At 38.9% G+C, this 57,671-nt stretch carries 52 protein-coding genes and 1 pseudogene (2 of these 53 running past the window's edge); 31 read left to right on the top strand and 22 right to left on the bottom strand.

Translation table 11 applies throughout. The features are described 5' to 3' along the window. The 5 genes from ACFG4S_RS34570 to ACFG4S_RS34550 all read right to left on the bottom strand — a co-directional run. A protein-coding gene (locus tag ACFG4S_RS34570) for a hypothetical protein (protein ID WP_392536209.1) crosses the window boundary here: on the bottom strand, positions 1-439 show its 5' portion. The gene continues 101 nt to the left of window position 1, outside the view; only the first 439 of its 540 coding nucleotides appear in the window; it begins with the start codon at positions 437-439; its stop codon lies off the left edge, out of view. Further along, on the bottom strand, positions 436-999 hold the full coding sequence (locus ACFG4S_RS34565; protein ID WP_190591997.1) for a GNAT family N-acetyltransferase: 564 nt from the start codon (positions 997-999) through the stop codon (positions 436-438). The genes ACFG4S_RS34570 and ACFG4S_RS34565 overlap by 4 nt, the downstream gene beginning before the upstream one ends. 54 nt (positions 1,000-1,053) lie before the next feature. Next, on the bottom strand, positions 1,054-1,545 hold the full coding sequence (locus tag ACFG4S_RS34560; protein WP_392536208.1) for a hypothetical protein: 492 nt from the start codon (positions 1,543-1,545) through the stop codon (positions 1,054-1,056). 251 nt (positions 1,546-1,796) lie between these two features. After that, positions 1,797-2,267, bottom strand: a complete 471-nt coding sequence (locus ACFG4S_RS34555; protein WP_392536207.1) for a hypothetical protein — start codon at positions 2,265-2,267, stop codon at positions 1,797-1,799. Between the two features lie 244 nt (positions 2,268-2,511). Next, positions 2,512-3,594 (bottom strand): tyrosine-type recombinase/integrase, encoded by a 1,083-nt coding sequence (locus ACFG4S_RS34550; RefSeq protein ID WP_392536206.1) that lies wholly within the window; start codon positions 3,592-3,594, stop codon positions 2,512-2,514. Between the two features lie 279 nt (positions 3,595-3,873). Here ACFG4S_RS34550 and ACFG4S_RS34545 point away from each other — a divergent pair, with 279 nt between their 5' ends. Together ACFG4S_RS34545 and ACFG4S_RS34540 are read left to right on the top strand one after the other, a co-directional pair. Further along, entirely contained in the window at positions 3,874-4,368 is a 495-nt protein-coding gene (locus ACFG4S_RS34545) for a hypothetical protein (protein ID WP_392536282.1), read from the top strand. Positions 4,369-4,605: 237 nt separating this feature from the next. Next, the gene (locus ACFG4S_RS34540) at positions 4,606-9,231 is read left to right on the top strand and encodes an NACHT domain-containing protein (RefSeq protein ID WP_392536205.1); all 4,626 of its coding nucleotides are present in this window, start codon (positions 4,606-4,608) and stop codon (positions 9,229-9,231) included. A 434-nt stretch (positions 9,232-9,665) separates the two neighbouring features. Here the strand turns inward: ACFG4S_RS34540 and ACFG4S_RS34535 are convergent, their stop codons facing one another. From ACFG4S_RS34535 to ACFG4S_RS34520, 4 genes are all read right to left on the bottom strand, one after another. Beyond that, positions 9,666-11,120: an SAVED domain-containing protein gene (locus ACFG4S_RS34535; protein ID WP_392536204.1), complete on the bottom strand. Its 1,455-nt coding sequence runs from the start codon at positions 11,118-11,120 to the stop codon at positions 9,666-9,668. After that, positions 11,117-11,611 carry a hypothetical protein gene (locus ACFG4S_RS34530; protein WP_190876663.1) on the bottom strand — a complete coding sequence of 165 codons (495 nt, stop codon included), beginning with the start codon at positions 11,609-11,611 and terminating at the stop codon, positions 11,117-11,119. The genes ACFG4S_RS34535 and ACFG4S_RS34530 overlap by 4 nt, the downstream gene beginning before the upstream one ends. Further along, positions 11,592-12,680 (bottom strand): nucleotidyltransferase, encoded by a 1,089-nt coding sequence (locus tag ACFG4S_RS34525; RefSeq protein ID WP_392536203.1) that lies wholly within the window; start codon positions 12,678-12,680, stop codon positions 11,592-11,594. Before ACFG4S_RS34525 ends, ACFG4S_RS34530 begins: the two co-directional genes overlap by 20 nt. Before the next feature lie 460 nt (positions 12,681-13,140). Next, positions 13,141-13,500, bottom strand: coding sequence for a DUF6527 family protein (locus ACFG4S_RS34520; RefSeq protein WP_392536202.1), 360 nt, complete (start codon positions 13,498-13,500; stop codon positions 13,141-13,143). Positions 13,501-14,079: 579 nt separating this feature from the next. Between ACFG4S_RS34520 and ACFG4S_RS34515 the strand changes: the two genes are divergently transcribed. Continuing rightward, entirely contained in the window at positions 14,080-15,969 is a 1,890-nt protein-coding gene (locus ACFG4S_RS34515; protein WP_392529995.1) for an ISL3 family transposase, read from the top strand. Between the two features lie 32 nt (positions 15,970-16,001). Then, positions 16,002-16,352 (top strand): four helix bundle protein, encoded by a 351-nt coding sequence (locus ACFG4S_RS34510; RefSeq protein ID WP_094343524.1) that lies wholly within the window; start codon positions 16,002-16,004, stop codon positions 16,350-16,352. A 450-nt stretch (positions 16,353-16,802) separates the two neighbouring features. Here the strand turns inward: ACFG4S_RS34510 and ACFG4S_RS34505 are convergent, their stop codons facing one another. The 3 genes and pseudogenes from ACFG4S_RS34505 to ACFG4S_RS34495 all read right to left on the bottom strand — a co-directional run bounded on the left by ACFG4S_RS34505 (position 16,803) and on the right by ACFG4S_RS34495 (position 18,064). Beyond that, positions 16,803-17,114, bottom strand: coding sequence for a ThiF family adenylyltransferase (locus tag ACFG4S_RS34505; protein WP_392536201.1), 312 nt, complete (start codon positions 17,112-17,114; stop codon positions 16,803-16,805). Beyond that, positions 17,099-17,251 (bottom strand): annotated as a pseudogene (locus ACFG4S_RS34500) (E2/UBC family protein). Before ACFG4S_RS34500 ends, ACFG4S_RS34505 begins: the two are co-directional and overlap by 16 nt. A 75-nt stretch (positions 17,252-17,326) precedes the next feature. Continuing rightward, the gene (locus ACFG4S_RS34495; RefSeq protein ID WP_392536200.1) at positions 17,327-18,064 is read right to left on the bottom strand and encodes a hypothetical protein; all 738 of its coding nucleotides are present in this window, start codon (positions 18,062-18,064) and stop codon (positions 17,327-17,329) included. A gap of 160 nt (positions 18,065-18,224) precedes the next feature. Here ACFG4S_RS34495 and ACFG4S_RS34490 point away from each other — a divergent pair, with 160 nt between their 5' ends. Further along, the gene (locus tag ACFG4S_RS34490; protein WP_392536199.1) at positions 18,225-19,457 is read left to right on the top strand and encodes a tetratricopeptide repeat protein; all 1,233 of its coding nucleotides are present in this window, start codon (positions 18,225-18,227) and stop codon (positions 19,455-19,457) included. Here ACFG4S_RS34490 and ACFG4S_RS34485 read toward each other — a convergent pair. The 5 genes from ACFG4S_RS34485 to ACFG4S_RS34465 form a co-directional block, all read right to left on the bottom strand. Next, complete coding sequence (locus tag ACFG4S_RS34485) at positions 19,423-20,670, bottom strand: ISL3 family transposase (RefSeq protein WP_392531164.1); 1,248 nt, start codon at positions 20,668-20,670, stop codon at positions 19,423-19,425. The two genes, ACFG4S_RS34490 and ACFG4S_RS34485, sit on opposite strands and share 35 nt — an antisense overlap. A gap of 510 nt (positions 20,671-21,180) precedes the next feature. Then, entirely contained in the window at positions 21,181-21,486 is a 306-nt protein-coding gene (locus ACFG4S_RS34480; protein ID WP_392536198.1) for a DUF3155 domain-containing protein, read from the bottom strand. After that, on the bottom strand, positions 21,455-21,745 hold the full coding sequence (locus tag ACFG4S_RS34475) for a GIY-YIG nuclease family protein (RefSeq protein ID WP_103125782.1): 291 nt from the start codon (positions 21,743-21,745) through the stop codon (positions 21,455-21,457). Before ACFG4S_RS34475 ends, ACFG4S_RS34480 begins: the two co-directional genes overlap by 32 nt. Before the next feature lie 95 nt (positions 21,746-21,840). Then, positions 21,841-22,950 (bottom strand): hypothetical protein, encoded by a 1,110-nt coding sequence (locus ACFG4S_RS34470; protein WP_392536197.1) that lies wholly within the window; start codon positions 22,948-22,950, stop codon positions 21,841-21,843. Between the two features lie 72 nt (positions 22,951-23,022). Continuing rightward, on the bottom strand, positions 23,023-23,613 hold the full coding sequence (locus tag ACFG4S_RS34465) for a hypothetical protein (protein WP_392536196.1): 591 nt from the start codon (positions 23,611-23,613) through the stop codon (positions 23,023-23,025). A 305-nt stretch (positions 23,614-23,918) separates the two neighbouring features. On the opposite strand from ACFG4S_RS34465, the gene ACFG4S_RS34460 reads away from it, so the two are divergent. The 20 genes from ACFG4S_RS34460 (at position 23,919) to ACFG4S_RS34365 (ending at position 39,623) form a co-directional block, all read left to right on the top strand. After that, positions 23,919-24,860 carry a hypothetical protein gene (locus tag ACFG4S_RS34460; RefSeq protein ID WP_392536195.1) on the top strand — a complete coding sequence of 314 codons (942 nt, stop codon included), beginning with the start codon at positions 23,919-23,921 and terminating at the stop codon, positions 24,858-24,860. Between the two features lie 20 nt (positions 24,861-24,880). Continuing rightward, complete coding sequence (locus tag ACFG4S_RS34455) at positions 24,881-25,681, top strand: hypothetical protein (RefSeq protein WP_392536194.1); 801 nt, start codon at positions 24,881-24,883, stop codon at positions 25,679-25,681. 14 nt (positions 25,682-25,695) lie between these two features. Further along, on the top strand, positions 25,696-26,547 hold the full coding sequence (locus ACFG4S_RS34450) for a hypothetical protein (RefSeq protein WP_392536193.1): 852 nt from the start codon (positions 25,696-25,698) through the stop codon (positions 26,545-26,547). 145 nt (positions 26,548-26,692) lie between these two features. Next, positions 26,693-27,937: an AAA family ATPase gene (locus ACFG4S_RS34445; protein ID WP_392536192.1), complete on the top strand. Its 1,245-nt coding sequence runs from the start codon at positions 26,693-26,695 to the stop codon at positions 27,935-27,937. Between the two features lie 5 nt (positions 27,938-27,942). Continuing rightward, a complete protein-coding gene (locus ACFG4S_RS34440; protein ID WP_073597673.1) occupies positions 27,943-28,530 on the top strand; it encodes a hypothetical protein in 588 nt (195 codons plus the stop codon). Positions 28,531-28,921: 391 nt separating this feature from the next. After that, on the top strand, positions 28,922-29,320 hold the full coding sequence (locus tag ACFG4S_RS34435; RefSeq protein ID WP_010994008.1) for a hypothetical protein: 399 nt from the start codon (positions 28,922-28,924) through the stop codon (positions 29,318-29,320). 22 nt (positions 29,321-29,342) lie between these two features. Continuing rightward, on the top strand, positions 29,343-29,894 hold the full coding sequence (locus ACFG4S_RS34430) for a hypothetical protein (RefSeq protein ID WP_392536281.1): 552 nt from the start codon (positions 29,343-29,345) through the stop codon (positions 29,892-29,894). An 8-nt stretch (positions 29,895-29,902) separates the two neighbouring features. Then, on the top strand, positions 29,903-30,151 hold the full coding sequence (locus ACFG4S_RS34425; protein ID WP_392536191.1) for a hypothetical protein: 249 nt from the start codon (positions 29,903-29,905) through the stop codon (positions 30,149-30,151). 2 nt (positions 30,152-30,153) lie between these two features. Further along, complete coding sequence (locus ACFG4S_RS34420) at positions 30,154-30,372, top strand: hypothetical protein (protein WP_392536190.1); 219 nt, start codon at positions 30,154-30,156, stop codon at positions 30,370-30,372. 10 nt (positions 30,373-30,382) lie between these two features. After that, entirely contained in the window at positions 30,383-31,225 is an 843-nt protein-coding gene (locus tag ACFG4S_RS34415) for a phage terminase large subunit family protein (RefSeq protein WP_392536189.1), read from the top strand. Between the two features lie 4 nt (positions 31,226-31,229). Beyond that, positions 31,230-31,796, top strand: coding sequence for a hypothetical protein (locus tag ACFG4S_RS34410; RefSeq protein ID WP_392536188.1), 567 nt, complete (start codon positions 31,230-31,232; stop codon positions 31,794-31,796). 22 nt (positions 31,797-31,818) lie between these two features. Next, positions 31,819-32,307: a hypothetical protein gene (locus ACFG4S_RS34405; RefSeq protein WP_045873784.1), complete on the top strand. Its 489-nt coding sequence runs from the start codon at positions 31,819-31,821 to the stop codon at positions 32,305-32,307. Further along, a complete protein-coding gene (locus ACFG4S_RS34400; RefSeq protein WP_392536187.1) occupies positions 32,307-32,648 on the top strand; it encodes a hypothetical protein in 342 nt (113 codons plus the stop codon). The genes ACFG4S_RS34405 and ACFG4S_RS34400 overlap by 1 nt, the downstream gene beginning before the upstream one ends. Before the next feature lie 4 nt (positions 32,649-32,652). Next, positions 32,653-33,303 carry a M23 family metallopeptidase gene (locus ACFG4S_RS34395; RefSeq protein WP_190982635.1) on the top strand — a complete coding sequence of 217 codons (651 nt, stop codon included), beginning with the start codon at positions 32,653-32,655 and terminating at the stop codon, positions 33,301-33,303. 26 nt (positions 33,304-33,329) lie between these two features. Beyond that, positions 33,330-34,157, top strand: coding sequence for a lysozyme (locus ACFG4S_RS34390; RefSeq protein ID WP_392536280.1), 828 nt, complete (start codon positions 33,330-33,332; stop codon positions 34,155-34,157). Between the two features lie 9 nt (positions 34,158-34,166). Next, complete coding sequence (locus tag ACFG4S_RS34385) at positions 34,167-36,347, top strand: DNA translocase FtsK (protein WP_392536186.1); 2,181 nt, start codon at positions 34,167-34,169, stop codon at positions 36,345-36,347. Next, the gene (locus tag ACFG4S_RS34380; protein WP_190970514.1) at positions 36,337-36,801 is read left to right on the top strand and encodes a hypothetical protein; all 465 of its coding nucleotides are present in this window, start codon (positions 36,337-36,339) and stop codon (positions 36,799-36,801) included. Before ACFG4S_RS34385 ends, ACFG4S_RS34380 begins: the two co-directional genes overlap by 11 nt. Positions 36,802-36,822: 21 nt before the next feature. Continuing rightward, the gene (locus ACFG4S_RS34375) at positions 36,823-37,302 is read left to right on the top strand and encodes an ATP-binding protein (protein ID WP_190970513.1); all 480 of its coding nucleotides are present in this window, start codon (positions 36,823-36,825) and stop codon (positions 37,300-37,302) included. A gap of 270 nt (positions 37,303-37,572) precedes the next feature. Then, positions 37,573-38,838, top strand: coding sequence for a hypothetical protein (locus tag ACFG4S_RS34370; RefSeq protein ID WP_392536185.1), 1,266 nt, complete (start codon positions 37,573-37,575; stop codon positions 38,836-38,838). 278 nt (positions 38,839-39,116) lie between these two features. After that, entirely contained in the window at positions 39,117-39,623 is a 507-nt protein-coding gene (locus tag ACFG4S_RS34365) for a hypothetical protein (protein WP_392536184.1), read from the top strand. 85 nt (positions 39,624-39,708) lie between these two features. On the opposite strand, the gene ACFG4S_RS34360 is transcribed toward ACFG4S_RS34365, so the two are convergent. After that, complete coding sequence (locus ACFG4S_RS34360) at positions 39,709-40,161, bottom strand: helix-turn-helix domain-containing protein (protein WP_190970510.1); 453 nt, start codon at positions 40,159-40,161, stop codon at positions 39,709-39,711. Positions 40,162-40,677: 516 nt separating this feature from the next. Here ACFG4S_RS34360 and ACFG4S_RS34355 point away from each other — a divergent pair. From ACFG4S_RS34355 to ACFG4S_RS34345, 3 genes are all read left to right on the top strand, one after another. Next, on the top strand, positions 40,678-41,862 hold the full coding sequence (locus ACFG4S_RS34355) for a hypothetical protein (protein ID WP_392536183.1): 1,185 nt from the start codon (positions 40,678-40,680) through the stop codon (positions 41,860-41,862). A 554-nt stretch (positions 41,863-42,416) separates the two neighbouring features. Next, entirely contained in the window at positions 42,417-44,612 is a 2,196-nt protein-coding gene (locus tag ACFG4S_RS34350) for a hypothetical protein (RefSeq protein ID WP_392536182.1), read from the top strand. Between the two features lie 122 nt (positions 44,613-44,734). After that, positions 44,735-45,016 carry a hypothetical protein gene (locus ACFG4S_RS34345; protein ID WP_096542864.1) on the top strand — a complete coding sequence of 94 codons (282 nt, stop codon included), beginning with the start codon at positions 44,735-44,737 and terminating at the stop codon, positions 45,014-45,016. An 86-nt stretch (positions 45,017-45,102) separates the two neighbouring features. On the opposite strand, the gene ACFG4S_RS34340 is transcribed toward ACFG4S_RS34345, so the two are convergent. Beyond that, on the bottom strand, positions 45,103-46,026 hold the full coding sequence (locus ACFG4S_RS34340) for a transposase (protein WP_392536181.1): 924 nt from the start codon (positions 46,024-46,026) through the stop codon (positions 45,103-45,105). A gap of 314 nt (positions 46,027-46,340) precedes the next feature. On the opposite strand from ACFG4S_RS34340, the gene ACFG4S_RS34335 reads away from it, so the two are divergent. From ACFG4S_RS34335 to ACFG4S_RS34325, 3 genes are read left to right on the top strand one after another with little or no spacing between them, the layout of a single operon-like run. Next, the gene (locus ACFG4S_RS34335) at positions 46,341-47,249 is read left to right on the top strand and encodes a chromosome partitioning protein ParA (protein ID WP_392536180.1); all 909 of its coding nucleotides are present in this window, start codon (positions 46,341-46,343) and stop codon (positions 47,247-47,249) included. A 22-nt stretch (positions 47,250-47,271) separates the two neighbouring features. Further along, the gene (locus ACFG4S_RS34330; RefSeq protein WP_392536179.1) at positions 47,272-48,078 is read left to right on the top strand and encodes a hypothetical protein; all 807 of its coding nucleotides are present in this window, start codon (positions 47,272-47,274) and stop codon (positions 48,076-48,078) included. A 55-nt stretch (positions 48,079-48,133) separates the two neighbouring features. Then, positions 48,134-48,754, top strand: coding sequence for a DUF6753 family protein (locus ACFG4S_RS34325; RefSeq protein ID WP_096585410.1), 621 nt, complete (start codon positions 48,134-48,136; stop codon positions 48,752-48,754). A 4-nt stretch (positions 48,755-48,758) separates the two neighbouring features. On the opposite strand, the gene ACFG4S_RS34320 is transcribed toward ACFG4S_RS34325, so the two are convergent. The 3 genes from ACFG4S_RS34320 to ACFG4S_RS34310 all read right to left on the bottom strand — a co-directional run. After that, positions 48,759-49,547 (bottom strand): response regulator, encoded by a 789-nt coding sequence (locus ACFG4S_RS34320; protein ID WP_392536178.1) that lies wholly within the window; start codon positions 49,545-49,547, stop codon positions 48,759-48,761. A gap of 498 nt (positions 49,548-50,045) precedes the next feature. Then, the gene (locus ACFG4S_RS34315; RefSeq protein ID WP_392536177.1) at positions 50,046-50,816 is read right to left on the bottom strand and encodes a hypothetical protein; all 771 of its coding nucleotides are present in this window, start codon (positions 50,814-50,816) and stop codon (positions 50,046-50,048) included. Positions 50,817-50,823: 7 nt separating this feature from the next. Then, positions 50,824-57,671 carry the 3' portion of a hypothetical protein gene (locus ACFG4S_RS34310; protein WP_392536176.1) on the bottom strand. 898 nt of this gene lie beyond the right edge of the window, so the window shows 6,848 of its 7,746 coding nt (coding positions 899-7,746); its start codon lies beyond the right edge, outside the window; it ends in the stop codon at positions 50,824-50,826.

Raw genomic sequence — 57,671 nt, 5'->3', positions numbered from 1 at the left:
GCAGTACTGCAAGTAGCGATTTAAGAACTTCGCGGTTAGATATAAACTCTTCACCGTATAAATCATCTTGCAGCAGGGTGGCTTCTAAGTAAGGTAATAGCTCAGGCGCAGGAGATAGCAACCGTTCTTTAATGCATCTCCTTGCAGTCTCCGTTGCCGCTTTTGTACCTACACCTAAATCCCATGTTTCAATTATTAGCCTGATTTCACGGTTAAGTGATACACGCAGCGTTGATAGGCGACCAAATAAAGGAAGGTTAAGCATTAAAGGTGGTAGTGCATTACCCCAATCCAAACCAGCACCAATAGTGCAATTGGCTTCATCTTCGATACGAACAGCCTCATCGAGCCATCCTTCACCAAAAAGTAAATCTATAGCTTCTTGGGTTGTGACTGGCTCATTCACCTGAGAATTATTATTTTGCTGTTGATGATTCATAAATTTTCACCGGCTCTCCGTCTCAATACACCATACTCAAAATAAACCAAATTATCATATTCTTCTTCAGGCCCGCAGTTAAACATATTTTGTTTTTCATAAAATCCTACAGACCTTGGTAAAGAATGCAACCCAACTCTACCTTCATACCCAAGCTCAACACTTCTAATTCTGGCAAAATTTAAAAGTGCTTGACCAACACCTTTGAATTGAGGCGGACGCTGAATTTCAATTCGGTTAGTGGGGGCAGTTGCAATACCATCAACATAAACTAGTCTCTTACCAATATTCAACCGGGAACCGTGCATTTGTGTTTCTATTATCATTAATCCTTGAGTTGTGTTTTCGCACTCAACTGCATAACCTTCAAGATTTGCTTGATTAGCAATATATCTTAATTTAAATATCCAGTCCCAGTATTTGTCTTCTTGAATAAATAACCTTAATTTTTCGACCCAATCATTTACATAATCATCAACGTGTCTTTGTCCTAAATCTACCAAATATGCTTCAACAGATGTGTTATCGCTACCTCTTTTTAATTCGATTTTTCGCTGCACCTAAAGCTCCTAGTTATTAACTTATTCTTAAAGCTTATAACGGCTATTTTACTACTAAATAAAAGAGTAAAAGGAACTGCGTATATCAGTGGCTTTATGCCAACCAGCTAGCACAGCATCATCTGAAATTTCTCCAATAACTACCAAACTATTTTCTTTATCCACATAGTAGGGTAAAGGTTCAGCACTCAACCAACCATAAGCAATGGCTTCTTGGTCTCGCTCAAAAATTGAAACTTCTAAACTTTGCTCATATCTTGAGTAGTAATAGGGTAAATAGCAAGCTGGATATTCTCTTAAAGATTCGCGATTAACTGTGTATGATTGCCAACGTAGTCGCTCACCCTTAATTTCTTTTGGATTAGCTTCTAGCCAATCATAAAGTTTTTTAGCTTGCCGCAAGGCGTGGTCTTTGCCTTCAAAAACAACGCTGGGAAGAAAAATATCGCCGTCAAAATGCACCGCGACTTCAAATAAATCTTCATCCTCATCTTCGGCTTCGGCTTCTGTTACCTCAATGATTCCAGCCTTATATAGTTCGGTCATTTCCCTGCATTGCTTCGTCAGCCTCTACATTATTAAAATTTTAGCTTTCAGTTACAAAATAATCAGAACGCTCTGTTGGTTCTAATCCCTTATGTGGAGGGAAGTTTTGTTTGTGTACACGAGCCAGTGCCGTGGTGTTAGCGCGGTATTATCTCCAGGAGGAACTAAAGCCCTATTCTTTTTCTTACCCGCGATCGCATTAACAGAGCGAATCAGTGTAAATTCAGAAATTCTTAAAATTAATAAAAATTCTAACTTGCCGGATGATATAACCCCGTATCCTGATTAAATTCCCACCCCATACCGGATCTATCCTTGCCCTTACACCATCCCACAAAAAGCGGTGGTGGCAGATTAATTCGCTGCTCGCGTATAGTTTCTACACTTACACCAAGTCTTGAAGCTAAACCTTCTTCCGTTAGCGGTTGGATTCGAGGAGTTTGCCCTTGATAATATGAATTATTATTGTACGATTTCTTCTGCCGTTTCGGTTGGTTGTTGAGATAATTTTGAATTTTAATAATCGCCTCAGCAAATTGTTTCATTTGGGCTGTTATCTCTTCAGTTTTTTGTTCTAAAGAGTCCAAACGTTTATCTTCATTACCAGCAATTGCATCAAGGTCATCTAGAGAACCATCTAGGTATAGCTCAATAAAACGGGTGAGCGTCGCTGTTGCCGTCGTGCCTTTCGAGTTGCAACGGGCGATAAACTGCTCCCACATCTTTTGGTCACAGTTGAAAGATGCTAGCTTCTTTGTTCTCCCTGTATTGCTCATATCTAGGTAATGTCTAGGTATTATCTAGGTAAAATTATCCGCGGACAGGAACAACTGAGCGTGTTTCCATCTTGATAACTACCTTGACACTATCATGATGAGCGTATGAGTGCGATGGCCTAACCGCCCGGCGGAGGCGATGCCTTCTGGAGTGGCTTCCCCGTAGGGGTACACCTACGTTTTTTATTTTTTACCTATGTTTGCTTTTTTTACGCAGTGCGTGAGAAGTCCCAACACGCCCAACATGGTGAATGTACTTTGCAGTTGTCGCCGGGGAAGCGTGGCCTAAATCTGCTTGCAAGTCAAAATCAGAAGCTCCATTTTTTTTAGCCAACGTTGCGTGAGTGTGGCGGAGAAAGTGGGCGCTGAACTTAATTCCCGCACAAGCAGAAATTTCCTCCATCATTAGTCGCAACCCGCGATCGCTTAAAGGTTTACCCCTGTCCCGCCGGCTGGGACTAGGAAACACCGGCTGATCGTTGCTGGCATCCCCACGGTAATCCAGTAACACCGCACTAGTTTCCGGATCGAGACTAATAGTTCTGGTTTTATTTCGTTTCCCCGTCACAGTTAACAATAGACAGTCCCCATCCTCCCGAAACTGCCGCCAAAATAACCCCGGCGTAATTAGGCGCTTACCATAATCAGAAGTTTGCCGGGCAATTTCTCCTGCCCTCACCCCACTGTAAAACATGAGAGTAAACAGCAGCCAATGCATCTTATTAGTGTTGTGTTGTAAGTCTACTTCAATCGCCGCTTTTTCCAACTTAGCAATCTCGCGTTCCGAGAGAATCCGCTCTGCGAGCTTATCGTCCCACTGGATGCTTAAGTCCTTGCCCAAGTCGATAGCAAAATAACCAATAGAAGCTCTAGTACCCCACTCCCACAAACTTTTAATCGCTGCCGTGTATTTAGCCGCAGTATTTTTACTAATTCCATAAGTATTTTTCTTTCCCCGTACTGGCTTTTCATCTTTCAACCAAGCCAGATAAGCGTGTAGGTGGAATAAGGTTACCATCCTCAAATCAGATATCCCAAACCGCGACTGCATATAATCGACAAGCTCATAACCAATTTGCCGATATGCCCGTCGCGTTTGGTCGCTTTTAATAGTGACAGAATGCACCCATAGCTCAATTAGCTGCTGTGTCGAATTAATTTTCTGGCGGTTGGGGAAATAATAATCTACAAGCGTAATACGGGCTTCATCAAGCGGCTGAGAAATTACCTCCACAGCAAGTGATTCCACGCTTTTGACGGGTAAATTTTCCATAATATAAATCCCCAACCCCCACTGATAATTATGATGCCGAGAACTGTAATTCCCGGTATCTTTATGATAGTTGTTTCCAGGACACGATTAAATTGCTCATCTAGAATCATCTATATCGTATATACGCGGATATCCCGTATGCGATGATGGTAATGGGGAAAGTTGGGGAAGTAGGAGGAGATAGGGAGGTAGGGGGAGTAAGTAAATATTAGAACTCGAAGCAAATGGTTAAAGAACTGGTTAGAAATCACTTCTCCACAACAAAAGGGACGCGCGATGGTGGAATATCCGCAGATAAATATAAAACTTCTGTCTGAAGAAGACCGGGAGTTGGTGAAGCAGGCCAAGCAGCGTGCTGAGGAGTTGCGCCTCACTTTTAAGGAGTTTGTGCTGGATTGTATTAGAAATGCACTTGTGGAAGAGAGTGCGGATGATGCAGATAGTGCAACTGCTGCTGAAATTGAGGCTTTGAAAGCTCAAATCGCCGCCCTGGACGAGAAGGTGAATATTCCTTCTGCGACCAAAACGGAAGTACATACCCTCCAGGAGCGGTTAAATCAATTGCGGGTGGGGATTTCAAATGAAATTAAGAAGGATAGGGAGCAACTTGCTTCTTTAACGCTGGCGATCTCCCGACTTGAAAGCCAAATTGAACAGCTCATACCTTCCTTAAATCTTCAGGTGGATGGCGAAGGTAATGCCGACAGTGATAGCGACTGGATTTTTGGGGAAGGCTCAGGCAGTTTGGGAGGAGAAGATGTTGGGGGTTTTTGAATGTGCCCAACTCATGGAGGGCGATCGCTACTTCACAGAACTTATGATTTGCAACATAAAACATCCGTTTCAGACAAAATATACTTTACAAGCTAGTAAGACAATGTATTCACACCATCCACGCAAGTTTAAAATCGTTTAAACAAAAGCAGCATCAGTAGCATCGCTTTTATAGTTGACTTGTACTAAGTCAGAAATTAAGAAAAATTTTTAGTAAAAAATTATTGCTATCTTGGTATGACTGACAGAAATTACAAATGGGAACGGTTTTGGTACAAAGCAGGAAGTGCAAGTCGTGTTAGTACTGGATTTCTAGAAGTATACAGGCTACCATCACAGAAAATTATTACTCATCCAGATGCAGTCCTTTTTCAGGAAATATCTAAAATTCCCTGTTTAGTTATGTTAGGAGAGTCTGGAATGGGTAAAACTCACACACTAGATAGTGAATTAAATTCTATTCCTCAAGAAGACAAAGTACTTTTTGTAAACCTTGGAGCTTGTGGGAGTGAACTAACTCTTTACAACGATTTATTTAATTCAGCAGATTTTCTTGCCTGGACGCAAAGTACATATTGCTTGCACTTATTTCTTGATGGTTTAGATGAGTGTCAATCCAGAATTCCGAATATTTGTGAGCGACTAATCATTGAATTTAATAAGCATAAAGATGAACTAAATCGTCTATTTCTGCGTATTGCCTGCCGCACTGGATCTTGGGGCAAGGAGTTGGAACAAAACCTGAAAAAGATTTGGAATAATGATGCTTTTGGACTTTATGAGTTAGCTCAACTAACGGCAGATGATGTTAAATTAGCTGCTACTGACAATAGTATAAACCCTGATGAATTTCTAGCAGAAATTCATCACAAACAGCTTGTTCCTTTGGCAGCCAGACCAGTTACTCTCAAATTACTGCTTGCAGAGTATCAAGATGGTAACAAGCAACTTCCCTCTAATCAAGCAGATCTTTACTTAAAAGGCTGCCAAAGGCTTTGTAGAGAGCGAACGGAACTTCGCCAACAACTTATTAAACTTGATGAGCATCAATGTCTGGCTGTAGCAGCACGTATAGCCGCTATCTCAATTTTTACGGGTCGCCCTGTTATTTGGAAAGGAATAGATTTAGATGCTATCCCTGATAGGGATGCGACCATAACTGTTGAAGAATTAATTGGTGGCAATGAGTATTTTGAGAGAAACGGCTTCAAAAACGAAATTTCGGTAGATAAAGATGCTGTAATAGAAACTTTATCTAAAGGGTTTTTCACACGCTACTCTAATGATTCTGCTGATAAGCTCGTTTGGACACATCAAAGTTATGCTGAATTTTTAGCAGCTTGGTATATTAAGCAACAGGGTTTGGCTTTACCTCAGGTGAAAAGTCTCTTATTTCATCCTGACGGCAGACTTGTTCCTCAGTTACATGGAACAGCTGCTTGGGTTGTATACCTAATACCTGAAATGTTTCAGGAAATTATAAATTCAGACCCTGAAGTTATACTGAAGGGAAATATTAATACTGAAAGTAATGAAGATAGATCTAAATTAGTTACTGCTATTCTACAACTTTGTGAAGAGAATAAAATAGTATCTCATGATTTACCAATTTTAACTTATGGAGATAAATTTTATCATCCAAATTTATCTCAACAACTCAAAGCTTGTATTGAAGGAATAAATCAAGGAAATGAACTCAGAAAGTTAGCCATTTATATTGCTAGAGTTTGTGAATTAAAAGAATTACAATCTATAATTTTATCAATTGCTCTTGATTTTTCTCAATCTATGGAAGTTCGTCAAGAAGCAGCAAAAACTATTTGTAGTATTGCCGATGAAGAAATAAAAGCCCAGCTTAAACCTTTAATAAACGAAAACCCAGAAGATGAACTGGATACATTGAGAGGTTATGCTTTAAAAGCTACCTGGCCTAAATACTTGTCGGCAACAGAATTATTCAGTGTAATTACATTTCCACAAAAGCCTAATTCATTCGGAGCCTACGAAAATTTTTTGACTGAGGATTTAGTTAAAGATATTCAACCGAATGATTTACTAGTAGCATTAGAATGGGTTAAAGAACAACAAATTTGGTTTAACCAACAACTTAGGTTGATTGACGAAAATGGAACTGGAAAAGGTTTAGATTCCTCATTTCGCAAACTTATAATTTCTTTAATAAGTAAGGGGTTTGAATTTATTGATTATCCAGGGGTTATAGAGTCTCTTGCCGAGACAATCTTAACTGCAATGTTTGAATATCAAAGAATTGGCGGAAGTTCTCTTGAAAAATTATTTGAATTGGGATTATGGAATGATGATAACAAACGCTATAAGCTTTTAGTAGCCATATCGGATCTGATCGTTAATAAAAGCATTCCATTTTTGCAAATATATTTTTTAATTTTGGCAGTGAAAGCAGGTTCGTATAGCTTTCTAAAATATACATTTTCTAAACTTGAAGGCTTACTTCTAAATTTTAAAAAAATTATTGATAATCCAAATTTATATACTAAATTTTATAGCTTAAAAATTGTTAGGAGCGAAGATTTTTCATGGTTAATCAATTCTTGGAAAACAGCTATTACTATAGAGCATAAAAAAGTATGGATTAACTTCTTATTGAAAATTTTTAATTTACAAAATCGAGAACATATAGAACAAATATTATATATTATAAATGAGAATATTGCAGAATTAAAAGAAGCTTTTTCACCCTATATAGATCCAATTGAGTTGGATTCAGAGCAAGCAAATTATGCCAGAAATTATTATTACAATAATTTAGAGTTAGATAATCAATATATAGAGAGTAAACATGCCCAAGAAGCTGAAATTTCATTACAAGAGATAAATCAAACTCTCAATCAATTGTTAGATAAATCTCTAGAAGAAAATTTAGATGCTTGGTGGCAATTAAACTATTGGATATCTTACGATTTAGACAATAAATATTTATTAGAGTATGAGGTTGATTTAGAAAAATTACCAATCTGGCAGAATCTAGATTTTATAATTTATCCAAAGATTATAGAAGCAGCAAAACATTATGTTTGCAATCAAATTCCAAATGTAGAAACATGGGTAGGAAAAGCATATAGACCAGCATCGGCAGGATATCGGGCTTTTTACATCCTTCTAAAACAAGAAAAAAATTTTATTTTCAATCTTCCTAAAGAAATTTGGAATAATTGGACACCTATTATTATTGATTACGGTAGTCGCTTATTTGAACAGAATGAAGTGAAATATGAATTAGTTAAAATTGCGTATGATAATAATCCAGAAACAACAATTCAAACTGTTCTTAAACTTATAGATATATATGACGAGGAAGAACCACCATATATATTAGCATTAGTAGAATATTTGAGAGATTGCTGGGATAATTGCTTAATTCATAGAATTTTGAGCAAACTAGAGCAACCAAGATTGAAACTGGAAACATGGAGAAATTTACTAGAGATTTTAATTAAACAGAATAGTCAAGAAGTCAGAAATATTTTACATAAATTCATTGAGAGTTTAACCATTTCTGAACAAGAAGTACTCAATACTACTCAAAGTATATTAGACTGGCTTTCAACAGTCATAAATAATCATCTTTATGTTAGATGGTGGTTTTTACCTTTACTGCAACAACAACTATTGCTACTCTTAATTTACTTTAAGAGTTGGCAAGAGCCAATAATTGCAGCTTCAACACTTCTAAGCTTTGCAGAAGATGCTGGATGGTCTTTCCTATGGCCATTATTTCAACAAAATTCTAGTTTTGGTCGAGCGGTTGTTGAGGATGCTATACGGTATGATAATGTCTTTGTTAATATTGGCTCTAGACTATCTGAAGGTGAGTTAGCAGATTTTTTTATTTGGCTTGCTCATCAATATCCTTACGCTGAAGATCCTAAACACTATGGTATATACACTCGTGGCATCAGAGACTATATTGCTGAGTTAAAAAGTGCTGTCTTGAAACATATTCGAGAACGCGGAACTCCACAAGCCGTGGTAGAAGTGCAACGCATTAAAAGCGAGTTTCCAGAGCTACTTTGGTTGAATTCAGTTCTTTTATATACTCAAGCTAAAACTCGTAGTCAAACTTGGCCTCGCCCTCTTCCTCAAGATATTCTTGGACTAGCAAGGAATCGTCAAGTACGTCTCATTCGTAGCGGAGATGAGCTGCTTAATCTAGTTTATGAATCTTTAGAGCGATTAGAGAATAAACTTCAGGATAATGAAAGTTTACCTGTAATGGATTTGTGGAATAAGGTGAAAATTAGTGTACTGAAGAAGTTGGTTCTCACAATTATAAAGCCACTATACAAAATAGTTCCTAATTTGGAATCTACCATCAAAACTCAACAAAATGAAATTTTCAAAGAAAATTTATTTACACCTAAAGATGAAGATGACTTATCTTCTTATGTAAAAAGGCACTTAGATAACGAACTTAAACCATTAGGCATGATTGTTAGTCGTGAAGTCGAAATTAATCGAACAGATTATGTAGATTTGCGTATCGACTGTACTTCAAAATATGGTAATTATCAGACTGTTGAATCTTTTAGTGTGATTATAGAAGTTAAGGGAACATGGAATGAAGAACTTAATACTTCAATGAAAGAACAGCTTTTTGATCGCTATCTTAGCGATATCAGTTGTCAACATGGAGTTTACCTTATTGGTTGGTTTTATTGTGATAAATGGAGTAAGCAAGATTATCGTAAATCAGACGCTCAGAGATATACAAAAAATTTTACAACTCTTGAAGCTGCGAAAAACTATTTTGAAATTGAAGCTATAAAGATATCACAGCCTAACAAAAAGGTTAAGTCTTTCGTACTGAATGTTTCTCTCCCCTAGTTGACTAACGAAAGTAATAAGGTAGGGAAAATATTTAACTTAAAACTTGAGCTATTCGATTTTTACAATTTGCTAGAACTTGGTAACCTTGTTTTGTCACTCATAGCACTGAACAGCTAGAAAGACCAGACAATAAAACAAATAAAGTGGCAGCAGGACATAACTTAAGATAGGAGTGTATTTAAAAGAGTTGATGCGATCGCGTGCAGCCCATACACAACAGAAAAATAACACACTAGCTTGATTGGGGCGGCCACTTTATCCTCTAAGTAAGATTTGCGGTCAATTAATGATTCACAAATGAGGATATTTTCTCGTGAAAGTCACAGGGCTGTCTGGAAGTAACGCAACGCACAAATCCTTAATACCTAGTTTATTTTTACCGCAAGGTTGTATTGCTGCATTTAAACTATTGCTAGTTTGCTGAAACAAATTTAGCTGGAAATTGCTGAGAAGAGTTGGAATGTTTTAGAGTATTGACCATTAGATACCCATGCGTAGCAAGTAATTGGTGCTGTAGCATCTAAGCGATGTCCCAGAAACAGAGCAAGATGAGCAGGTCCAGCAAAAAATAAATGAATTTCTTTACTACCTAGGGACACTAAGGTATTGACAATTAATTTTTTAATGCTTCCAACAGCATTGTTGGCATGTTGTGGGGAAGTAATAGGCTGCTCTCCTCTAATGTGAAGCAGTGGCTCACCTGTGAGTCCATATTTCTCCAGATTGACTTCCACTTCAGGAATAATATCTCGAATAATGCCTATGCTAACAACCAAGCGGGTTCCTGTTTTATCTATAATCTGATGAGCTAAAGGATAAACGGGGGTTTCTTGAGTGGGATGAGCATCTGTTGCCCATACCTCTCCACGGTATTCCATTTCGATGGCGTAGCCCCTAACAACTGAGAAGACAGATCCTATTGCAAAACATGCTGCCAGACGACGATTGCCAGCAAGCCTGATTCGCTGAGTATTTCTATACTTTTCAATCCAGCTTCGAGTATCCTGTAGTTCAATTAGTAAGTGATTCCACTGTTGGGATGGGGCAATTGCACGAGTTTCACCACCAGAAAAAGATGCCCAATCGAAATACAATCCATGATGCTCTGGGTTATTTTCAGAGGCAATGGCTGTGTAAATCAAGATGGGACGAAGGGCAGGAAGTTGATTGGGAGGAATTTTTTCTCGCAGTTTTGTCTCTAAATCTTTGCGGGTAATAATTTGATTCTTGCGCTGTCGTATAAATGTGCCTAAGTGATTATAAATATTATCAAAAGTTTTAAAAGATAAGTCTTCATATTCACTCAAGTTCTCAGCCAAAGACTGCTTAAAAAGAGCTTCGCCATGAGATTTTGCAGTGTTCCAATCTGCCTCCACTATCACCCTTTCAAAAATGAAAAAGGCATCTTGTTCCGTGCCGCCAATTTTCTTGACTAGGCGGGTATACTCTTTGAAAGAATTTTCTTTGACTGTAGAGTTTTCTTCGTAAAAATCTTGAGGATTACGAACGCGGCGTAACCCATTTACCAAAGGCTCTAAGTCTCTGGAAACTCCTGCTGCTACAAGTATAAACTGCTGATAGGTGTTTGGACTACCAGCATCTACTTCTCGGAACCGTTGAATTTCATTTAAAAACTTGGATGGTTGGAGTGTATGGTCTTTAACTTCAAGAAACTCTATCGCAAACCCACGACCAGGAACAAAAAACTTTGCCTCTACATCTCCAATCCCTTCTCGGATCATAGCTGTGAAGCCATCTTGTGCTAGCCAAGCAGGGATGCGAGCAAGCATGACTTGCTCCTGAAAGGAAAAGCCACCTTCAGCAATATCACCACCACGAGACTGTGGTTCTAGAAGTGAGGGAGTCAAATGTTCGCTCTCTGTCATGCAGTTTGCTGCTCAATCGGTTTTTCTACAATAGAGTACCCTTCAACGGGATTGGAACTCCAACTTTGGAGTTTTGAATCTGAGGCGTGTGAAGATGGGCCAAGCCATTTTCCTGTATCTAGCCACAATTCATAGTAATATAACCATAATGCAGTCCACGGAATGATAGTCTTTGCAAGCAGCATATCTTTCTGCCACGGTTTTTCTTTGGGGTAGTAGAGGCATAAAGTTCCGTCTTTCCAAACATGGGGAGGTCGTGGTGCTAAAGTCGGAGATATGACATTAACGGTTGGGTAAGAACTGAGTTTGTAGCGGATTGCTACTCGGTATTTTGGCGATAACTGACGGGGTTGAAGTGTTCCTCGCCATACGGCTACCCCGCGCTCTCGCCTGTAAACAAACCCAGGGAATCTGTGCAGTATGTGCAGGTTTTGTAGCCCCAGGTTGATAGTAGGTCGCAGTTGAGAATATTCAGCCTTGGTCAATCCCATGAAACTTAGTTGCAATGGTTGAAGTGTATAAACCAGAAGCAGGTTGGCTGGGTAGAATCAAACCAGTAGAGCTGACGTAAGATTTACCAGGTAAACCCGCTTTAGCTAATTTGGATGCAGCAGTTTCCACCTCTGATGGAAAATATTCTTCTCCAAAAATTTTTTGCCAATATTTAATCGCCTTCTCCCGATCGTTAGTCTCTAAAGCTTTAGCTGCCCAATTCCGTCCCTCATTAATCCGTCTCATAAAAGTTTCAAAGTGGGTGCGGCTCCAGTTCCAAGAGATGTTATGACCAAGAATCGGGTCGGGGAGGTTTGGGGTTGCAACATTGCTGGTATGTAGCAGGTGATCGTATTGGCGGTAAATAGCATTCAAAAGCTCGTAAAATAGGACTGCCAATGGCTGTGTCATATCTAAAGTGTTCTGTTGGATGTGATAAACCAGCAGAGCACCAAGCCAGTAACTCTTGGGTTTGCGGCTTTTCATTTGGCAGTCACGAAAGTGCTTCAGAAGCTTGCCAAGTGGTTTAACTTTGCGATCGTGTTTATTTTGTAGTTCATTCAGTAAGTTAATATACCCAATGGGGTGCGATGCAATCCACTTATTGAATCCTCGATCTGGTACATAAAGCACACCCTCGAATCCATCTGGCGCAATGCAAGGAACAAAGTCTAGATGGAAGTCTTTGCCTTTGAAGTAGACATGGACAGAACGACGTGCCCGCTCTACCTCTATTTCTGCTTCTGCATATCCGTCAAAGCCCAAAGCTTTTGGCAAACCATCAAGCAACTTTTTCATGTCTTGAATTAATCGTTTAGCTTCTGGCTTATTTGCCTTTGGATCTCCAGAGACGCGTATTAAGGTATCTACGTCTTTAACATCCCCTGATGTCATGTCCTGAGCGTAAGAGCCTGCAAGTCGAGAGTGAGGATAGACAGTAGGAAAATCTTTACTTTTGGCGATGTATTCACGCACTACAGGTGGCAAATCGCGTGCTGCATCAAGGCGTTCTTGAGGAGGTTGAATGTTCTTGAGCAGTTCTTCAAAGTGTGTAATCAGAGGAAACATCTATATTTTTTACCTTTACTGAATTGGGCTATTCATAGCGCAGTGCTATGGTAATTTCTTTTCATATGTCACCATCATCAATATCTGAATTAAAATCTATCTTCCAGAAAAAACTTACTGGTATTACCTATAGTTCGTAACCAAATTCATCTGAATTTAGCCGATATTGACTTACAATAGATTATTGTGTAGCACTTTATTACATTGTATTTTAATCATATTTGATTAAAAAGAACAATTGTACTTGTAGTAAAAACCGAACTAAAGTTAGTAGTAATTTTACGGTTTCTCGTTTAGTCTGGTGATTAACTCAAAGCTAGAGGAGCGATCGCTTTCCTCATAATTTATCTGCACTTCGTCACAGAGTTGTTACTCAGCAAATATTTCATACAATTGGTATATCTCTACACTTCAAACGTAAGTAGGGAGTGGACTTTACTACTACACAAAACTGTATAGTTCATTCCTGCCCCGAATCAGCACACCATTCAACAATTCCCTGACGTACCCAAAAGTGGCAGTGGCATTCGTTAAGCTGCCTAACAGAAGGATTAAGTGTTGGTCGCCCCAGCGAATCAATGGCGATCGCCCAGCAAGGATGTTGCTTTTGATTTAAGGACAGCAAAATACTTTCCCCACATCCTCCAGGGCAACGAAAACAAGCCCATTTCTGATATTCAGCATCACCAACGACTAAAATCTCCCCTGGTTTTATATTCTCAGGTGCAGGATGTGTTGAAACTATCCGTGCTGATAAGTCTGGCTGACGAATAAAACGCAGCCAGATTAATAGCTGTCTAACTACACTGCGAAGAAACATCCCTTACTCCACCAGATTGAGAAAAGGCATAACATCCCCTCTGCCCCACCACTGGACACCGACTGTCCCGCAAACTGGGCAATTGGGATTAGGGATTGCTGCTGGTTTACGGTCAGTCGTCAGATGGAATTTACGAACCCTGTGAGCTGCTGCACCATCCTCACCACGGAAACCCTGAAGGCGGTGAATGTGATTTTACCCCCTGCGTGACCAAAATTTGAACCATAACGTGACCAAAAGTTAACGTAATTTCAAGCTTTTGAGCCAATCAATAACTTAGCTTTATGAATCAAATTATGTCCGCGTGTTTTAAATGTGAACCATAATACGACCAAAAGTTTTATTTTTAGACTTGGTAAAAAATGCCGAGTAAGACACACTAATTTAGTCGAAAATTTTAAACTTCCGGTCAAAATATAATTCAAAATGTCCACAATATGGGTTCTTGGCAACTTTTGGTGATCTCGCTTGGGGGAAGGCAGAGGGCAGAGGGCAGAAGGCAGAAGGGGGGAAAAAAAGAAGGAGGAAGGGATAGAATTGAATTACTAACTTCAAACTTTACTCCGTCAAACTTTTGGTATGGAATTGCTATACCACCTGTTACCTGATACAACAAACCTTCAACTGAAGAGATGGCAATTTGACAAAGTACAAGGGACGATTACGTTGATTGTCTCTGCGATGCAAACTGTCATTAATTGCCCAGTTTGTAACCACCCAACTCACCGAATTCATAGCCGCTACGAACGTAAGTTAACAGACCTGCCCTGGGCTGATTACAGTATTACCCTACAGTTACGGGTGCGAAAGTTTTTTTGCATTAACACTTTATGTAAACGGCGTATTTTTACCGAAAGGCTGACAAGTGTAACCGCACCTTGGGCGCGAAGGACTCAGCGTTTAGCGCAACGACTGAGCGCAATTGGTTTATCTGTGGGTGGTGCAGCAGGGGTAAGACTCTCACAGCAATGGGGGATAAAAGTTTCTCGCAACACACTGTTAAATTTAGTCCGCTCAATCCCACTGCCATCAATCGTAACGCCACATACTCTTGGGGTAGACGACTTTTGTTTTCGCAAATGCAAAACTTACGGCACAGCATTGATTGACCTGGAACGTAGCCGACCAATCGCTCTACTCAAAGACGCAAAAGCTGAAACCTTAGCAGAATGGTTAAAAGCTCACCCTGGTGTCAAAGTCGTCTCACGAGATCGGTCAAAAACTTATGAAAGTGGTATTCGTCAAGGCGCGCCAGAAGCCATTCAAGTTGCAGACCGTTTTCACTTATTGCAGAACTTATCTCAAACGCTCTATCAAGTCTTTGGTATTCACGCCAAAGTACTTAAAGAAGTGGAGAAACAAGTATTTAGTACTAATACTAAAGTGCATTTAGAGGTGGAAACAGCACTTGAAGAAGGCATTGGGGAATTGGATGGGGATACATACCCCACCCAATTGCAGACCACTGAAATTCAAAACTTGGCTGGGGGTCTTAAACCCTTTTTGGCAGAGAATACAGACGGATTGGCTGCACAGGAAAACCCTCAAACCAACCTTCTGCCGTCTGCCGTCTGCTCTCTGCCTTTCCCCGATAACCTTTCCATGATTGCTGAGACTAATAAAAGTTCAGTTGTGCCAAGGTTTCCCCAAAACACATCTTTAAAAAGAAAAGTTCAATCCGCCAAAGCACGGGATAGACGGAGGGAAATCCATGAGCAAGTTTGGAGACTGCGGTCTGTTGGCTTCTCAGGGCTAGCAATCGCTCAAGAGCTGGGAGTTTCTAAAACTACCGTATTCAATTACTTGCGTAGCTCAACTTTTACCGAACGTCGTGAACGTAGCGACCACGGTCTGAGTCTTCTCAACCCTTATCATGATTACCTCCTCAGTCGCTGGAATAGCGGGAACCACAACACCCAAGAACTGTTTGAAGAAATTCGCACCTGCGGCTATATCGGTGGTTATGCCACGGTCGCTCGCTTCACTCGTTATCTCAAGACCTTGCCCGGATTTGGGCCAGCAAAGTGTTCAAAGAAAAATGCGTCCCCTAGGGTTAGTTCTTCCTCCCATCGTCCTCTCACCCCCAGTCGCGTCACAGCTTTAGTCTTGCGACGACCAGAATTAATACAGCCTAATGAGCGTGAAATCATCGCTCAACTACAAACAGCCCATTCTGATTTGAAGTCAGCTATTGAACTAGCTCAACAGTTTGCATTCCTTGTGCGTCAACGCCTACCTGAGCAGCTCGATGCTTGGTTCAACAAAGCTAAAAACAGCTCTGTTTCTTTGTTGCGCTCCTTCGCTGTTAGTTTAGAGTCTGACTACAATGCTGTGAAAGCAGGTGTAACTATGTCAGTTAGTAATGGCCCAGTTGAAGGCCATATTAATCGCTTGAAAATGTTAAAGCGACAGATGTATGGTCGCGCCAAAATAGATTTACTTGAACGACGATTTTTGTTGGCTATTTGAGGAGAAAATTTTGACAATTTACACTTGATTATATGAGTTATAGAAATCAGTTTATCTGGCAAAGGGCGGTTCAACTTGCTATCAATTGTTATAAATTTACCCGCCTATTTCCTCAATCAGAATTGTATGGTTTAACCAGCCAAATCCGACGTTCTTCTGTATCTGTAGCATCCAATATAGCTGAAGGCTATGGAAGGCGCTCAAAGCCAGAATACATACAGTTTTTACATATTGCATTAGGCTCTTTGAGAGAACTTGATACCCAATTAATCATAGCTAAAGAAGTAGATTTAGCTGACAAAAACCTTTTCACTCCCCTATTGAATGAGGTCGAGGAAATGCAAAGTATATTAGTTGCTAGCTTAAACAAACTCAAAGCTTGAATTTATTACTTCTACCCTTCCGACTTCTGCCCTCTGCCCTCTGCCTTCTGCCTTGCCCCAACCAAGATCACCAAAAGTTGCCAAGAACCACAATATGGTTCAAAAATATGTTTCGCCAAAAATTGAGTGATAAAGCGATCGCCTGAAATTTGAATTTTTATTTCTCTCTCATCACGGTACGGTACAAATGAACTATTTGACCATGTCCCTTGCTGTAATTAAGTTTTGAGTTTTTTGAACTCCATTTATAGCTTTGAACTATATGTTGTCCTAGTACAGAGTGAAGTATTTCGTGACCGTTTGGCTAAATTATCGTTCAAATCACAGTGAACAAGTTCCTGTATTGCCATAATTGCAACCTCTGTTGTAAATAAAACAACGGCAGGGCTGGGGTTTCCTTCTCCAATAACGTAGGCTTCTGCCTTGCGGCGTTCGTACTCATCAGGATTACTACGTTTTAACGCTAAGTGCAATGTTGCGAAAACCCATCTTTGGTAGCAACATGGCGATCGCACTTCCTGTACCACCGCAACCAACAACCCCAACACGCAACATCGATAAGTCTTGATTGAGGGCCTCCCCAAAAGCTAAAGCCTGCCGCTGGAATGCTGGAGGAGAAACCCCCAGCCCTCGGTTTGGATAATGCAAACGGATTTTCTGCCCAACAACACGAATCATCCGTAAGGAAATAACTTCCTGCGAACTAACCCAGATGCGACCAATCAAATTTCCATCTGGTGTTAAAATCACTGTCTCGACCATCGCTGCCATTTCTGACCATTAAATTGGTGTGCTTGGTCAGCAGCCTTTGGGTATTTTGCACCTTGTATCAGCTTTACTCACGGCAGCAGGTAAAACATATCGGGGGGTGCATCTGGGTATCCGCTCGGCAAGAGAATTAAGATATCTGCCTGTTCAGTATCAAAACGGCCAGGTAGTAACTGAAATTCTCGTAAATGCCCAGTGTTAAATTATCATCCAGCCTTTCGTTCTGCCCAATTTGGGGCTTTTTCAAACCACTCTAAGAAAACTTTAATATCACTAGGATTGTGGGTAAATAATCCTAGTTCCTCATATAAATCATCTTCACTGCGGGGTTTAGAGCAAAGGACATTACAGCTTCCTATAGCTGCAAATGATTCACATACGACAAGTTTTGCATGGGTACCTATTAATTTAAGCCTGAATTTATCAGGATATTGTTGCCTAAGCTTTTGCAATTGACCCATTGCACTATATTGCCAGGGATTGGGTCTACTAAAACTCCAACAACCATTTCCTGGGATAATTAGGCTTCCTATATCTCTTTGAAAACCCCAACCTAAACTTATATTTACTCCCCGATTGAAGCAGGATATGTATGCTTCCAACATTTCAACATCAAAACCATAATTGGTTGTCCAAGGATTGACAAAAATAACCCATTTACTAGCTTCTTTGAGAGCCTTTAACGCTGCTTTGCGATGACCAGAGTGACCTTTTATCACTGATGATTTGCAAGTATTAGAGTCCAAGATATGTTGATAAGTTGTGGCAAAGCTTAGATCAACATTGATACATAATTTAGTAAGAGTTTTTGTTATTTCCTTTGTTAACTCATGTAGTTCGTCTAACTTGGTTGTAATAGGAATAATCTCCAGAGGATATTGATTGTACATGGACTCTAAATCTGGCGATCTTAAGTATTGAATATTGGCAAATTTAGATAGCATTATGTTTTATTTCCATCATCAAAAAATTTGATTAATAGCCTACTTAATTCTAAGGATAGAATCACTTAACATCTGTGAGTGGCTTGTGATTACAATCGTGAGTAGTCAAATTTAAGAGATTTTGCTACAGTCAGGACAATGAGTATAAAAGAGTTAAGTTATGTCTTTTAATCAGCTTGAAGATAAGAATTTTCCGGAAGTTAGCAATGATTGGAATTTCGAGGCACTGTATATGAAGTTAGCCTCTGTAAATAATGGTAAGCCTTTGACAATAACAGCAAAAAAATTTTTAAGAGGTATTTTGCTAGCAAAAACTCCTGATGAAATAGCAAAAGAGTGTGGTTATCCAAATAGCGATACTGTGAGGCAATACCTATCTGGACAGATTTATCCTCTTATTAGATCAATGCTTAATCTTTCAGAGAAGGAGAAAATTATATATAGTAAGGTTCCTGTTCTTCTAAGGGAATATCGATTTCATGCTAAAGATTGTTTATCTGAGGAAGAAAAAAATAATGAAAGCTATACTAATCAACCAAGTTCTGCAAATTGGCAAACATTGAAAGATATTGAAAAACATTTAGAGGTTTTTGAGTACCATTGCAACCTTGGTCAATATCTCGATGCTTTTTATTTGATTTTAGATATTGATGATTATGATAATTCTATAGTTAGTTTTCTAAATCTACATGGACATACTAAGATTTTAGTAACAGTGTATGAGAAATTAACACAATTTTGGCAGCCTCAGCAGTTAGAAAAATGGGAATTTAGCATTGCTATAGCCTCTTTAGGTAATGCTTATCGTAGTATAGGAGAGTACGGCAAAGCAATTGAGTGCCATCAGAAATCTTTAAGTATTGCGGAAGAGATTGGTGACTATAACACTCAAGTAGGAGCATTAGTGAATTTAGGACTGCTTTATTATTTGGATAAATCCTCTTTGGAAGAAGCACTTAAATTCTGCCGTAGCGGTTTGTATATGGCAAGGCAGCTTGAAAACAGGTATTTTGAATCAGATGCCCTAAATTATTTAGGTCTTATATTGCAATTTCAAGGAGAGTTATATAAAGCGATTGACTATCACTATCATTCCTTAGAAATAAAACGACAGCTCAATGATATTTCAGGTGTTATTGCTGCTCTAATTAATATTGCTGATAATCATCGTATACTTGGTGCTGAGAAACAAGATTATGGTGAATATCGTCACGCTTTTAAATTTTTATTACAAGCAATTAATTCTGCACAAACCATAGAAGCTTTTGAGTTAGAAGCAAGAGCTTGGTTAATTCTAGGAATGACTAAGGAACAACTAGGGCAAAAATTAGAGGTTCTTCAGTACATAATATGCTTAACTAATAGGTTAAATGCCAATTTAACAAGCATCTAACTCGGAAATTATCAAAGTTTCTAAATCCATAGCCGGAACGTTTAATTAGCTTAAGTTTGTTATTAATGCCTTCCACAACACCACTAGTTGTCCCATTATCAAAGTAAGCAATAATCTCATCAAACCAACGGATAATAGTATTGTTACTCTTGGGAAAATATTTTTTAGCTTTTGCTAACCACATCCCGAGTTTAAAAACTCCCGGATACCAGTTATCTGTCTTATTGAAAATCTTTCTAATTTTTTCTTTTAATTCATGCATTTCTTTGAGAATAGGAGATAAATTTTTCACTTCATAAAGTTTGTTTATCTGCTCTTCATTTAAGTCTGACTCATTTTTCAATAAAACGTATTTACTATTTTTTAGTCCCGACAATACTTTTTCGTACTTAGATTTTTTTGATAATGATTGCGCTTTTTTAACTAATTCTTCTAGATTCCGCTTCTCTTGTTTTCTTTGTGTATCTAGTTCTTTATTGATTTGTGTCATCACATGAAATCTATCTGCTACTACTTGAGCATTGGGCATTAATTCTGTTACTACATTTTTGTAACCTACCCACAAATCTATACTCACTTCCTCAATTCGTGCTAAAACCTCAGTTCCCCACTCTATAAGGGTTTTCTTTACTACCTCTTGTGTGCGCCCACTTAACAAAGTTATTAATTTAGATGTATCTAAATCTATTAATACTGCACAGTAATTACCCTTGCCTTTAACTAGAGCTATTTCATCAATTCCAAGCCTTTTTATAAAATCAGGTTTGTTATCAGATAATTTTTCTGAGGCATCTTTTAACATTCTTTCTATTTCTTCTGTTGTCACTATCCCTTTATTTGCTACACTATGGATATCATTTTCTACAACATCTTGTATTATCTTGTCTGCTAGCCGTTTTGTATAAGTTCTTTTCTTACTTACAAAATCTAGCTTTTCACTAAACGGTTTTTCACATTTTTCACATTTGAATTGTCTCCTATTTATTTCTAAAAATACTGGCTTTTCTCCAAAAGGTAAGTCTTTAACAACGTATCGATGATTTTGATGTAATCTATGGCTTTTTGTACCACAGCGAGGACAATTACTGTATGATTTTGTTGATTCAGTTTGTAAAATCATTCCTATCCCCTCATGAATCCGATGAGATATAACTTTCACATCTTTTAAATCAAGAAGCGCTGTTAGGATTTTAATATTTTGTTTCCTATTCATGACTGTAAATACACAAAAAAATATTTCTCTTGTAATTACAGCTAACAACAAATATGCTTTATAAGTCAATTAGGTCAAAGTTTTTTCTCAATAGCTGATACGATTATTTTTATTTATTAAGCTTTTTGGCTAACAATTTAGCATAACAAGTGCTGAAGAACCAAATTAGAAGCTATCAGTGCCTATGAAAAAGCTCGTAGACTTTTTGAGCATTTAGGATTGGAGATTTTTGTTAAAGACGCTGATGTAGCAATTCAACAACTTAACCAAATGTAGACTCATGTGCGAGCAGCAGAATAAGTATTTAACTTGAATGTTCCGATAATTCCGAAGGACATCCTAACCGCGCACATAAATTCTGGCAGCGTTGTGTTACCTGTGGCTGTAATGCTCAGACTGAGTAGTAGCTGTCCGGTAAACTTTAGTAGTGATACTATTCTTGGTTTTGGTTACTCAAGTTGTTAGCCTGCTAGATATAGCAGGCTGTAGTAGATTCAAGTTATAGCTGATTTAACTAGCAACAGACGCTATTTCCGGTGAGAATAGTTTGTGATTGTCAATAGCATATTTATAGCTAAACAATCCATTGTTTGATAAGAAAAATTTCTCTTCGCTACCCGATATCTTGAGTACCGAGATAACGCATGGTGGTTGAATATTGTTATTGCGAATGAATTTCCTTGCAGTTGTACAGGTTTTTTCTTGATGGTTTTGTTGATAGCAACTAAAGCTTGTAACCTTTGATAGCAAAACTTTTCCATGTAACTTACGTTTCAAATGGTATCTACCTAGTTTTTGTCGAATTCGTTTTGACATTTTGCACTCTCCTTAATAGTTGTGCATGGTTTTTATATCGTTTGAGTTGAATTTCAAGCTGACGGGCTTCTTGTTTACTTGAAGTTTTCCACACATGGACAATTTTGAATTCGATGCCGCGTTTTATGGCAGCACGAGTAAATGCTGCGCCAGATCCTTGTAGATGCTGCTGAAATCTTTTCTTGAGGTTCGCGCATGAACCTAAGTAGTAACGAGCTTGATGTTTCTCATTTCCAAGCGGACGAGATAGCTCAATCATGTAGCAGCAAGGAATTGAGGGTATCTTTCCTGACAATTCCATTTATGCTTTTTTAGATTAATTTGAAAGCTGAGGCGTTAGCTGATTGTGGTGGTTTACGTAGTTACGCAGTTGAGTATTTCTTGTTCTTGTACCCAACTAATTACATTTGATTTACTAATGCTTACAGGCTTATCTTCACCTGCAATAAATACTTGAAGCCAGCCTGTTTCTAACTCATAGTAGTCAATAATTAAACCTGTTTCTCTGGCTGTTTGTAGAGCTAATACTTCCTGGGGGAACAATCTTTTAATTTTTAACTGTTCTTCTGGGGAAAGCTGCTTCCAAGCTTCATCTTTAACAGCCAGATGCCTGTAGATAGCACTTCTAATTTGATAATAACTGGTAGCTGATTTGAGTTTTTCTGCCAGCATTAATACTTCTTCCCCAACTGACTGCTGTTCTGTAGCGTTATCGGTGCTGGTTTGTTCCTTTTGTTTTAGCCTAGAGTTAACTTCTATAGCTTTTTCGCTCTCTGTTGGGGATGTTTCTAATTGTGGAAGCATACTCGACTCAACCACTTCAGATTCAGCAGTCTCTTCCTGGGGCTGCTCTTTTTCTTGGGATTTGATTTTGGCGTGATAATCTGCGATCGCAGCGCGGAGAATTTGCTGGGGAAGTAGTCCATATCCGTCAATCAATTCCTGTGTGAGTACCCCTGTTTGGTGATCTTCTTCCCACTGAGGAGGGAACTGACAGTAGCGATCGCCTTTTGGAGTTCTTCGCCAGATTGATATCTGCTTTTGTTGTTCCTGTTTTTGGGCTTTAAGGAGGGCTTTCCTCTCTTCGATTAACTCCAGTATCAGTTTGCAGGTCAATCCCCCAATTGGATAATCCTGTAGCTGACTAATAATTGGCTTGTATTGAGGAGAACACAGCCTGAGAAGTATTGTTACTGGAATTGCGGCTAGGTGTTGAGGACAAGTTAAAAATTGTTGGAAGTTTTCGGCTATTTTGAGCGCTCGTTTTTCCTCAGAGCTTCCTTTGTCCCAACCGTATGTATCGAGCAAGGTTCGGTATTCTTTCTTGCTGTAGGTGGTTTTATATTCGTAGAGTAAGAAAGCGGCGTGCAAATATTCCAGACTGCTGGTTTCGATATGTGCGGTTGGATTTGGATCTAATTGATGTTTTTGGAGATAAGAGATTGATGTGATAGTTCCTGGCATGATAAAATTCTCTTTGCATTAATTTCGTTGGTCTTAAAAGACCACTTACCTATTTCAGTCAGCGCAAATAATTCAGGCTGCTTGTTTGTCCCAAGCTTTTGATGATTTGGAGATAGCAGCCAAAGCATAGCCCAAGGTGTGCTTGTGAATTTTGGGCATTTTGTGAAACGACATATCTTGACCCCAATCTTGGACTGACTTGGTGCCAATATGTAATACTTGCGTGAGGGTTTTGACACAAGTTGCGCGAAAATTGGCGTGAGAAACAGTTTGCAGTATTTGTTTTTCAGTTAACCCTTCAAGGAGTATTTTTTCTAGAAAGGTTTGAGCGTCCACTTCCGGTGCGTTGTATTCTCCTGTCAAGATGCTCTTTAGCTGGTTTGGTACGATTTCGGCGGCGTGAATGTAAGCAAGTGAAACTTTGCAGTAGTTGGGTATTCCGTCAAAGTTGAGATCGCTTCCCCACTTACGAACTGTTGGTCTTTGTACCCCTAAGACTGCACATAGTACAGTGATACATTTTTTGCGGTATTGCGAGTCGGTTTCTTCTTCGAGAAGTTCTGGGGGGCTGAGTTCGGCTATACCGAAGCAGTAGCGTAGAAATTGTCTGGGTTCTAATCCTTGCTTTGGTAGTATTTCTACCACTTTGTAGCTCTTTTGCATCTTTATTAACTCTTACAGGATTTTTACCGAGTTAGCTTGATTTATCTCAAGCCCTTGTTTTGTGCTTTTTAGGTAAAGTTTACCGATTCGCAAGGTTAGTGATGTATTAAATTAATATTAGTTAATATTTAGTGATGCACTATTTGAATTTAGTGCATCACTAAATTCAAAAGGTTTATTGAGGGCAAGTCATTTAGTTGTTGTAGTGATATGGGTTTTGATATAAAAGTTAATGTTTGTAACTAAAAACCCTGTTGTTTCTATAAACTGAAGAGAAACCTAGATAAACCAAGTTCAAAAAACGTGTGTCAAATCAGCGCGAACGCTTTTCTGGAGGGGATACTGACCGGGTATCCTTTACCCTTGCACCCGGTGTGCGGCAAAAGGTAGATGATGTACTGCCGATATTGGGTGGCACTTTGGCAAAAACTCTAAGGCGTTTAGTTGATTTGGGTTTGGATTTAGTTGACCTAGCTCAAAAAAGTGGTAAACCAGTTCCTCAACCAGGTAATTTGGAGCAGATGTTTTCGGGTTATACCTCTTTGGGTATAGAACTGATATTTGCGTGCGAATCCTTGGGTTTACCAGTACCTGAAGTGGGTCAGATGGGGGTTTGGTTTGTAGATCATCTCTCCCTTGGTTTGGGTGATATTGAGGGGATCAGGAAAGATAATGATTTTGGAGCATCACGTATATTTCGTTTAAGTCGAGAAATTCAGAAGTTTTTTCAGCAGCAGCTTAATGTACTATCAGAGGATGAGTATGCTGCATTTTTGAGGAATTTGCATCGGGAAGCTATTATTGGGCAAGAGTTTGTAGCTGCTTGTCAGACGCTGGGTTTGCAGTTACCAGAGACAGGAAAACTACAGGTATGGTTACAAGATTTGGTGGAGCGATCGCGCAGCCTGTCTACAGTATCGCAATTATCAAATGAGTTATTAGAAGAATGTGAGCGATTGGGGATAGATCCGCCAAAACCTGGTGAGGTTGGAGCGTGGCTACAAAATACCCGCCCTGCGGTATTTGAGGAGCCACTGCACGAACATAGGTTACCTTTTACAGATGATGGTTTGCCTTTAGGGGGGTCACAACCGTTTTTGGAGCATTTACTGACACTAAATGCACCGCCAACTGAAGATGAGGAGTATGACATTGCTCATAGGTTTGGTGTAGACCCAGCGCATCTGAAGGAACTCATATCCCGTATGAGATTTGACAGGAACGGACAGACAAATAATTGTCATTAATTTGCTGAGGGGATAAATGCATGGATGCCATTGAAGATTCCTCAACATTGTGGACTTTATTATCTAGACCTGGATGGGAGATTAAGCCGAACCCAGTAAAGCATTTACTCAAAATTAAAGCTCCTAACTACCAGGAAGCATTAATACTTTATACTAACTATCGAAAATTTCTAGCGACGTGGGCAGCGTCTCTCAACTGTACCTGTGCTTTGATTGGAATTCAGGGGATGCGCGGATCTGCATTTAAAATTCTTGCAGCAACGCCAGCATCGCAGCAGAAGTTATACGAAGACTTAATTTTTGCGAGCTTACAAAAGTCGGTTCGTTTTGAATCTGATGGACTTGCCGGAAGCGATCGCTACTTTGAGGATAATATCTACGAATCTCCAGGCTTTTACATTGCCGAAACTTTTTTGTACCCTGAACTCAGACCAATTGTTGATGAAGTATTTTCAAACCCAGACAAGAAACTTGCTCTAACACGAATGTCTGACAATTTTCAATTGATCGTGTCTGCATCAGCAGCACGGGCAATGAGTTCTGACTCACAAGATGTGGTACGTCGTCGAACCACAGATTTTTGGCACGCTAGAGACTACCAGATTTTTATACAGAAGTTTAAGCAAGACGGTAGCACAGGTTTTGAAATCACTTACCAGGCAACGACAAATCTGCCCAAGACTAACCCTTTAGCAGCGTGGGCACAGTTTACTACGAGCTATAGGTTTTTTGAGATTGATGTAGGCGGGTACAGGGAAGTGTATCGTTTGGGCGAAGGTAAGGATATTACACCCATCAGTCGTCCCAAGGTTGTTTCATAATATAGTGAGGTTTTATGGCAGTAAGATTCCTAGAAAATAAGGGCAGTGGCAACATCCTAGAGATTAGTAAAGCTAGGCTTTTAGAACTTACTCCTAATGTTTATCCCCTTACTTGGGAAGCGATTCTTTCAGGTAAAGGTGATAGTGTAGCTATTTTGGGTGCAGGTTTTGCCGAACGTGAAGTTTTTTTTGGTTTTGACGGAGTTGACTTGACGCGCTACCAACTTCCGACAATTGACTGTTACGACATTGCTACTCATCCACCAGAAAAGTTTTTAGCTTTACGCAGCCAATACCCAAATCTACAGTTAAATTATTTTTGCGATCGCAATCTAGCAGAACTTGAACTGACAAAACTTTACGCTCCTAAAACCTTACGGTTAATTTCAGTACATGGAGTGTTAGATTATTTACAAGCAAATGCCGTTATGCGGTTGTTACTCGATATAGTGAAGGTGCAACCGGAGGCAATATCAGTGCGGCTATTTTTAATTGGAAACCCGTGGTCGCGGAATTTTGCAAGTACAAATCAGTTAGCTGAGGAAGTAAAATCAATTGAAATTATTACAAGTAGTTTGGTTGAACCAATTGATTTTAATCTATTTTGTCGTACAGGTATTGTTAGATTAGATATTTCAGATGAAGATAAAATTGCACATAATTTATTACCAACATATGGTGCCTCCCATATAATCCCTGATAAGTTAGTTGGATATCTTAAAACTCAAGGATATCAACTTATAACAAGCGATGTGTACTCACTTACTAGTCAAGATTTACAAGGATATGAATCACAACATTCTAATCTTAATGAAGATGAATGTACGAATTATCCGCACGGAATATTGTTATTTTTCAAACGATAAAATAGCTAGTTCCATAAAATTCATAGGTGTAATTAACTAAATTTATCTAAAAGCGCAGTTAAAGAAATAATGTTAATAATTAAAGTAAGGTTATCTAATTTATAAGAGGTTATTTGATAAGTATAAAATTGTTTAGGAGAGCAAAATGTTAAAAGAACTTCACCTCCAGCAAGTTGGCCCTGCTGCCCACTTTGATGTCGCATTTGCCGATAGGCTCAATATATTTACAGGTGATAATGGTTTAGGTAAAAGTTTTTTACTAGATATCGCTTGGTGGGTGATGACTACAAATTGGGCGGAGCAACCAGCGTACCCACAGCGAGTCAGAGGTGAAAATCCGCAAATTACAGGAATAGTTAGCAATAAAAAAGATATAAGAGAATATCAGAGTTACTTTGATTTTTCTGAACAAAAATGGCGTAGTTTACAAATGCCTCCTTTATTAAAAGAGGTCGTTATTTATGTACGGGTTGATGGTAGTTTTTCTGTTTTTGACCCAGCTCGCCAACGCGATATTGCTTATAATTTTAATCCAAATACACTCTGGAATGGATTAAAATTAAAAAATAAAGTTCTTTGTAATGGTTTAATTCAAGATTGGGTAACATGGCAAAATCAACCAAATAAATATCCATTTCAACTATTTTCTAATGTTATTAAAAAACTTGCACCTCACCCTTCAGAATGGATAGAAGTGGGAGAATCAACGCGAGTTTCTATTGAAGATGTGCGCGATATTCCTACTGTTAACCTACCTTACGGGAATGTTCCTGTCACTCAAACATCAGCCGGAATGAAGCGTATTCTGGGACTAGCTTATTTACTAGTGTGGACTTGGTACGAACATAAAAAAGCTGCTGAATTACGGCAACAAAAGCCAGTAAATCAGATAGTTTTACTAATTGATGAAATTGAATCTCATTTACATCCTCGTTGGCAGAGAGTGATTTTACCAGCTATTTTAGCTGTAGTGAAAGAATTACAACCCAGAATGAAGATACAGGCTTTAGTAACTACTCATTCTCCTCTTGTTCTTGCTTCCTTAGAGCCAAATTTTAATGAGGAAGAAGATCAACTATTTTTATTTAAATTACAAGATAGAGAAGTTAGCCTTGATGAAGTACCTTGGTCAAAACAAGGGGATACAGTTGGATGGTTAACCTCTGAAATTTTTGGTCTCAAACAAGCCCGTTCCAAAGAAGCAGAAATCGCAATTGAAGCAGCAGAGGCTTGGATGCGTAATGATGATATGAATGCGTTTCCAGAACACTTGAGAAGACCAACACAAATCCATCAGGAACTTCAAAGAGTTTTACCAGGACATGACCCATTTTGGCCCCGTTGGATAGTTACAACGGAGAAAAGAAATTTTGGGTTATCAGAGGTATAACACAGATGATGCCATTTAATCCTCCTCCAGAACCGCCTGATTTTGATGAAAAAGTGCGACAACCGGGAAATACTTGGTTGGAAAAAAATCCTGATCCCAAAAAAGGAACCAGAGATTATTGGTCGCCTTTCAAAAGTTATTTAGCCGATGGATTTAATAATCTTTGTGGCTATAGCGTTATGTATGAACCAGTTGGGACAGTAGATCATTATCGCAGCCGTGAAAATTATCGCAATTTAGCTTATGAATGGAGCAATTTACGCTTTGCTTCTGCTTGGATTAATAGTAGTAAAGGTACGCTTGACGACCAGGTGCTTGATCCTTTTGATTTGGGAGAAGATTGGTTTGAAATTTTACTTCCTTCCCTACAATTAGTATTAACAGATAAAGTTCCTCCGCAACAACTTCAAAGGGCAGAATTTACTTTGGAACGGTTGCGGTTACGGGATGACGAAAGAGTCTTGCGCCAGCGTCAACAATGGTATCAACTTTATTTGGATGGTGATTTGACTCTACAAGGATTAGAGAAAAAAGCCCCTCTGATAGCTCGCGCGGTAAAGAAACAGCAGCAGGCTATTTCTCAACAAGGGTAAGCTTTGCAGTTATTAGATTGTGAAGGCAAGTATTTTCATAACATGAGACTGCAAGATAAATGGGTAAAAGTTCGATGAACTTCTCACAGGCTATTAAGTCCCATATTTCGTTATATATTTCTGTTAGAGTAATTTTTTATTAAAAGAGTATTTTTTTTATTGTTTTTACTCATATATACAAACGTGCTTGCATTATCAACAGGCAGTATGTAACTTGGCTAGTGTGCAGTTTATTTGGAGATAGGTTGAACTATAGATGTATTTGAGTTGAGCTATACCTGTACTAAACTGGCATATTTGGTAAATTACTTTTTAATCTACAAACAATCTAGTAATGTGCTAGTTTAATTCGCTTCTCATTGATGTTGTCTTTCACTTGGAATTGAGTTTGATGATATGTGAAAACGTTATTTACACCCAAAAAACACTTGCCGAAAGGTACGGGATTTCAATCTCTGCTTTACAAAAGTGGTATCCCTATGCCGGTATAGTAAAACCGCGAAAGCGGGGAGGATATTTTGATGCAGCAACAGTTGAGATTGCTGATGTTTTCTACGTTGCTACCAAAATTCGGCGGTTGACGTATAAGGAATATTTACAGCAAGTAATTCCTGCTGGTGGCTTAGATGCTTATTTACAAAAAGTTAATGGCTTAACCCTTTATAACTTTTTAACCAAGCATATATCTGATGAAGAAAAAAACAACCCAATTGTGCAATCAGTAATTAGGAGAATTGAGCGCAATGAAGCATATCAACAAAGTGGCAGAGACTTTGCAGGTGTCGCCTGATGTAGTACGTACCTGCTGTCGGTTGTTAGATTTAGCTTTGCAACCAAATGATACGCTTGACGAAACTGTTGAACAGCAATTAGTTCAACTCAAAGAGATAGCCTCTCGTGAAGGTATGTCCTTGGAAGAAGCTGCCCAGCACTTGATTGCAATGCGCGATCGTAAATCAGAAGTAGGCGAACATAAGTTCGACAAGCGCGAGTATATTAAACAGCGATTTGGCGTAGACCCAGAACAAGCTTCCCCTGATAGTTTTGTAGGAATACTTTACCGGGATGCAGACAGGGGTATTCAGTTAGGAGAATTACGCCATAAAGTGGTGCTTGAATCTTCCACACTTGCTCTAGAAGAATTTGTTTTTCATGGCAGTAGTTCGCTGGCTGAAGGTAATACTTCCGTTGCGGCTGGTTACGACCAGGCGCAAGAGCGAATCAATTCGCGCATTGATAACGATTTTTTCGGCAAGGTGAACTGGGGGGAAGAGACTCATCCACTGTTGATCGGTACATCGACACCGCAGCCGAGACAGTTGAAGTCCTCGCAGCCGAAAACCGGGCAATCTCTGAAGAAATAGTAGCTCAGATGCTACCCATCTGCTATCGAATGCGGGATGAGAGTTTACTTAATTTGAGAAAAACATCTACCCAAGCAGTTGGTATAAATTTACTTTCGGTAGTAGCTGGTACTGTAGTTGGGACATGGGTAGCGATTCCCCCAACGCAGGATAAACAGGAGATTTACAGCATCCAGCCAATTTTGGTAGGTGTATGCATAGGTGAATTAGTTGGTTTGATTCTGGCACTAGTAGTTATTTGGTTTACCAGGGAGTAAGTATGAGTGCAGCATTTGACTTTTTGGTTAACACTGCGGGTGGTTTGTTGATGAACCTGGGTGTTTCTGGGATGGTGGGACAACTATTGGGAGTGGGAGTCACGCTTGCCTTGCACCCTCTGTTACTACTAACCGGAATAGTTGTGGGTGGTGCAGGAATTGCGATCGCACGCGAGTTAAACAAGCGCCCTCAGTTGCAGTTGGTTGTTGATAATACGTGAGGGGTAAATTATGTTTACTCCTACACCTGTACGAAATAAACAACCAAGTCGAAGAAGACAAAAGGTAAATGTTACCTTGTGGACGGTTTGTTCGACTGTTAGTGCGTTGTCTGTTATTGGGGCGGTTGCATTAATGGTTGGATGGAAGCAACAAATTCCAGGTAATCAGATATCGGAGGTACAGCAAGTAAAGGCGCAAGTTGCCCAAATTCGAGAAGTGTACTTAGAAAAGCTTTCCCGTACTGACTACAATATAGACCATCTGTCCAGTTACTCCTCAGTAGAGGGTGCGCCTACTCTTACAGGCTGGCGACAGTTAGCGGCGGCATTGTGGGGACAGCAATTGCGGGGTGAAATATCCAGAATGCAAGCTAATGAGAAATCTGGGTTTTACCGCCTACACTATATGCCAGCACTAGAGATAGTTAAATTCAATTCGCTGGATGTTTTACTAGAAGCGGCTTCTGGAAATAATAGTTTTTACTGGGGATACCGCAAAACCGATGGTACGAAAGTTGAGGAGAAGATACCAACCGGGGCTGCTGCTGTTTTGATTTTGGGTAAATTAGAGGCGATTGATTACGCCCAGAATTTGGAATCTCAACCATCGGTCGATCTCAATCAAATGCTAATTCAGATTAGGAATGCTCAAGAACCATACTCGCTTGCACAGGCGCAGTTATTACGGGCGCGGGGGTATTTAGATCCAGTAGAGCAGATGGCACAGGTGGCAGATATCCGCGAGAAAATACGCCAGAAGGAGGAGGAAAGGCGAATATATCTCCAACAAATGAAGAAGCAATTACCTAATCCAATTCCTAATAAAAAGCCTGTTAATAAATCAGGGGAGTGATGTCATGTATGTCAAGTTTGCTGCTGCGATAATTTGCATAGCTTTGTGTTCGCTCAATGTTGTAGCGGCAGTCAAACGTACCCCTATTCGTACTACTCTGGAAGGTTCAACTCGGACAACGGTTGAAATGATGCCATCTCCCAATTCAGGAGTGCATTGGATGAGTGCAGTTATATTTCTGGCTGGGTTTGCTTGTTTCTTAAGTTGGGGAATTTCTGACTATAACAATGCAGTTGAAGAAACAGATGAAGTTTCTGAGAACTTGGGAAATTCTGGCAATCAACAACTTCATGCTGGTGTTCCTAATACTGATATTCAGCCTTCTTTAATCCCCCCAGTTTCGCCTCCTGGGATGAGATTTAATAACGAGTTTTCTGCTAAAAATATTGTTCAATTTTCTCCTCGTTCTGCTGTTTCTGGATTAGGGCGAGTAGATAGTAGTCAGTTTGTTGAAGATGGAGTACAAAATCAAACTGGAATGTTATCTCCAGAAGAGTTTTACGCTCAACTTCAAGATGAAGATTTTTGGGAAGATACTAACTCTCAAATAAATAATAAACCCGCCAGCTAGTTAGTTAATTTGAGGTCATATTATGAGTAGAAATCAACGCCGTAATTTTGATGTTGATTATTCTGAAGGTGGAGCAATTGTGCCTGCCAATCGGTTGCAAAATATGTTGCAGCAGGTACAGCAAGGAGGAATGGTAAATCAGCAACCTAGCGTTTCTCCTATGACCACTTATGATACTCAACCTGTAGAAGTTAGGTATATTAATGCACCTACTGCTTATAAGCCGAGAGTTCCTCAGATAGAAATTCCTTACATTGAGACTTGGAAAGCACATAGGTTGCATCCACAAAATCCCTGGAGATTTGGCTGGTATCCAGTATATTTTTTATCTGATGTAATTAAATCTCCTGTGGGTGTCGCTGCTGTAGGAGTGTGGTTATTAATAATGCTGTTGAATTTTCTCCTGAATGGCAGTTACACCGGGCCAGGATATGCAGCTGGCAAAAAGATTGAAGTTGTACCCAAAGAAGTTCCTTCTTTTGCCCTGCCTGTGGTTAAACAATTGGAATAATGTCGGTAAAGGCAATTTTTTGGTTCGTACTGCTGGTATGGATTGCAGATATCTTGCAACCGGGGTATTTGCAGTTTTATAACTGGCGTAATGCTGTGGCGTTGGCACAAAAGCTTCACTTTTTATCGCCGACTGCTGTTTCTACTGCTGCACCTAGTGTGAATATATCTTCTAATCCTGTCTCTACGCGCTATTCCCCTAAAGTTAAGGAATCTGCAACATCCGGAGATGGACTAAATTCTCCTGATTGCCGTGTAGCTCAGAATGATTTTGAAGAATTATTAAGTACTGCAAAGATTGGTTGTTGGCAGGTTTCTCCTGCTAATGCAAAAAGGCGTTGAGGCAATGCGAATAATCTTTGAAACTGACGGTAAAAAGGAGGTTAGTAATTCGACTGTAACTAGTTTGGATGAGACAGCCGATACTAATTCGAGTGAAAGTTGGAGATATGCGATCGCAACCTCAGTTGTCATTGCAGCTATGGTCATTCCCCAGGTTTCTGGATGGATTGAATCTCAATTGTTAGTTAAATCTCTCCAGAATCTAATACTACCTAGAACTGTTGTTAGTAATAAGGTTTTAAATAACGGTCGAATTGCCTTTCCTACTGCGGCTGGTACTCCTGTAACTAGTGAATTTGGTTGGCGGACACATCCCATTACAGGCGATCGCAAGTTTCACAGGGGAATTGATTTTGGCGCAGCCAAGGGTACGCCAATTTATGCAGTTGATGCTGGCCGAGTAGTTTTTGCGGGTGACAAGGATGGTTACGGCAAAGCAGTTGTTATTCAGCATCAGGGAAGTTTATCTACTCTCTACGGTCATGCCAGTCAGCTGTATGTACAGCAGGGACAACTTGTTGTCCGTGGGCAGATGATTGCAGCAGTAGGTAGTACGGGGTTTTCGACGGGGCCACATTTACATTTTGAGGTTCAGATTAATGGTGTACCGCAGAACCCCCGCCCTTATTTACACGAATATTTAGCAAACCGTTGAAAGTTATTTGGTTATTGGCAAGAGCAATGCAAATTGTGCCGATTTTTATATCAGGTGTAGTTGGTGCAGCCGGCTCTGTTGCATTTTCCTATGGAGTAGCTTCACTGCCATGTGGATTGGTATCCAAGGGTGCAGATACTGTTTGTCAAGTGCGTAGTTTAGGTAAGGCAGTTGATAGTTGGAAATTTGGGTTTATTGTTGGTGGTTTAGCAAGATTGATTTTCAGTCCTCGTCGTCAATTTATATCCCGGTTTCAACCCATTCATTTGTCAACTGCTTCTTTAATTACTTTAGGCATTTATTTCTCAATTTCTCAAGGTAATAGTGTTTCTTCATTGTCGTCAAATAGTTTAAGAAGCAGAGTTAATACAAGTGATTACTCACCACATCTTTATTCACCACGTTTGAGTGCTTTTTTAGCAACAATTCGTTGGGCAGAAACAGGAACCAGTGAGTCAGAAAGTTATCGCAAGTTAGTATTTAACGGAACTTTTAATGATTTTTCTACACACCCGTTAAAGAAACAGTGCGCTCCTATTAATGGTAAAAATGTTTGTTCAACTGCGGCTGGTGCTTATCAAATGTTGGATATAAGTTGGTATGACCTTCAGCCAAAGTTAAACTTAAAAGATTTTAGTCCAGCTTCTCAGGACAAGATGGCAATTGAATATATTCGTCGTAATAATGCTTTAAGTGACATTGAAGCAGGAAGGTTTGATACTGCTGTATGCAAAGTAGGTAGAATTTGGGCTTCGTTTCCTTGTAATAATTACAATCAAAATGCGAAATCAATTGCTCAATTAAGAACTTACTATCAGCAACATTTACAGAAGTTTGAAATTTCTAAAAAGTGAAACTTAGTAATGTTACTACCATACAATAACACTAATGGTAATACTGAAATTCAAAAACAACAGCTTTGGACTGCAATTGTACAGGCCAAACAAGATGGTTTGAGCAATGAAGAGATTGTAGAGAATGTACGGGAAGCTTTACCGGACGCAATGGTTTTTTATGCTGAAACTGTTTTAAAGCAGATTGACTTTAGAGCAAAATTATCACGTCCAGTTGTTGAATTTAACTTAGAATTTTTATTTCAGGTAATATACGAATCAGTAATTGCAGGTACAAACGATGATGAAATATTATCAATATGTGCAGAACACTGTACTTTAAATCAGTACGAGTTTGTACGTTATGCACTTGAATATATCCATCTCAACCGAATGCCATCACAGTGGGAGCAAAATAACGTCTATCAAAAAATGATTGAGATAGTTAGTAGCTCGCCAATTGAATCTTTATTTGAATATATAGAGTCCATCAAAAATATCTATCTCAAGCATATTGGCTATGAAGTAGTACAGCACAATCTTTATAATTTATTTTTGAGCAATAAAGAAACTATTTATTTTACTGATTTGGCGAATAAATCAAGAGATAAATTTATTAAAAACTATTGCTGCCGAACGGCAGTGCTTGTTGCGCGTGCCACAGGTAAACCATTAGATTTAAAAGTGACAGGTGATGGCTCAATTCTTTTAAAAGAGCCTAAATATTTAGATAGAAATACTGGTGCGAATGAGATAAATAATTCACAAAATTTAACTATGGGGCAAGCAGGAAAACTATTAGTTGATACTTTAGAAGATTTTAATATTAATGCTAAGTATGTTGATGCCAAAAATGGCCCTACTTTTAACCGTATTAGGGTAAAACTGGGACGGGGTGTTAGTTACAAGAAAGTAGAAGACATAGGTAATGACTTAGTACAGCAGCTTGGTGAAGAATTAGGCTTGAAAGTTGCGCCAATGGTGAGTGTAGTGCCTGGGGGAGTTGTATTTGACATACCTCGGTTAGACAGACAATTTGCTTATTTTCGTGATTACTTTACTTTTGACGGCGAACCTGACATTTATTCGGTATCTATCCCCGGTGGTGTTGATGTTGATGGCACTTATGTCGAAATCCCCCTTTATAGCGATAACGTGACTCATATCCTGGGTGGTGGGCGGACGCGGGGTGGAAAATCCCAGTTTGAGAAAGCCGCAATCTTATACTTAGTGCGACGATATCCCCCTTCTGTTGTGCGATTGGCACTTTCAGATGTTAAACGTGTGACCTTTGGTAAATTTGATGGGCTTCCCCATCTTGTAGCCCCAGTTGCGCGTGATGCAGAGTCTACCGCTAACTTGCTTGATTACTTGGTCGAAGAAATGGAATTGCGCTACCAGGAATTTGAGCGTCACAGCAGTATTGAAACCATCTCACAGTACAATTCACGGTTCGCGCCTGATTGCATCATGCCACGAGTAATTTGTCTAATTGACGAGTGTTTTGACCTACTTTCTGATGATAACTATTGCGATCGCATTGAGACTGCGCTGATGAAGTTGCTTGCAAAAGCGGGTGGTGCGGGGATTCATGTATTGTTATATACTCAACGACCTGACAAAAATGTGATAGACCCGTTGATTCGCTCAAACTTTCCAGCGAAGACAGCCTTTGTTACAACCCGTCCTGAAGATAGTTGTATTATCCTGGGGGACGATAAAGATAAGCGTGCAGTTTATTTGCTGGGATACGGTGATTTTTTGTACAAGACGACTGAAGTTTTACGACTCCAAGCTTTATATGTTGCTGACGATGAAGACCTTGAATACTTCCAGCAATTACTCTTGGAAGCAAAAAACCATAACGATCCTTATACAGCATGGAAATCTGGGTTAGATTTTGATGAATTTGTCGCTAGTCTGTATGGCGAGAGTAGTAGTAATGATAATGGTAAATTTAAAGCCACTACTGCTACTAAAACTAAGCAATCTAAGACTGATTTTGAGAGCAGTTTTAGTTTTAAGGTGCAACTTGACGAAGAAGCAAGAAACTCAATTATGAATTTGCATCAAAAGGACTATCAACTTGATGAAATTGTCAAAGCAGTATTCAATTTATCCCGTCAAGATGGTAGGTCATACAAGAAATTTAGAAACGTTGTCGAAGAATTTTTAAATAACTTTAAAGGTGGCGTTGAAGATGATATTTGAACTAACCATGCCTTTACCGCCTTGTATGAACGAAATTATTAACCAGGCACGGTCAAGTTGGCAAGCTAGTGCTGAACTTAAGAAGTATTGGACAAACTTAATTGGTGAATTTGTTAGAGAATGTGAATTTTGTTTTGATAGTACAGTGTGGATTGAGTTTCATTGGTATCTCAAAAATTTTGCACGAGATAGTGATAATGTAGCTGCTGCCGCTAAATTTATTATGGATGGGCTAGTTACAGGGCGAGCAATTCGTAACGATAATCTGACAGTTATCCAATCACCTGTTGTACATTACTATCATCGCAGTAGTGGTGATGATGGTGTGCTATTAAGACTTTCACAATCACCTGATTTTTTATTAGATAATTTTATTGTATCTAACAAATTTTCTAGAAAAAGTTTAGAAAGACACAAGCAAAAAATCACACATTTAATCTCAAGCCAATTGTAGTTTCTCTAAAGGAGAATAGTAATGTTACGTTATAAAGAATATACTTGGTTGATTGGTGAACTAAATGCAGGCAAGAATGTTAATTTATGGGGTAAACAGGATATTGGTAAGACTTTTACTGTTAAAAACTGTTTACTTAAAGATATTACTTTAAAGTCTGTTTATCTTAATCTTGAATATCCTTTTAGTGTGGTTCATCTATTTGATGTTATTCCTATGAGTTTTGATTTGTACTACCAGCAGGATTGGCAAAATATAATAAGCGAATTATCTGATGGATTAAATAGATTACTTGTAATTGATAATTTTGATAGGTTGCACTTTGTGAGCGATAGTTTTAGCAATGATTTATTGAGATTACAACAGTTGGCTCAACTAGAAAATTTTTCTTTACTATTAATATCTCGGCTGCCGCTAAGATGTTTTCATTTTACGGGTTTTGCTAACTGTTTTGAAGAATTGGAATTAAACGAAACTAATACTTGGACTTTTGGAAAGTAGATATGTTATTTCTATATATTGTGATTTGGTGATATTTCAGTTCGGGTAGATTGTTGTTTTAAGCAACAAAGCAAGTTCGACTCTTGCTATCACCATTGGGAATGAAACTACTACTGAGACTGAAAATTAACGAGTACATATCTATTAAATAGTTGTGGAATTGTTAATAGAGTAAGGGGTAGGTTAGTAGTGTAGTTCTCAGCAAATCCCAATTTGTGCCGGGGCGGGAGTAATTAAAAACCTTGTGACCTGCATTTGGAGGGATGAATTATGTTCAAGAAGTTTGCGTTTAATTGCTTGAGGAATTTTAATGCTGCTTTTGGAATGGTGTCTTTGACTGCTATTGCTTTAGGCACTGTAGCAACTTTTTCTGGTTTGGGCTTATTGTACTTAGCTAGGGGCGGATTCCCAATAGTTGAGAAAGAACGCTCTGAACAAATTGCCTATATTGGCACTGGTGCTATTGTATTGGGCTTTACCGGAATTATTCTTGCTTCCTTGGGCGGTGCTTTCTTAAGCATTGTTGAAGAATCGGAGGAAACTAATTCGAGTAGAGAAACTGCAAAAATAGCTGACATAAAACCGCTTGTATTAACAAAAGCTGAGAACTCTGAAAAATCTGATTGTCTGCCTTTAATTTACACTTACAAGGTGATGAATTTTGAGGGACATCCTGATTCAAAGTGCTTGGTTGTTTCTAGATTTGAGGAAGAACCATATCGGAAATTCCTACTTTACGAAGAACTACGTTCTCACCAAATTGACGACTTGGCAGTAATCTATGATGAAACCGATCCAGACAGATTAATTGGACAAACATTCTCCTCATATAAACCTTTACCTTATGAAGCTTTAGAGGAGCATTTAGATATACACCGACGCTATATTAATGCAGTTAATAGCGAAGAATTTAGTTCTTGCTATTTACAAGTATGTGCTGGGTGTAAGTTACTGCATGGTGCCAATAATATTGTTTGTGGGATTCATCCATATGGATGGTTTGAAAATAGTTGCTGCCCAGATAAGCAATGGGATGAACGTAAGGCATTGTTTCCATTTGAAGATGATGCTGTTGTCGAAAAGTTAAATAGAGAAATATCGTCCAATCAAGCGAATATTTACAAATTTTACGGCAATCTTATCTTGTGGGATGAATACGCTAACCGTAGGTTTTCTTTTTCCTATTCCGGTATCTTGCTTAAACATTCTGACAGACTGCTTGAGCTTGGTATGGAAGCAACACTTCTTTCTTACATCCAGTATTTCCGTACTCGAAATGTAGTGGTCTTTGACTACGTAGCAACAGGACGAGTTTTAGAGTTTGCAAAGGAACTCAAGGGCATAGCTCAAATCGAAGTTGATGGTGATGAAATATCTATCTTTTTTGATATATATGCGCCCTGTCATCGCTTTCGTCGTGATGGTGTATCGCTACATCCTTACTCAACTTTTGTTCCTCAAGAACTTAGATATAACTACAACTTGGTTAGCTACGTTAACTACCTTAAGAGTAAAAAATCTGGAGTTTTGAGATGAATAAGGAAGTTTCTAAAAGCTGCGAGTACAAGCCGGAAAAATCGCATTTCGCATTTTTGCAATTTCTGTATCTTGAACTGATAATTTCTCCAATTTAACAACTGCAAATTTTGGAAAACTTAGTTCATCTAATTGCTTAAAAAGGCAATTTACCCTCCTTCCTCCTGCCATTGGTTGGAATAGGTATAAAAGCTTTCACTCAGTACGGGGGTTTCCCCCGCTACTGGGTGGTAAGCCGCTAAACGCCGCCCATCAGTAATTCATGGAGGAACCACATTATGTCTGCTTTTGCAATATCGCCTTTTGTGCAATCTGTTAACGATGTTTTGTTTCCAATCGAGTTGTTTTTGATGGTCTTCCCAATCTTCTATGTGATATTTGTCCCTGCTCAATCAGTATCACTTCAAGTTAGTAATAGCGTTGGGGTGATTTCTGAAGAGTTGCCTGTTTTGGGAACTCATGGGGATTTGACTGGTGTTGGTGCTGTTTCTGTTCGGGAAGAATTTTCTAAACCAGAATCTTCGATTATTGAAACTGCGCCGCCAGTTGTTGAAACTGGGATTGTAGATGAAGCCAGACAGCTTGTGCTGGTAGACGTTAAGGAAGAAAGGAAAAAGCTTTTGAATTTAGGTGTGCGGAAGCTGCGACAGTTCTGCAAAGAACGCCGAATTCAAGGCTATTCTACCGTCTACAACCGTAAAAAACTCGATGGACTCGTTGACTTTCTGATCGCGCAACAAGTGACCTCTGCTCAAGTGGTCGAGTGTGTGGAAATGCTTGCTTAGAGTGTAATGAAAAGCCTCGGTAAAAACTGGGATTGCAAAACTACTCCCTTGGGCTAGGATAATATTTGCTTGATGACTCTTTCTATTAAGGTTGAGCTTCTAAAATGCGTCCTATACTTCTGGGCGATAGTGTTGGTAAACCTCTCCTAGCGGCTTCTTCTGCTACCTGCATATGGTAGTGGTGCTTGGAACGACTAGGTTTTCGGTTCTTGCTCCATTCGCTAATTTCGACAATTTTGCTTGCCTCTGTACTTTTGCACTTCTTAGGTCTGCCTACGTTGACACCCAATACTTCATTAGCTTTTGCGATCGCCGACTCCTGGGTTTCTGACAAGATGGTACTTGATGTCCATCTTTTCTTCCACTTTGCTATTGAGTTTTCGGTTACACCAATCTCTTGGGCTAAAGCTACATATTTTTTGCCTTCGTTTAGCCCTAGCAGAATTTTCGCTCTTTTGCTAACTTCATCGCTGCTCGTTGCCGCTATGTGTTCTAGTGCTTGTTTTTCAAGAGAATTTAATATATGAAGATGAGGCATCTAAAAATTTACCCCTCTTTACTGTACAATTTTGCCAAATGGAATGAAGCCTGATATACTCTTTTTGTAGCGTTCATTTTTTCTAAAAACCCACCCAAAGCCCTGTTTGCACCAGGGCTTTGAGGAGAAAACAAGCCCACCTGTTAGTAAAACAAGGCGGAACATTGTTTTGTCAATTTAATTAACTAGAGACATCATATCATGAGTTTAGCCAGTTTTACAAATCTTTCTTTCGGTAGATGTATTTTTCCCAAAAATAACACCAAAAAATATCTCTTCAATGAAATTGGTTTTAAATGGGTTAATAATAATAGTTTTCTACTGCAAAAATTCTCTTCGGGAGATTGTTTGATAATTAATTGTTCATTATTTACAAAAATTAATTATTTTCTAATAATATCACTTTCACTGTAGAAAGTGCCATCAGTCCTGCTGCTTGAGTTTTCCTGCTTTCTGCTCAGGCTTTTCAAAATTGAACTTATCTTTTTTAGGCAATTTGTGACCCGGAGTATCAATATGTCTGAGGTGCATAGTCCGGCAATTGTATATATTTCTCCTGCGGAGTTAGTTGTTCATCCGAAGCTGATAGAAATATACGGTGAAAATGAGGTTCGTCCCGCTTTAGAAAAAAGTATCTCGGAAAAAGGGATTCTGGAATCTTTAAAGGTATCTGCACGCACTGGTGTAAATGTAGTCTTAGCAGGTAAGTGTCGTTTGCAGATAGCCCGCCAGTTGGGAATTTCTGCTGTGAAAGTAGAATTTGTCGAGTCTAGTTCGCCTGAAGAAGATTTGAAATTAGTGCTTGATTTTAATCTCCACCGCGAAGGCGGAAAGACTCATTACCAAAAATTTCACGAAGGGCAGTACTGGGAGAGCGTACTTCGTCCCCAAGCGAAAGAAAGACAGAGGGAAAGCGCTCGTCGTTTGAATGAATCGAAGTATTCAAATTTGAACACTTCGATAGATGAGAGTAACTCTCAATTAAATAAGGGCAAACCTGTAATTCGGGAGGTATCAGAGAATCTAAGGATAAGTGTTGGCAGTTATCACAAGGGTAAAAAAGTTTTTGAATATATTTCTCAATTACGGGATTTGCAAAAATTTAAGGCAGTTGTTGCACTGGAGGCGGAATTTAACCGGAGTATTGATGCAGCTTACAAGTTTGTTTGCAATCAAGATATCTGTAACCAGGTTATAGACCTGATTGAAGCAGACGAGATAGGTAGTATAAGTGATGGTATCGCTTGGATGCGGAATGGCGATCGCAATCCGTTTCGGCGTTTCCAAGTTGGTCAAGTATATCAATTTAAGGAAAGACTGCGGCCAGAGTTGGAAATCGTGGGGCGTGTTATTGGTATAACTAATGAATTTGTTGTGTTTGGATTGAGGAATTTAGTAAATATGAACCTAGAAATCGTGAATCTACGTCCGCGACAGATTAATGCGGAGTTGCAAGATGAACCATCTGCTGAACAGAGAGCAAGAATACTTCACTTAATGGAAAAGTTTAGGGATGTTTTTCCAGTTCAGGTATCTTTAGCTGAATTATTAAAACTACCAAATTTAACTGATAAAGAGGAGGTTTTATTACGGATGTATGAGTCTGACGTATTTGAAAAAACTTGGGAGGATTATAAGAACCAAATGCAAGCAATGGAAGTGTCTACAAATAGAAAAAAGGATAATATTCGTGCTGCATAGGTAGCTGTGAGCAGTTAATCTAGCAGAGAATTTATCCCACAATTTAACGTTACCTAATAGATTAGCATCTCAATACTGATTGCAGTACGAGTTCATATTTTGGGTGCTGAACTCGTATGGATATATTTGACTGTTTTTTGTTTTTAAATTCGTTGGTGGAGTGTAATCTCATCTTCACCTATTGTACTAACCTCCGCCAGTTTTTGGTGACACTTTTAGGTGTTACTAGCTTTGCATTCTTATTCCAAAACTATTTTCTAGATTTAGTCACAACTTCGCTAGAACTGACGTATTTAAATAGCTCTCAAAAAAAAGTTGGGTAGCCGCATTGTTGTTGGTGAAGCGTGTTGGACTAAATCTTAGCCTAAGCCTACGTATGTCTAAGCCTAAACAAGTATAACCTCTGTTTGCTTTCAACCATGAGACGATTACCAGTCGCCTCCAACAAGCGGATAACCAACCGCTTAATAAAACAAAAATTTCAAATTTAGGCTAACACATTTTGACCAACAGCGAGGCTACCTGATGCACTAAAACCATCAGGACAGTCACTCATGTTCCAAGAAGATTTCGGGGCAGATGTTGATAACAGGCCCCAATTAAGCCTTTCACAGCCTGTAAAAAAGAAAATCAAACCCCACCTGCCCGCAGAATCTGTGGGTAAACGCTACGTAGAGCGTTTTTGGCATCCATTTGGGGCGATAGTTGCCCCTTCTTTAGTAGAAGGTGCAAAACCAGCATGGCGCACTATCGATCATTACCTGCAACCTTCTCAACTGTGGAAGCTGCACCAAGATAAGTCAAAATTAGTAGGTCTGCGTTTTGACAACACAACCCGTTACGGCACAATCGATTTAGACTGTTTTGGCGACTACCATAACATTGAATCTATAAATCGTATCAAAGCGGCACTAGAGGAAATCGGCATAGTCGATATCGTCATTCTCCAGTCCAGCTTTAGTGGTGGTTATCACTTGATTTTAAACTTTGCATCTCCTCTGCCTACCTTTGCCGTTGCTTGCGCCTTAGAAATTACTTTGAGAAATGCAGGCTTTATTCTGCGCCAAGGACATTTAGAAATCTTCCCCAACACTAAACTATATAGTGCCAAACAAATAACCAACTACAAAGCCATCCGTTGTCCCATGCAACCAGGTAGTGGGTCATTTTTACTTGATGAAGATCTACAACCAATTAGCGACTCCGTTTCTATCTTCCTCGACTATTGCGATCGCGCCGCCAGTCGGCAAGATTTAACCAAATTAAAACGGGTAGCGAACAAAGCCAAAAAACAAATTGCACGGGAGAGATATCGTAAGCAAGAGTCTGCTGATGCTGCACAGTGGCGTGCCAACTGGGAAGAAATAATTGCGATCGGTTGGACAGGACAAGGACAAACAAACACCCTCCTACAAATCTTTGCAGGCTACGGAATCGTCTTTCTAGACTTAAGAGGCGATAAATTAGTCGAATTTTGTCTTTCCACTGCAATTAACGCCCCTGGCTATAAGCAATATTGCCGACACCAACATGAAATCGAAGCTAGAGTACGTCATTGGGTAGGATGCACAATTCGTAACAAATGGTACAGTGCCTACGTTAGTTATCCCGAACGGCTGTTGGGTACATTCGCCAATACATTTGCAGAAGCAATAGCAGGTGTTAGCAGGATTGATCAACCCAAAGATAACGTAATTTCATTTGACCGTCGCCACCAGCAGAATTGGGAACGCAGCCAACAAGCCCAAAGACGCATCCAGATAGTAGTAACAGCAATAGAGTGGGACAGTGGATTACCAGGAGGGGCTACTGAACGGGCAAAAGCTATACGTGCTGAGTATAAACGCCGCTTTAACAAAACTATCTCTCAAGAGACACTACAAAAGCACTTACATTTGTGGCATCCCACACGCTACATTTTAGACCCTTGGGCAGAAAATAGCTTAAACCCTTATCAATCAAGCGAGAACGGGCAATTTTACGAATTTCAAAGCTCATTTGTAAAACACGATACTCAAAATCCTTGTGGAATAAGTAATTACGTTCATTCTTTCTATATGAAGGTCTTTGGCTTACCTCCTGCTGCTACAGCCCCCCAAGGGCTGGAGTCAGCAGAGGAAGTTGCACAACCTGATGTTTCTCAGTCAGACTCAGCTCTAATCCAGTCGGTGGAAAATCTTGAATTCATAAATTCTTTTAATACTGCTGAAATTAATTCAAATCAAACCAGCAATCAATTAGAGAATTCAGTTCATACAAATATTTTACAATCAAATGAATTCAGTTATCATCAGGATTTTATATACCTGTGTAGCTCCGGCACGTCGTCAAAAGTTGATAATCAAAACTTATCTAACACGGAGAATAACGGGCTGGGTGTAGTTTCGATACCTGCTGCGGTTCCACTAGAACAACCACTCCAAAACCCCAACAACGGCTTGCACGGTGCATCTGTTGGTGACGAGACTGCTGATGTTTCCTACCGCATTGAGGAACTCAAGCGAGTGACAAAACTACGGCTAATGGCTTTAACCCAAGCTAGGGCTAAAGTGCGCCAATACTGCGTAATCACGGGACATATTCTCAGCACTCAAGAACGCGATCGCTTAAAGCAACGTGCCAAAATGCAATTCTACCTCGATTCGGGTAACGAAACTCTAATTGCAGAAGCTAAGGAGTGGGCGACTGCCAATCCTGGATGTTTACCATTTTCCTTGGAGTTAGAGAGCGAAAAATTTTGGGAAAGATGAGGGACATCAGGCGGTAAGATGTTCGTTATTTTGGATTTTAACTGCACAAAAAGAGGTGATTCAGCTTTACAGAAGTTATTATACTTGTGAGTAAAATTTGGTACAAAAATATAGAAGAAAATATGAAAGATATCTTAATGGAAAAACTGTTTAATCAAGCAGTTGAACCAATCTTCCAAGCCAACAATTTAACTAAATATTCAGCACTCAAACAAAGAGAGGATGAATTTAAATCGTTGTTTAATATTGAATTAGCAGAATATGTGGACTCGAAAAGAGGATTTAATTTTTCTCTATTTATCCGCGACTTTTTAAGTGAAGATTGCTTGCCGTACAGGGACGCTATTCAACAAAAATATGGAGAACGAGCAGCGGATTTGATTGGAGAATTAATTTGTATTTGAAAGCAAACAAAGTTAGCTGGTAGTTAGAATTTATGACTATACGGCCAGCGTTCCTTGCAACTTTAACACTATGTATCTGTATCTTCCTAACTTAATTGTTGCTCAAACTCAGATATTGAACCTGTAGTTACTGCTTTTTCTAACAATTGATTCAATAACTCAATGTCATATAACTTATTTAATTTTTCTACTAATTCAGTAGGAACATCTTTAAATCGAATTGTTAGGATTTGAGAAATATTTTTCTGGGTAGCTTTTGCTATACCTATGCGTTCTATGCTTGTTATGTATGTCATTTGCTGTTCCGCCTCAAAACGCTCCAATTCGGCTTGAAAATTTAAGTCTAACTCCGGTGGTAGAGTCATTAATCTATCTAGCAACCGGAAGATTTGCTGGATTTTATCTCTACTATAGCCTAACTCATACATTCGTTTAATTAGGCTCAACTTCCACTGCAATCGGCCTGCTAAATCTTGAGTTGTCGCTTGTGTCCGCAGGTGCGCCATCACCAGAACAGCAAAAGGACTATCACTTTGTTCTAATTCTGACCAACGAGATTCATAGTCCAGTAGCTTGACAATGGGAAACTGAAGACTCAAACGACATCCCCAACGACCATAACTATATTCTTGCGGTCGCCAATTGGCTTGATTGTCTCCTAGAATTGCCAAGCTAACAACTTCTTGGTTATAACGGTCAAAGATTCTGTAGTGGTAAGAAAACATCCGTTTAGGGAAGTTGGTATCTACTTGACTTTGGATTTCCAGGTGAATCAGCAACCAAGTTTCCTTTCCATCTTTTAGCCAAACTTTGATTAGCTTATCGACGAATTGTTTACCAATTTCAGATTCTCTCATCAACTGCTGAAGTTCTTTCTCAAGGAATTCATAGCCTCTCTCCCAGTCAATTTTTGCTTGAATCTCTGGAAAGAAAAATGCAAGAAATGCTTCAAAATATTGTTCTACACCTTCCTTCCAAGCACCATCATAATCAGCTCGTATTTCACTCATAGATTATTTCCGATCAAAATATCATAATGCCTTTTTTTAAAGCCAAGTTAATTTAAACTACATAAAATTTATGACTAATTTACATATCAACAAATGTTGGTTTAATGTGGATTTTTGTTGCTTGGCTTTTTGAGCAAGAGGTTACATAATCAAAGTAGTTTATTCAAAATAAATTAGGAAAATTTTATTGAGCGATATAGTTGCCAATTTCTTTATTTTATTAATTTAATTTATTGATTTTGTGTTTACAAATTAAAAATTTAGATTGACATTAACCTAACACAACAAAGCTTAGTCACTTTGTAAATAATATTATGACCAGAAAAAATAAAGAACAACCAGCCATGTCAAACAATACTTCCTCCAATACTAATAGTAAGTCTCAAAAGCGACTGATAATTATAACAGGTGATAAAGGTGGCGTGGGTAAAAGTACCTTTGCACGAGCAATATTTCAACTTTATATTAATAAAAATTTACCCTGTGTTGCTTATGAAGCTGACTTAAGGAATCCTCAGATAGAAAGATATTTTCAAAAAGATTACCGCCCTATAATACGTTATATTGATATTTTTCATAGAGGTGGTGCTGATGATTTATTAATTAATCTAGATGAGAGTGATTGTCCTATCACATTATTAGACTTACCTGCACAATCTGGAGGTTTCTTTGAAAGTTATGTCAAAGAGCTTGCATTTTTTGAAGTTCTGAAAACTGAAATTAATTGTCGAGTGATAATGGTTTCAGTGATTAGTAGAGTTCTTGACTCTATAAATGTTTTAGAAAAACTTCGTGAACTTTGTAAAGACCAAGTAGATTATATTGTAGTCAAAAATCTATTTCATGGTGAAGAAGAAAAGTTTGAGCGATATAATGACTCTTCCCTACGTCAGAATATGCTTGCAGAAGGTCTGATAGAACTTGTAATGCCAGATTTATTCTACAAGTCTTATGACTTTCTTGACCGTCATGCTTTAACCTTTAATGAAGGTCAGACTCATAAAGAAACAAATATTGTAATTAAGTCAAGAATTAAATCTTGGCTTGGTGAGTTTGAAACGCAAATTAAGCCAGCATTTAATTTATTGGGTTTTGATATACAACCAGATGACTGTTACTACCCAGCAGTTGTGGAAAAATCTAAAGAGCTTAGAGAAAACGAAGAAAAAGAAAAAGCTAAAAACCAAGATGCAAATTTACCATCTGAAGATATAGCTGCTTAATTGAATAGGTTGCTTGGTTTTTATGTTTGGAAAGCGTTTTGTAATTACATCGGGTGATGCTCGTGTGGGTAAGTCCACAGTTTCTAGGCTCTTGCTGGAATTGTACTTGAAAAGTAAATGCAATGCGCGTGTTTTCTACCACGGTTATCGTAACAAGCTATCGATGTATAAAACAAAAGGTTTTGAAATAAACCATTTGGGATTGTCTAGGGGCGATTCGGATAGATTATTACTGGACTTAGAAATGTTTCCAAATATTGATGTAGTTTTGACAGATATGCCAGGTCAAAACCATCAAGAGTTCAAGTTTTTTGATAAAGATGTTTCACTGATAGGGAATCTTAACCATCTCGGATATCGTGTTACTTTCTTGCACCCGATATCACACCGTAAAGACTGTGTTGAAGATTATCTTGAGGATTTATACAACCATTTTGGTAGTCAAGTTGACTATGTTGTTATCAAAAATTATTACTTTGGCAAGCAATTTCGATACTATGAAGGTAGTCGATTCCAAGCTGATATTAAAAAATTAAATGGCTTCGAGCTAGTTTTGGGGGGGTTGCATAACGACTTTTACGAGTTGCTTGAGGATACTGGTTTACCCTATGCTCAACTTATTGAAACTGAATCCCCTCTTAATACTATTCAGCGTTCAATAGTATTCAACTGGATGGAGAATTTTAATAATTTTATTGTTTCTAATGAGATTGCTTCTAATTATTTAGGGCTAAGTAAGAACTGTACAGAACTAGCTTCTGTAGGTACAAATCAACAACATCCTTCCAATTTTGATGTAAATGAAGATATTGAATCTGAAGAATGGTAAGTATGAGCTTTACCAAATTGACAGTGAGGTTTTAAATTAACTGTTTAAACAACCTATGACCAATATTGCAAAAGTTGTTGAAAAAGTAATTGCAGAATATTCTGAAGAAAAGAAAGCAGAGGTCACTGATTGGATACTTAAATTGGGTGTTCGACCTGATGACCCCTTGTTTAATCTATATGCGGAACTAGGTACAACCCAATTTGCGTTGCAGCAGCTACCTGGTAGGCTTGACTCGCTTGTGGTGGGTTGGACTGACATGGTGGACGATAAGCTTAATAGTGCTTCTAAGGTGGCAATACAGCAACAAAAAAGTGCGATCGCCCAAGCCGCTAAGGATTTAATTAAGATGACTAAGCAAGCTGGTGGGGCATTGCCACTCTTGGGCGTAAGTAATTGGCGATTGGCACAAGTAGCGGGAGTGTTGGGTTTTGTACTGGCTTTGGGATCTGCAATTGGTGTTTTTACATACAAAACTATTGCTGAAAGTGTAACTTTTCAGCAGGCGGCTTCTGGAACTGCTATTTTACAACCCGAAGATAAAAAGCTTCTGGATTGGGCCAAATCTAATGAAGGTAAGGTAGCACGTAGTATTTATGTTAGAAACGCTGCCATCATTAAAACTTGCCGTCAGCAGAAGAAGTATTCAGGTGGCTGCATAATTGCAGTTGATTAATTTTCTAGGCAACCCAGCCTTTGTATCCCTTATTACTCGTTTTAGCTGTATCCTTTTGACTATTTTGGTTGGTTTTGACTCTTGTGTGGGTTGCTTGAGTAACTTCTTCTTCGATTTTCATGTCTGCAAAGCTGAGGATTCCCAGGCGGATAGCTTCACGGATAGCGTTTAATCTATCTTTGACTCCCAACTTGATAAATGAATTATGTAAATATGACCTGACTGTACCTTCGGAAACATACATGACATTAGCAATTTCATTATTTTTCATGCCACCAGCCGCTAATTTGAGAACTGTAATTTCTTTATTAGAAAAATCACTTAACAAATCTAGTGAATCTCTATCGGCTGTGTCATTTGACCTAAGATTATCAATCAAAATGCGACTAATAGTTGGGTCAATCCATGATTCATTATTGTATGCAGCCATTACTGCTTCAATGAATCTTTCTCCTACTTCTTCCCTGGCATTATTTTTACAGTAGTAGCAGTCTGCGCCATTACTAATTGCTGCGTTAATGGTATCTCGGCTGCTATTTGCAGTCATAACCACTATTTTAATTGACGTGTGTTTGCATTTAATTAAACTTATGACATCAGTGCCATTGATATCAGGTAAATCAATATTTATCACCACGATATCTGGCTTTTGTTGGTCAACAATTTCTATTCCTTCTTTTCCGGTTTTTGCAAGGCCACATACCTGGATTTTACCAGTTTCAGATAATATCGTCGCCGCACCAACCCTAGATATGTTCTCATTTTCAATGATGACAACATTAATAGGTTTCATATTACATACTGTTTGGTTTAGTATTGTCCCTGATAATAATACTTATAGCATTTACTTTTTACTGTTTCTTAATCTTTACAGTTACTATAAATTAATCAGCTTATTTAAAAACTTTATTTTTGAATTTAAAAAATTTACAAAGTGATTGGATGGTTTGTGTGGTTTTCATTAAGCAATCTATTTACTAGATTTTCATATTGATAAAATTTGATGTTAATGTGTTTAAGTGAATTTTTATAGTAATAAACGATTTTTTATGAGTTTCAATCAACTTGTAGGATGGATAGAAAATATTGTTGTTTGGTCTTTAATAGGAATGCTATGTTTGGTCGGGTTAGGTAGATTACCTATTAACCCTACAAGTTTGTTTGACTTTAGTGCGTCTTTTTACTATTTTTCTGTTGCGGTTGTTATTTGCCCCAAAACTCCCTTGAGTTTTAATAACAAGCTAGTTTTGGGGTTTATAGCTTTCTCGTATGGTGTGTGCTTTGGGTTGATTTAATCTATCTCTTGAGTAGCATCCTGGTTTTTGAATTGTTGTTGGTTCTGTTCGCAGCGTGTTTGTTGCTCATCGAACAGAGCCTTAAACCGTTCAAATTCATTATAGGTAAGGTTATTGATGATGATAGAGTAACTCCCTGAGCTATGATTACGAGATGCTAGGAGTGCTTCTTGACTTGCTTCTGATTCTGGCGAATTTCTATCAAGGCTAAGAGTTTGTGAATCTTCTTCTAATTTTAGACTTGCAGTATATACCTCACTTTTATAAATGATACTTTCTGTCTCTTTGTCTGGTTTTCCAAATATATTTAAGCGGTCTAAAATTACAGGAATAACAAATTGTTGAATTTGGAAATTAGCAATAATAGATTGTACTTTATCGTGTTGACATTCTTCTACTAGATCGCCATTATTATCGTCATTTTTATCTGTAAAGTTTTTTAGAACTTCTGGTTCAATTGTATTGTCTTTAGACTGGCTTACTTCGGGTTGTAAAGATGACTCTTGACTAACTGGATTAACAAAATTGACAGTTTCAATTTCTGTGGAGCTTAACTTTACTTCTTCTTGTGCTATTTCACTGATTCTATTTATTTCTGAATTTAACTTTAACACAGCCTCTTGTCGTTTCTGAGCAGTTGGAGGATTTTTTGCATATTCTGCAAATTTTTCATCAGGTATATTAAGCTGTGCAATCAATTCTCTAAGGAGACAAGCTTGCATTGCTGGAGTTAAACCTTCTACTGGAAAATCGATTAGTTCTTTCATAGTAAAATTACCTTTCTACTAAATCTTTTTTGACATCTTTGAGTGCATTATTGATGCGCTCGCTCATAACTTGAAAATCTTGTAATGTTTCATCACTAATGTTACTTACTTGAGTTTTTCCTTGTTTGACATATAGCAAGATATTATCCTTTTTATCTTTAACTAAATAAGTTTGGTTTTGAGTCTGAGTAGCAATCTGATATTTTTCTGTTTGGACTGTCATAATGCCATTAATATCTTCTTGTCCAATTGTCTTAACTACACGTTGAGCAAGACTGGTCATCTCATTAACTTTTTCTAATTCTTTAATGTCTTGTTCCATTGCCTTAAAAGCATTCTCAAGACTAATATTTTCTTGAATGTATAAATTAGTTACCTCCTGAATTCTATTGAGATATGTGTCTGATTTACCGAGTTTTTCAGCCGCCATATACCAGTCTTGAAGATTTTGCACTGTATTAGCTTTCATCCGCTCGATAATGCTATCCATCGCTCCAACTTGCTGCATTTTGGGTTGAGTAAGTGATGCGAGTGCTCGGTCAATATTTGGTTGTTGGCTTTGTTGTGGATAGAAAATGCTTTTGTTTTTAGCAATTAATGAGTTATCTGATACTTGTGTATTGGTAGAAATAATATCGCTACTAACTTTGGTGTTTTCTACAGGATTAAATACTGCGTATCCTTGGGAAGTTTGTTCTACTTTGTACCCTTTTTCTTGAAGATAATTTTGAACTAATTGGTCAGTTCCTTGTGCATTTCCGACTAGAAAAGAGCTTTTCGCTGCTATTGCCTTATCAAGTAAAGGTTTATAGTGATTTTCAAATGTTTGGGCAATTTGCTCACTTGTTACTCCGCGCCACGGGCCAGAGCCGGACACCATAATGATGTCTTCTTTTAAGTAATTTCCTGTGTTGGCGCGTTCCCCCCATGCTTCCTCGTAATTTCGAGTGCTTGAAGGTGTACCGGGGGGTGCAGCTGATTTACCGATAAACTGGGTAGCTATTTGGGCCATCGCAATGTCTTTTTTCATGTGTTCAGCGACGGCGGCGTTTATGGGTTCGAGTTGAGATAGTGGATTTGTGGGCCGCACAGCAGTCTGTTGGGACTTGTCCTGCTGGGTTTGTACTGTAGTTTGTTGTGATTTTGCAACTACGTATATATACGCTTCGCTAAGGGCTTGAATAAATGCGGATTCTTTACCCTTACCTTGCCACTGTTGATCCTGGGCATTACTTATGCTTGTACAATTCTCTAACCAATTGACTCCCCCGCGTTTGGCGATCGCCTCAGTCAGCCGGGGGTGTTGTTCGAGTTTAGCCTGAAGCACTTCTACCATTAGCTGGTATTCATCAACTGATGGATGCAACTGCTTTTGGTGATTAAATGCGTGTTCGGCGGATGCGTATGCTACCCCTTGAGGTTTTTGGACATGGGTTTCTACTCCATACTGCCCAGCAGGGGCTTCTGGATTATTGTTGACTGAAACTTGGTAATCGTTTTGCAGCTTGCCTTGTTCTTTGGCGAGTGCAGTGGCAAGACTTAGTGCTACTCCCAGCCCATCTTTGGAGTCGGGGCTGATATTTACTGGAGTTGCAGCTTGTTTTTGGATGGTTGGGAACGGAACAATTTTGCTATTGACATAATCTCCTAGTGGCTCCATGAATAAGCCATATACCTGACTCTTACTCGCTTGAGTTTGGGTAAGTTCTTTTGGTGAATGCTTCTCCCATCTCGCCCAGGCTTGCTGGTAACTTGGGTCTTGAATCATTTGGGTGGTAATTTTATATTGCTTACCTACCCGAAAAGCAACTTGCTTGCCGTTTTTACCTTGGGCGATCGCAATATCTCCCTCATTGATACCATAAGTTTTTTGGTAGTCTACACCTCTGGTAGTGTGTATCCTACCGTGTCCGCGCATAGCATCAATGGTTGTATCAACTGGTACTGCGGCAGCTTCGCCGTGCAGATGCAGCGAATAAACCATTGGTACTGGTTTGCCAAATATAGCCGGGTTGTCTGGAATCTGAGGGTTAGCAGCGCGTGCCGCAGTGGAATTGCCAATGGCGATAATTTCTTCGACAGTTGGTTGGTTTGAAGGGTGTGAGGGTATGTTTTGGGTGGCTTCTCTGAGGCTGCTATAACTGCGCTCTACTTTAATTTCTCCCCCTGGTGTCCACTCGTTAGCTTTGATGGTGAGGTCGCTGTTGCCTTGGACTACCGCACGCGGAGGTTGGTTTGAGGTGAGGAAGTTCTCAAATTTTTGGCGAACGCTGTTTTCTCTGCCCAGGTCATTTTTAATTGACCAGATGTTGATAGACCATCTGCCAGCTTCAGTATTCAGTGCAGCGTGTTCGTTTTTGCAGTTAAAGCGGGTTACTGTACCTGACTCAAGTTTAAACTCTTGGTATGGTGCGTCCTGATTCTCTTCCCTAGTCCATGCCATTCGTTCCTTAGCAGCACGATAGCCCCAGTCAGAATTTCCCATATTAATGCTGCGGGCTTCCGTCGCGGCGTAGGAGTCATCGCGGTGGTAGTTAATGCCACCACCGGGGTTCTCGGAGTAAGTTACCAGCACAATCTCAGCATCAGGATAGACTTGTTTGACAAGTTCCATCAAAGAGTCGTCCTGCACCCCTGGCTTGAAATCTTTATCCTTCAAATCCCATTTTGCACCGATCCAGGCGACTTGTCTCAGTGGTGCATAGTTAGATTTGTCATTTTCAAGTATGGGTTTGAGGTGGGTTTCAAGATGCGATCGCAATTGTTCTACTTTTTCCTCGCTTACCTTACCCAATATTTCGATAGCTTTAGTTGGATCGGCTTGACGCGAGTTGGGTAGTAATATTGGTTGATTCTTAGCTTGTAATTGTGTATTCTTTACTACTTGTATCTCAACCGCGTTTTGATAGACTTGTGAAATTCCTGCAACTGTGGCGTTAGTATTTAATTGAATATTAGTTGTATTCTTTTCAGATAAAGCTTTAGCAGGAACAATTGGTACTGGAGAATCTTCTTGATTGAGTTCTCTTGGACGGTTAGGAAGTGCTTTTAGAGATTTTTGATAATCACTATTTTCTGGAATATGGTTTAATTTTAAAAGACTACCTTCAGTTGCAACTTTTTGATTTAACTCTGTAATAAGCTGTTCGTAGTGGTCAAAACCATCAACTTCACCAATATTAATAGCTTCTCCCAGTAAACTATTAAATTCTTTCTTTATTTCCTCACTAATTTCATTTTTATGAAAAATAAATGTAGCTGTGTTACTCTCAATAAAATAGTTGTTTTCAGTAGACTTTGATTCTAACCAAGTGGCTACAGCGATTGCGTCTTGTGCGGGAACTACTAATCCAAGAGCTTCTTTAGTTTCTGCCTGCGATCCATCTGGGTAACTATATTGTTGATTTGGATTATAAAAATATACAGTTTGTTGGGCAATAATTGGAGTGGGTTGTGAGGTTATATCTGCACTTTTGATATGACCACCAGCACGGTTAATAAAGGTTTGTCTTAATTCGCTGCTGATAGTAGTTTCATCAAGTACGAATACAGTCATTCCTTTTTTAGCTTCTAACCGAGCTTGTGATACAGGAAGCTGTTCGTATGATACTCCTACTTTTTCGAGATACTTTTTGGTTTTTTCGGCTATATTTTCATCAACTGCTAATCCTAAAAGCCCTACTAATTTTTGCTCTTTATCTTGGAACATGATTGTAGGGCGTTCGTTAATTTTACCGAGTATTTGGTTGCGTTTTTCCTGCTGCTCGTCTCTGACAGGCTTTTCATTACTTATAAGCTGACTGCGTTTAACCCATTTGTCGGGATATTGTACTGTTTCTGGATTAATTATTATTTTACAGGTACTTTCATTACTGGTAATCTGTACAGGGATAGTGGTTCGTTGTTGGTTTTGGCGAATAATACCCGTATCAATTAATTTTTGTACAGTGCTACTTTCTTTCCTTTGCCACTGTTTTTGTATATTCCCTTTATTTAAATCAGCTTCGAGACGTTCATTATGCTGACCAATAATACCGAGTGATTGGTCGCCAATTTTAGCAATATAAACGTGCTTTTTATCAAATGCACGAATTAAAGTTTCTTGAAATGCTTGGTTGTTAATTTCCTGTTTCTTGTATTTTGGATTCGTAATATTAATTCGTAATAGATTGCTTTGAGATGTTTCTGCTATAGCATAGGCATTTTGTCCAGTGATGATAGTTTGAATTTTAAGATGTAACTTTTGCCCATTCCCAGGCTTTTCTGCTAGCCAGCCTTGAGCAATACCTTGTTTGATTGATTCTTTATCAATATTGCCTAGTTTTTCAGGTTTGTTACCATTTTGAAGATAGATAGTATAGTCTTCCCGAATCAGGTCAACCTTTTCGATTGTTAACATTACAGGTTCATTATTAAACCTTTGGGAATTTCCAAACTTATTAACTTCGCCTACCTTGAAAGTTAGTTCTGGTAGTCCAGGTACTTTGGTTGTAACAGAGGTGGTATATACTTCACCTTTTTCAAGACTACCAATAGCAATAGTACCAATTGGTAGCCGGGCGTTACTTTGTTCAATATTTCCGAATGATTCGTAATTACCCTCTTGATTCTGGATTTCAATTACGCTTTTTCCATCTTCAGCTAGATTAAATCGAATACTCTGAGGTTGATTTTCATTTAAAAACTCACTATTCCGGTCAAACCCAGTGATACTAAACTCGGTAAACTTGAGTGTATTTAACTGACTGATAATCTCTTGAGGAAAGGTAGCAAAAGCGAAATTAGAAACTTTATTTTGGCGATCGCTACTTTTATCATTACCAGTCTCACGAGTAGTTGATACTGCCCAGGTGGCAGCTGCCATTGTTAGCTTTTGGTATTCTGGAATCGAATTATAAAATTCCTCTGCTATCTGGTAAGCTTTTTGGTAAAGAAGTTTAATTTGACCTTCGCTTAGTTCAGGCTGGAATGATATTTTGTTAGATTTTATTTCTTGTCCAAGCGTAATTCCTATCTCTTCGAGTTTATTTTCTTGCTCCCTCGCCAGTGTTCCTAATTTTCTAAACTTGGGTTTACCATTCTCAGTCTCACCGTTAATTTGAGCATAAACTAAATATTTATGCGGACGGTTATTGTTGCGCTTATCTTCGGATATTTCTGATACTTTTATCGTAATTGTGTTAGCTTTCCAGATAAATTCATTATCATACTGTAGAAGATTAGTTATACTTACTTGATTACCATTAGCAAGGATAATATTTGCAGACGGCCCTTTTTCAGTTTCTTTTTGTTTAGATAGCTCACTTGCTCGGTTGAATGATTTGTCGAATTCTTTTTTGATGAGGGTAGCTCTTAATCGCTGTTCTTGAGAAAATTCAACCCCTTTAAATAAAGCTTGAAATTGAACGATTTCACGCGATTCAAGGCGAGCTTTTTCAAAATACTGATTGGTTTGAGCAATTAGTAACTCAACAGGTGAATATCCCGTCGGTTGAATTATATTGTCAATATAGACATCTTTCTTCTTATCCTTAATATAGTTGACTTCACGGGGAAGAATCCGACTATTATTGCGAATAATTTCAATTTCAGGTTTTTTGGCACTCTTAAAAAGGTCAACTGCAATTTGATTTTGAAATGCTGCCTCAGCAATCATTTCACGGTACATTTGGATATTAATGTTCATCGCCACTAGTGTATTGGTGGGTTCTTGTCGAACAGTTTTGATGAACTCTTCCATGTAACTGCGATACTTGCTTGGAATCTCCTTCCCTTCAATACCCTTAGATTTTGCCCAGGCTTCTGTCTTGAATAAATCTTCGTAGTGTTTGGCTACCTGCTGTACGTACTCAATTGAGTCTTTTTCACTACCAAAATTTTTTAGAATCGTAATTTCTGACTCTAACGCCTCAATTGCGGTAAGGTGATTGTTGATAACACCCACACTAATGCCATCGCTCATGTGGATGGCGATTTCCTCAAATTCTGGCTGAGTGCCATCTTCTTGGTAAAAAGATTGTTTTTTAAGTTTGACAGTTGGAGCATAGGCGTTTTCGGGCAGGTTACGCTCCTTTGCCTCGGCGGTGAGGTTGGGATACTTGCTTGCCCGCTCGAAGCCGATACAATCACCATCGTAATCGCGTGCTTGACGCTCTTGTTCGGACTCTTGAGGGAGAATCTCTAATTCATAACCAGCTAATTTTAGTTCTAAAATATACTGATTAAATTTGTTAGTAAACTCGATTTTATCTCTAGTTTCGAGCTTACTAATATTTTGGTCTAAGTAATTTTCAATACCTTCTAACTGGATATTTTTTCTTTGAGCTTCTGGCAGGATAGATTTAATTTGCTCATTGAGGCGGTTGTAAATGCGATAGCTTGTTTCGTCCGAGACAGCGATCGCACCAGCGAGAGGTTGACCATCAGGCCCAAGGATATCTTCTACAATTTTGTTAGTTGAGACGCACAGACCATTTGAGTTGAGGAAAGGAGAGCGAAAGTTGAGAACTTCTTCCCCGTCTTGATAATGCGGTATGGAAATTTCCCCATTTTGCAGGTCTTTGGAGGGGATGACCATTGCTCGCTCAAATGTGAGCGTCTTGCCGATGGCGATTTCTTTCCACTCGTTTTGGACGAACCGGGCGAGTTCGCGCTGTACTTTCTCAGTTTCGAGAAGTTGCCCCTCTTCTTGCAGATCAGCTTTGATGAGTTTGTAAATAAACGAGTCAGTAGCAATACGATCGCGCAAAGTTTCTAACTCTTCTGCTACTGTTGGATCTTCTGCTGCTTGTTCTTCTAGTGTGGTTGCTTGTTCTTCTAAAAAGGCTTTCCTTTTCTCGTACTTTTCGCAGTAAA

This window comes from Nostoc sp. C117, from assembly GCF_043099735.1.
Taxonomy (GTDB): Bacteria; Cyanobacteriota; Cyanobacteriia; order Cyanobacteriales; family Nostocaceae; genus Nostoc.
Note: the sequence above shows the minus strand (reverse complement) of the source record. Positions and strands in the feature narration are given on the sequence as shown.

Coding starts and splice junctions, on each gene's coding strand:
- ACFG4S_RS34350 (WP_392536182.1), top strand. CDS start 42,417: ATGTTCCAAGAAGATTTCGGGGCAGATGTTGATAACAGGCCCCAATTA.
- ACFG4S_RS34375 (WP_190970513.1), top strand. CDS start 36,823: ATGTTACGTTATAAAGAATATACTTGGTTGATTGGTGAACTAAATGCA.
- ACFG4S_RS34455 (WP_392536194.1), top strand. CDS start 24,881: ATGGATGCCATTGAAGATTCCTCAACATTGTGGACTTTATTATCTAGA.
- ACFG4S_RS34315 (WP_392536177.1), bottom strand. CDS start 50,816: ATGAAAGAACTAATCGATTTTCCAGTAGAAGGTTTAACTCCAGCAATG.
- ACFG4S_RS34410 (WP_392536188.1), top strand. CDS start 31,230: ATGTATGTCAAGTTTGCTGCTGCGATAATTTGCATAGCTTTGTGTTCG.
- ACFG4S_RS34360 (WP_190970510.1), bottom strand. CDS start 40,161: ATGCCTCATCTTCATATATTAAATTCTCTTGAAAAACAAGCACTAGAA.
- ACFG4S_RS34530 (WP_190876663.1), bottom strand. CDS start 11,611: ATGGGATTGACCAAGGCTGAATATTCTCAACTGCGACCTACTATCAAC.
- ACFG4S_RS34495 (WP_392536200.1), bottom strand. CDS start 18,064: ATGCTATCTAAATTTGCCAATATTCAATACTTAAGATCGCCAGATTTA.
- ACFG4S_RS34335 (WP_392536180.1), top strand. CDS start 46,341: ATGACCAGAAAAAATAAAGAACAACCAGCCATGTCAAACAATACTTCC.
- ACFG4S_RS34520 (WP_392536202.1), bottom strand. CDS start 13,500: ATGTTTCTTCGCAGTGTAGTTAGACAGCTATTAATCTGGCTGCGTTTT.
- ACFG4S_RS34450 (WP_392536193.1), top strand. CDS start 25,696: ATGGCAGTAAGATTCCTAGAAAATAAGGGCAGTGGCAACATCCTAGAG.
- ACFG4S_RS34445 (WP_392536192.1), top strand. CDS start 26,693: ATGTTAAAAGAACTTCACCTCCAGCAAGTTGGCCCTGCTGCCCACTTT.
- ACFG4S_RS34560 (WP_392536208.1), bottom strand. CDS start 1,545: ATGACCGAACTATATAAGGCTGGAATCATTGAGGTAACAGAAGCCGAA.
- ACFG4S_RS34320 (WP_392536178.1), bottom strand. CDS start 49,547: ATGAAACCTATTAATGTTGTCATCATTGAAAATGAGAACATATCTAGG.
- ACFG4S_RS34535 (WP_392536204.1), bottom strand. CDS start 11,120: ATGACAGAGAGCGAACATTTGACTCCCTCACTTCTAGAACCACAGTCT.
- ACFG4S_RS34425 (WP_392536191.1), top strand. CDS start 29,903: ATGCTACCCATCTGCTATCGAATGCGGGATGAGAGTTTACTTAATTTG.
- ACFG4S_RS34390 (WP_392536280.1), top strand. CDS start 33,330: ATGCAAATTGTGCCGATTTTTATATCAGGTGTAGTTGGTGCAGCCGGC.
- ACFG4S_RS34380 (WP_190970514.1), top strand. CDS start 36,337: ATGATATTTGAACTAACCATGCCTTTACCGCCTTGTATGAACGAAATT.
- ACFG4S_RS34510 (WP_094343524.1), top strand. CDS start 16,002: ATGAGTTATAGAAATCAGTTTATCTGGCAAAGGGCGGTTCAACTTGCT.
- ACFG4S_RS34415 (WP_392536189.1), top strand. CDS start 30,383: ATGTTTACTCCTACACCTGTACGAAATAAACAACCAAGTCGAAGAAGA.
- ACFG4S_RS34490 (WP_392536199.1), top strand. CDS start 18,225: ATGTCTTTTAATCAGCTTGAAGATAAGAATTTTCCGGAAGTTAGCAAT.
- ACFG4S_RS34555 (WP_392536207.1), bottom strand. CDS start 2,267: ATGTGGGAGCAGTTTATCGCCCGTTGCAACTCGAAAGGCACGACGGCA.
- ACFG4S_RS34330 (WP_392536179.1), top strand. CDS start 47,272: ATGTTTGGAAAGCGTTTTGTAATTACATCGGGTGATGCTCGTGTGGGT.
- ACFG4S_RS34470 (WP_392536197.1), bottom strand. CDS start 22,950: ATGCCAGGAACTATCACATCAATCTCTTATCTCCAAAAACATCAATTA.
- ACFG4S_RS34505 (WP_392536201.1), bottom strand. CDS start 17,114: ATGGTCGAGACAGTGATTTTAACACCAGATGGAAATTTGATTGGTCGC.
- ACFG4S_RS34405 (WP_045873784.1), top strand. CDS start 31,819: ATGAGTAGAAATCAACGCCGTAATTTTGATGTTGATTATTCTGAAGGT.
- ACFG4S_RS34525 (WP_392536203.1), bottom strand. CDS start 12,680: ATGTTTCCTCTGATTACACACTTTGAAGAACTGCTCAAGAACATTCAA.
- ACFG4S_RS34480 (WP_392536198.1), bottom strand. CDS start 21,486: ATGTCAAAACGAATTCGACAAAAACTAGGTAGATACCATTTGAAACGT.
- ACFG4S_RS34485 (WP_392531164.1), bottom strand. CDS start 20,670: ATGAATAGGAAACAAAATATTAAAATCCTAACAGCGCTTCTTGATTTA.
- ACFG4S_RS34395 (WP_190982635.1), top strand. CDS start 32,653: ATGCGAATAATCTTTGAAACTGACGGTAAAAAGGAGGTTAGTAATTCG.
- ACFG4S_RS34370 (WP_392536185.1), top strand. CDS start 37,573: ATGTTCAAGAAGTTTGCGTTTAATTGCTTGAGGAATTTTAATGCTGCT.
- ACFG4S_RS34515 (WP_392529995.1), top strand. CDS start 14,080: ATGGAATTGCTATACCACCTGTTACCTGATACAACAAACCTTCAACTG.
- ACFG4S_RS34365 (WP_392536184.1), top strand. CDS start 39,117: ATGTCTGCTTTTGCAATATCGCCTTTTGTGCAATCTGTTAACGATGTT.
- ACFG4S_RS34325 (WP_096585410.1), top strand. CDS start 48,134: ATGACCAATATTGCAAAAGTTGTTGAAAAAGTAATTGCAGAATATTCT.
- ACFG4S_RS34440 (WP_073597673.1), top strand. CDS start 27,943: ATGATGCCATTTAATCCTCCTCCAGAACCGCCTGATTTTGATGAAAAA.
- ACFG4S_RS34345 (WP_096542864.1), top strand. CDS start 44,735: ATGAAAGATATCTTAATGGAAAAACTGTTTAATCAAGCAGTTGAACCA.
- ACFG4S_RS34540 (WP_392536205.1), top strand. CDS start 4,606: ATGACTGACAGAAATTACAAATGGGAACGGTTTTGGTACAAAGCAGGA.
- ACFG4S_RS34340 (WP_392536181.1), bottom strand. CDS start 46,026: ATGAGTGAAATACGAGCTGATTATGATGGTGCTTGGAAGGAAGGTGTA.
- ACFG4S_RS34465 (WP_392536196.1), bottom strand. CDS start 23,613: ATGCAAAAGAGCTACAAAGTGGTAGAAATACTACCAAAGCAAGGATTA.
- ACFG4S_RS34355 (WP_392536183.1), top strand. CDS start 40,678: ATGTCTGAGGTGCATAGTCCGGCAATTGTATATATTTCTCCTGCGGAG.
- ACFG4S_RS34435 (WP_010994008.1), top strand. CDS start 28,922: ATGATATGTGAAAACGTTATTTACACCCAAAAAACACTTGCCGAAAGG.
- ACFG4S_RS34400 (WP_392536187.1), top strand. CDS start 32,307: ATGTCGGTAAAGGCAATTTTTTGGTTCGTACTGCTGGTATGGATTGCA.
- ACFG4S_RS34385 (WP_392536186.1), top strand. CDS start 34,167: ATGTTACTACCATACAATAACACTAATGGTAATACTGAAATTCAAAAA.
- ACFG4S_RS34420 (WP_392536190.1), top strand. CDS start 30,154: ATGAGTGCAGCATTTGACTTTTTGGTTAACACTGCGGGTGGTTTGTTG.
- ACFG4S_RS34475 (WP_103125782.1), bottom strand. CDS start 21,745: ATGATTGAGCTATCTCGTCCGCTTGGAAATGAGAAACATCAAGCTCGT.
- ACFG4S_RS34550 (WP_392536206.1), bottom strand. CDS start 3,594: ATGGAAAATTTACCCGTCAAAAGCGTGGAATCACTTGCTGTGGAGGTA.